This is a genomic window from Paenibacillus sp. 2TAB23, assembly GCF_052115165.1.
In the GTDB taxonomy this organism is placed as follows: Bacteria; Bacillota; Bacilli; order Paenibacillales; family Paenibacillaceae; genus Pristimantibacillus.
In genome coordinates, this window is the sequence record NZ_JBFRGD010000022.1 from 57,672 (window position 1) to 115,342 (window position 57,671).

Below are 57,671 nucleotides of genomic sequence, written 5' to 3' on the forward strand. Positions count from 1 at the left end.
CGCGGCCTACCCCTTCTCCGTCATGCGTCAGGCCGATAATATCGACGGTGACTTCTTCATTTTTTTGAAAAGGAGCATCTACCGGAACCGCTGCCGCACCAGAACCTGCTGCGCTGCGCGATCTCCCATTGCCGCCTCTGCTTCTTCCTTTATTCATAAACTCTCTCCGCTCTATCTTCAATGCTGTTGCTTGCCTTCTATCTTCCATTGTGCCCTAATTGGCCCATTCATCCTCAGTTATCGGTAGGTTGATGTACCCGTCTCATCCGCAAAAATACGCAAATGCGATGGCAGCACCGAGAACGTGCATGGCAGCACTCCGCCATATTCGCCATCGAGATTGATCTGCACATAATCAGGTGTCGTTACCTTCAGCTCATCCGTACGGAAATGAATCACATGCGGATCATTCAGATGCTCGCCGCGCAGCGCAAGCGTCACCAGCTTGATAAACTCTGGCAGGTTGCATTTGCGAATAAGCAGGACATCCAATAAACCGTCATCAAGCTTGGAATCAGGTGCTAGACGCTCGAACCCGCCTACGGAATTGCTGTTGCAGATCAGGAACATCATAAATTCATCATGAAACTCACCGACGCCAGCGGCTTGAAAGGTAAGCTCGGTCGGTCTCAGGCGGGTCATTTTCTCCATGCCCTTCATATAATAAGCCAGCTGGCCAATCATTGTCTTCAGCTTGCTCGGCACATCATAGGTGAGTTCGGTCAAAGAGCCCCCGCCGGCAATGTTTATAAAATAACGCTCGTTCGCCTTCCCGACATCAATCGGGCGGCTGTATTGCTGAATGATCAAATCGACGGCGTACTCCCAGTGCTTCGGAATGCCCATCGCCCGTGCAAAATCATTCGTCGTACCTACGGGCAGTATGCCGAGTGGAGGACAGTTTTCCTTGCCGGCGAGCCCGTTGATGACCTCATATAGCGTACCGTCGCCGCCCGCCGCAATAATCATATCATAGCCGCGGTCAGCCGCTTCCGCTGCAGCAAGCGTAGCATCTCCTTCTCCAATCGTCGCATGGCAGCTCGTCTCGATGCCGCCTTGCTCCAGCCGCTGAAGGATGTCAGGCAGACGCTTTTTCATTTCTTCTCTTCCCGATGACGGGTTATAAATCAGTCTCGCCCGCTTGATTGCCATGTCTGCTCCACTCCTAACGATCCATTCATCCTAGCTTATATGTTTAACTTTACATGCTTTAGCTTTTATTCAGACGCTGCAGACCCTCTTCCATCTGACGGGTGAGCCAGCTTTCAATCGCGCTGCTCGGCAGCATGGACTGACCGTTGTACCGATAGGAGAGCCCCTCAAGCCGCGTCGGTATGACATGATTCGTGAAATACCCTCGGCTTAGAAACAATGGCACGACAATTACCGTTTCCTCAGGATTCGCTTTCTGCATCGCAGCAAGCTTCGCAGCTGCTTGGTCGGGGAGCAGCATCGCATATTCTGCACGCTTATATCCGCCAAGCGCCCGCAAGCGCTCACCAAGCTTCGTCAATCCCGCTTGCCAGCGCTCATGAAACACGGGTTCTTTGCTTCCATGTCCGATAAGCAGCAGCGCTTCCTTCTCGCGCACTTCCGAGAGCTCGGCAATATTCGCCGCAAGCAGCTCGGCGATCTCCGGATCATCATCTATCGGCTCACCATATACTACATTCGCCGCGACACGGAATATGCCAAGATCTCCTTCAAGATCCGTCAGCCATGGGAAACCGAACGCTTGCCCGATTTCATCAACATGCGTGCTGCCGGATGAAATAAACAGAGGCAACACGAATAGATCTGTCACACCCTGATTCTCTAGCGCATCAATGCCATCCTGAATAAGCCGTCCCTCAACAATTTCGAGAAACGACGATACGATTGGAATATGTAATAAGCGAGGTGAAGCCGCTGCCCTCGTTATGGCATCATCAACCAGCTTAACCCACGCCTCTTCCCGGGAGCCGTGACTAATGACGAGAATGCCTGGCTTCATTGAAGGAATACCTACCTTCCGAGACGCTCTAAAGCCATTTTATACCCATCATTGCCATAGTTCAAACAACGCTTCACCCTTGAAATCGTTGCCGTGCTTGCGCCAGTTTCCGCTTCAATTGCATTGTATGTACTGCCCTTGCCAAGCATGCGCGCTACTTCAAGCCTTTGGGACATGGACTGAATCTCATTCACCGTGCACAGATCATCAAAAAACACATAACATTCCTCGACTGACTTTAATGTAAGAATCGCTTCAAATAATTGATCTATTGCTTTATCGTTCAGCTTTTTAAGCTGCATGTGTATTCACTCCTATTAAAACTAATGTAACTATTGTAACTTTTTTAACCGTTTTTTTCAAACATTACCGTATTCGCGCATTGCAGCCGAGGCGATGGTCTTAGCGCCCTGCGGGCAGGCATGCGCATACAAGCACAGGGCATTTATCTATAAAAAATTCCAAAACCCGTGACATTCGTCCAATCCGTATGTTCGCCTATCCCATAGACTATTATAAAAGAAGGGTTGTGATCCGTGTGAATTATCGCAATAATCCCGGCAGCGGCAGCCAGCAGTACGACTGGCACGGCGGCCACCGGCAGGCGCAAGCCCAGCCGAGCAAGTCGTCCGGCGCGAAGTCGAGCGGCTTCAGCTTTGGCGGGGACCTCCCGACCATGCCTCCTGCAGCACCAGAGCCGCCAGCGCAGGATATCCTGCCCGCGGTTTTACCGGAAGCGTCGTCCGATGTGGTCGAAACGCCCGCCAGCACCAAAGCAAGCGGCTTCTCCCTTGCCAGCCTAGGCGAGATCAAAGGCTTTGTCGACCGAATCGGCGGTATAGACGGCATTCTTACGACGGTTACGAAAGTACAGAAGGTTATGTCCAGCGTCTCACAAATGGCCCCTCTGGTGAAAGTGCTTATGGGCTCATTCAGCAAAAAATCGTCAAGCTCGTCGGAGGATGACGATGAAGGTGAATGGAAACCAAAGCGCCGGAAGCGTCGCAAGCCCACTTCCGGCTCAGGCAGCGGGAATAATGGCGTGCGCCGCCGCAAGCCCAAACGCCGCAGGTAATTGACGAATGTTCCGTTCACATACGTTTTGGATATAAGTAATCCGTATCCATCCAAATGAAGCACCTCGGCTATCAGCAGTACATGCGGATAGCCGAGGTGCAATTTAGCTAAGCAATTATTCACAATTTCACACAATGAATATGAAGTTATCCGGCTGTGGATAAGATAAATCGCACCCTATCCACAGTTATTATTACATAAACTTGGCTCATTAACCAGAATCGCCTGTGCACAAGCGCAACCTTCGACAACCTTCGCCAGCTTTATTGCCTAATCCATGCACAGCTGTTCATGCGATGTGAATATCCAATTGACTGCTTAGGTGTTTTCAGCCAAAAAAAGCGTTCATCCACAGCTCCACTCCCTTAATCACGAAGTCTTGCTAAGCCCGAGGCGATTCCATGCACAGCTGTTATTAACTATGTGAATATACGCAATTTTCGCGCCATTTCGATAATAGTTGTCCACAGCTTCCGAGACAACACAAAAAAATAGTGAGGAGAAGCTCATTCCCCATGAGCTTTCGCTCATGGCGAGTGAGGTTTTCCTCACTATCCCGGTTCACTCCTTCTATAGGAAGAAGAAATGAATAATCCAATAGAAGAACATCGCCATTAACACCGTAATCGGAATTGTAATGATCCAGGCGACAATGATACGTCCTGCAACTCCCCATTTCACGGCAGAGAAGCGTTTCGCGCTGCCTACGCCCAGAATGGACGAGGTGATAACATGCGTCGTACTAACTGGCAGATGAATCATCGTTGCTGTCAATATAACGACAGCGGAACCGATATCTGCGGCAAATCCGTTAATCGGCTCGATTTTGAAAATTTTCGTACCCATGGTCTTAATAATTTTCCAACCGCCAACCGATGTGCCGAGTGCCATAGCGGTCGCTGCGGAAATTTTAACCCAAAGCGGCACGTCCATTGTCGTTTGAACATCCGAGGCTACGAGCGCAAATACGATAATACCCATCGCTTTCTGCGCGTCGTTCGTGCCATGAGAGAACGATTGGAACGCCGCGGTAATGATCTGCCCGAACCGGAAGCCTTTGTTCACTTGATGCGGACTCGACTTGGCAAATATTAATTTCAGTATCCACATGATGATAAAGCCCGCAGAGAACGCGATAAGCGGCGAGAAGATAAGTGCTTGTACGATCTTAATCAATCCGCCGCCATTAATTGCACTCATGCCTGCTCCGCCGATTACAGCACCCGCGAGGGAACCGATCAATGCATGTGAAGATGAGGACGGAATGCCGAACCACCAGGTGAGCAAGTTCCAAGCAATCGCGGACAAGAGTGCCGCTATTACGATCGGAACACCCTGCTCAAGCTCAGCGGGATTCGCAACGCCTTTTCCGATTGTAGCCGCAACACCCGTAAAGGTAATTGCACCAACGAAATTCATTACGGCAGCCATCACGATGGCAACCCTCGGCTTCAAGGCCCGGGTCGATACGGCTGTTGCAATGGCATTAGCCGTATCATGGAAACCATTTATAAAATCAAACGAAAGCGCTAGAAAGACGACAATCCATAGAACCATTAAATCCATTGTGAAAGACTCCTACTCTCCAGATTAGCTGTTACGCATAATGATCGATTCCAGCGTATTGGCAACATCTTCGCAGAAGTCGGTCGTTTGCTCCAGCATCTCGTAAATCTCTTTGCGCTTCATCAGCTCAATTGGATCTTTAACATTCGTGAATAAGCTCTTGATACAGACTCGCAGCAGGTCATCAGCTTGGTTCTCCAGCTCATTAAGCGCAATATTGGGCTCGCGAATGGCAAGCAGCTTACGCTCCGTAAGCAGGTAGATCGCCTTCTTGATTTGGTGAGAGGAACGAACAAGAATATCGCCGAATAGGGTTATGTACTCATCCTTCTCCCGAATATTGTACATTTCAAAACGTGATGCGCAAGCTTCAATGCCGTCAAGCACGTCGTCAAGCGAGGACGTAAGGGCCATAATATCTTCGCGCTCGATCGGAGTGATGAACGTTTTGTTCAGCTCTTTCAAAATCGTGTGTACATGTTTGTCGCACTTGCTTTCGTATTCCTTCATGGTTTTGGCGAAAGCCGATACATCCGACAGGTCTGACAAGCCTTTGCCGAAGTATTCCACGGCCTCGACGATTGCGTCAGCCATCTCCTCGAACGTCTTAAAGAAAATATCCTTTTTCTTGAACATCGTAATCCCCTTTACACGACTTGATGTTTAGGCGTACTGCTATGAGCCCACAATATCTTAACATAGTTTACATGTGAATTGTTAAGAGAATGTAAAGGTTTTATGAAAAGTTTTAGATTTTCAAAATAAATATAAAAAAGACGCGATCCCGCTTACGGGATTGCGTCCTTTTTACACCTTGGAAGCCCATCCGTTAACGCCTGTTAACAGTGTCTCCAATGTGCTACGTTTGTACCCAAGAAACATGACTTTCAAAGGTCGGATTGTTCGGCACGATATGAAAGAAGGTTTTTCCGGGCACGAAAGGCAATTCAGCTCCATCCTTAACGATCCGAATCATGCCGTCCGGCGCCCTCACCCAATCCGCTTCGATGGCTTTCCCCTTCTGGAAGAGAATAGCAGGTCCCTCGCTTGCCAAATCTACAGCTAACCGTCCCTCGTTATCCAGCGTCTTATGATTGGCTCCAAGCACGACCAGATTCGTTCCGGACAGCTGCTCATTGTTGTTCAGATCGATATGCGGTTTGCCTCCGATCGAGCGCTTGTACAATCCCGTGGAAGAATCGTACAAGTAACCTACACTATAATTTTTGAGCAAAAAAGAAATGGTAATGTCCGAAGCTGGCACCCCTGCTTCCGTGGAACCCGCTTCCGTAAACGTATACGGCGGAACCTGCTTATCCAAGCTGTATTTTTTCTTCTCCGCGCCCGTGCGGAGCTTCTCCAGGCTTGAATACAAATTATGCGGCGCTTTCCGCTCCTTGCTTCTCCAGAAGTAGCTGCCCGCATTCGATATTTCATCCAAATAAGGCTTTCCTTGACGCTGCAGAACTGCATAGCCGTCCGTGCTTGCGCCTGCGTGGGCAAGCACGGCACCATAGCTGTCGCCAATGTCTATGAGATAAGGCCTAATGCTTCGTATGGGTCCTATCGTATCGGTTAAGGCAGCTGTGCTCTGGAATACGGCAATCAAACGTGTGATGCCGCCTTCAGCGAGCACCTCCCATATGACATCGGCGTTCGTAAGTCCGGACTGCGGCCTAGCTGCGGCAAAATTGTTAATCATAACGACAATCGGCCTTGCATCCGCTGCCTTCTCCAGCTTGAGTCCGGTGAGCGGCGCATCATACGGCAGCAGCGGCGCCTTTTCTATCGTCTCTGTTGTGCTGCTCGGTGAGACGCTGTTCTCTGGACTTGGCGGCGTAATGCTGTTTCCACCGCTGCCCCCGCTGCATGCCGAGAGTAGGAGAGTTAGCGATAATAGCAGCGTTGCTGCCGAATTCCGGATTCGTTTATCCATAGCTTAACCTGCCTTTTCCGCGCTAAATCTAGCATGATTTCGTTTTCACATTAGATCCATTTAAACATAATTTGGAGAGGTTGTCTCGACAAAAATGTTGATTTCCCGATTAAAAAAACCATTAATTGCACATGGTAACCATATCTCCTACCAGAAAGAGGGTGCTGCTATGAACAGGAGAAACGGCCTCATCAGCATTTGGTTATCCTTCTCGATCTTATTGCTAAGCGCGGGACTAGTATCCCATGTCATGTCGATTCCGCTGATTCTAGGAGTAGCGAAGCGCGATTCCTGGCTGTCGGTTATTTGGGCTGCACCGTTCTTTTTGCTATGGGTACTTATCTTTTTCGGCATATTGAAGCAGCTCCACGGTGAACGACTCCCCGATTGGTTGGAGAGACAATTCGGGGTCGTTCCTTCTTGGATCTTTCGATTAACGGCGGTACTGCTCCTTATTGTCTCTGCTTCCTATACGCTGCACGATACATCCGCCTGGACAGTTGCCACCTATATGCAGCAGACGCCATTTTCCGTCGTCATTGTTACGGCTGTGGTTGTGTCCATGCTTGCGGCTTACGCCGGGCTTCGCACGATTGCCATGACATCAAGCATGCTGCTCCCGCTTGTGATACTGCTAGGTTATTTCGTATCCCTAGCGAATATGAAGTACAAAGATTACAGCCTGCTGTATCCTATACTCGAACACGGTCCTCAGCCAGCGATTAACGGCATGTTTTTTGTTTTGGCAGGACTCATGGAAATATGGGTACTGCTGCTGTTCCAGCATCAGCTTCGAAGCAAAATGCGCTGGTGGCATCTCATGCTGCTCGCTTTGTTCCTATTAGGTATGGTCATTGGACCCACAATTGGCGCCATTACAGAATTCGGTCCGCTCGAAGCTGCCAAACAAAGACATACCGCTTTTGAGCAATGGAAGATCGTCAATATCGGCAAGCTGCTGCAGCATGTCGATTTCTTATCGATTTATCAATGGCTATGCGGTTCCTTTGCCAGAATCGCCATTTCACTCTAATTAATAACGGATATGCTTAACATTCGCAAACCGAGAAAGCGGATGCTTTCTCTAGCCATTTTCTCTCTCTTGATTACTCTCATCGCGTTCTATCCTTGGCGCGACCAAGATACGCTCGCGTTTTTGACTCACGTTTATTTCCCTGTGACTGCTGTCTATGTAGCGGCACTGACCTTCTTTCTAGCATTCACGCTGCTGCTCCGAAGTTCGAGAAAGGAGAAAACGATCCGTGACCCCGAACAGTAATGAGTCTACCGAAAAACCGGTGTTTTTAGACGAGCACAAGCTTCGTACTTGGTTTGCGTCCTCCAATGACGTAATGGTCAACACCCAAATGTATGGAGCAGCTCCTGCCTCCGTTCAAGCCATATTCATTTATTGTATTGGGATGACGGATGCCAAAACCATTAACGATATCATCCTGCCCGAGCTTGGGGAGTTATTCGAGAAAACACGCTTTCTCAGGCGGGAGGATATGCAGCGCAGCGCCAAGCTGCAATGGCATTCCCATGACTTGGCAAGTCAAGCTCTGGACCGCAAGACACTTGCTTCCTATGTATTCGAAGGGCATCTTATCTTCTGCGTGCCATCGCTGCAATCGTTATGGACCATCAACATCGAGAACTTCCCAAACCGTGAGCCAAACGAATCGTCCACGGAGGTTTCGATCCGCGGACCGAAGGACGGCTTTGTCGAGCAGGTTGCCATTAACGTCTCCCTCATCCGAAGAAGGCTGCGCACGGATATGCTTGCTTGCCAATATTTCGTTATCGGTTCCAGAACGCTGACCAAAACGGCGCTGCTCTATATCGAAGATATCGCTGATCCAGAGTTGATCACCCTTATCACCCACAAACTAAACGCAATCAACGTGGAGAAGCTTATATCCATCGGCGAGCTCGAGGAGATGCTCGATCCCGCGCTGTTCGCCTTGTTCCCGGCCAACGATTACACGGGAAGGCCTGACTTTGCAGCGGATTGCCTATTGAATGGCCGCTTTGTCATTCTGGTTGACGGCAACCCAACCTGTATCATTGCACCCGTGAATTTATTCCTGCTCATGAAGTCGCCCGAGGACGCTTATTTTCCAGCCATGTCCGCTAACATGGGGCGTATTCTTAGGTTTGTCGGTTTACTTACGACCATTTTCCTGCCCGGGTTGTATATCGCCCTCACTACCTTTCACACGGATCAAGTTCCCTTCCCGCTGTTTGCTACGATCTCATCGGGACGGCACGGGCTGCCAATGGAATCGCCGCTGGAAATGTTTTTTATCATGTGCTTGATGGAGCTGTTCCGCGAAGCCGGCGTGAGGCTGCCGAGCTCCATTGGCCAGACGTTGACTGTCGTTGGAGGCTTAATTATAGGGGATGCGGCTATCCGAGCGGGCATGATATCTCCGCTTATGATTGTCGTGACGGCGATTACCGTCGTATCCGGCTCCACACTCGTCAATCAGGTGCTCACGAGTACGACGATACTGCTTCGATTCGCTTCTTTTTTTATGGCGTCGATACTCGGAATGTACGGGTTTATTCTATCTTTAATCCTATTTGTAATTTATTTAACGACGATACAATCCTACGGTGTTCCGTATTTGGCTCCCGTCGCTCCGCTCAATATAAAGCAGCTTGCCGTTTCTATTCTGAAGCTGCCCTTTAGACTGAACAGACGAAGACCTGATTACTTGCATACGCAGAAGCCTAGAAAGGATGGGAACGAGCCATGATTAATAGGTTCCGCCTCCTTGCGTTGCTTGGCGCTTTGGCTGCCCTTCTCACCTTGCCCGGCTGTTGGAGCGCTACCGAAATTCAGAGCGTCAGCTATGTCAAAGCGATGGGCATTGATTTCGTGGATCATCAATTCAACGTGTACATACAGCTGCTCGATTTCTCGAACATCGCCAAGACGGAGGCAGGCGGCAAAGCCAATGAGCAGGCCGTCGTATGGATTGGAAAAGGCAAAGGCGAATCGCTTGTCTCTGCGATCACCGATCTGTTCAAAACCGCGCAATTCAAGCTCTCATGGGGCCATGTATCGTCTATTATATTGACAGAACGTGCTCTCAAGGCTAAGGGAGACAGCCTTGCGGAGATGATCAACCGCTATCCGGAAATTCGCTATAATGCTTGGATATACGGCACTCGTTCACCGCTTGAAAAGCTGCTTGCGGCAACGCCTTTCTTCAAGCTGTCGCCGCTGGCTTCGATCATGCATGATCCGCAGAGCAACTATGAGCAGAATTCAACCTACCCGCCCATGCTGTTCTTCAAATACATCTCCATCTTCAATGAGCCCTCGGCAACTGCCTATTTGCCAAGCCTCAGCTTGAACGACACACAATGGCAAGAAAGTAACGTTGGCAAACCGATGCTCATGATTAACGGCGCTTTTTTTGAATATGGCAACCAAATCAAAGGATTTATATCACGCGCTAAGCTTGAAGGCTACCACTGGCTTGTCCCCAGCATGGAAAGCGCTCCGCTTATCATAAAGAAGGAGGGGAACGTATATGGCCAGCTCATCATATTGCGTCCGAAAATCAAAATTACACCGCTCGTGCAAGGAGAAGACGTTCGATTACGCATTAAGGTCAGCTATGTAGGCGGCATGTTTGAATACCTCGCGGAAATGCCCTATGCAGAGATGACCCATATTGCCGAGGAAACGATTAAAAAACAAATTATGGACACCTACAAAGAAGGCTTGAAGATAGGTGTCGACCCCTTTGAACTCGGCCATAAGCTGCGCTTAAAGCATCCCAAGCTGTGGAAGAAACTATCGAACGACGGCAAGGAGCTCGTTATCCACGCCGACTCCATTGAAGCGCTAAACGTGAAAGTAAATATTATATATAACGGCAAATTCAAACGGCAGGTCAAATAAAAGAGGCAAGCTCCTACATGCAGAGCTTGCCTCTTATTTGTTATATGCTCCAGTGATGCCATTCTTCCTGCTGCTTATCCAGACCGTTCAGCCAATCCGAGGTTACCCGGATCGCTTCCTCTTGATGGCTGCGAGCGGAATACGTATGATTCGCTTGAAAAATAATTTCCTTGTCGCATATTCCGTCACTGCGTGTCCAGAACACCTTCTGGTACAGGAAGCTGTAATCGACGGGAATGAGCTCATCGCTCGTTCCATGTACGAGCAGCACCTCGCCTCCGAATCTCGTAGCCGCTTGAAACGGCTGATGCTGTAGCAGCGATTCGAAGAAAACGGGCTGCAGCGTGTAGCCTTGATAATCCGAGCTGCCTGCCGTAACCGCATCATCATAGCTGCTGCGTCCGACAATCCGCACGATATCATTAAAGGGATATGCAACCGGCGACCAAAGTACAAGCCGCTTCGCACGCTTATCCTTGACTGCCGTCATGATCGCTACCGCACCACCGAGACTGTGTCCAAGCAATACGATTCTACGCGGGTCAACACATTCCATGCTCGCCATATAATCGATCGCGCTTCTTGTCTGGTCAACCATGGAATCAAAGCCAAGCGAGCCATAGTCGCCGTTGCTCTCTCCGCAGCCGCCGTAGTCAAAACGAAGAACGTAAGAGCCTTGCGCTGCTAGCGCGCGAGCCGTCTTCACGAACAATCGATCCACGCCGACGCGTGAGCCGATAAATCCATGACAAATGATAATCGCTTGTCGTTTCTCAGATTCTGTTTTGTTTCCGTCAGTGGGGTAATGCAGCGTTGCCGCAAGCTCAAGCTCGTTATGTCGCAGCGTCAAGTGCTTTTCCATCCAGCCAACCTCCCAATCTTAATATATAATAATTCCTACCCGTTTACTTTGATTTAATTAAACCCATAATAGCATCCATTCTCTATCCCTGTCAATCTCGGCTTTAAAATATAACAGCATCTCTTACGATGCTGAGAAATGGGACATACTATGCATATGTTTGGCATTATATCATGCTTTGGAGGTGCAAAACGATGCCCTTATGGATTGCGTGGCTAAAAGATCACTGGCTTTCCGTTGCGCTGATGCTCGGTATTATTATCGCAATCGCTTATGTTATTGCGAACCGCAAGCTGCTCTTTTATAAAGAATGACGATACGGATAACGCAGCAGGCTGAGGAACGCGGCTATTCCTCACGCATGAGCGGTACTCGTATCGTCACAATGGTTCCAGCTCCACGCTCGCTGTCGATCGTAAGCTGACCGCCGTGGAGCTCAATAATCTCCTTGCAGATGGCCAGTCCAAGTCCTGACCCGCCTTGCCCCGTACTTGCTTTATAGAATTTCTCCGTAACATGCGGCAAGTCCTCAGCTTCAATTCCGCAGCCGGAATCCGATACCGTAAGCATGGCTGCCTCGTGCTCCGCTCTCGTTACCACTCGAATCGTTCCGCCTGCAGGCGTGAATTTGAGCGCATTATCAATGAGATTGATAATGACCTGCTTCAACCGATTGGCATCTCCCTTAACGACGATTGGGCTCTTGTCATAGGTAGCCAGTATTCTGACACGCGTATGCTCCTCCCGAACGGCCAGCTGGTTCACCGTTTCCTTCACCGGGCCGTTGAAATCAAGCACTTCTTTATGCAGCTCCATCGTCCGTGCGGAAAGCTTCGAGAAATCGAGCAAATCCTCAACCAGTCCCGATAAGCGTTCCGTTTCCTTGCTTATAATCGACAAGCCAAGCTTTACCTCTTCATCATCCTCGGTCGGCTCGCTTTCCTTTAGCGTTTCGCTCCAACCTTTAATGGAAGTGAGCGGCGTGCGCAGCTCATGGGAAATGGACGAAATAAAATCATCCTTCAGCTTCTCCCGTTTGCTCAGCTCGATTACCATTGCGTTGAAGGTTTCGGCAAGCTGGCCAATTTCATCGTCATTGCGCTGAATCGCTCGGCGTGTCCAGTCTCCCTCCGCCATATAGCGCGCGGCCCTGGTAAGCTCTCGAATGGGCTTCACTATCCGCTGCGCAAGTATAAGGCTAAGTCCAAGAAAGAGCAGAATAACCCCGATACCTACTGCTGATGCCATTCGGATGAGCAGGCTGACCATCGCATCGACCTGCCCCAATGAAGCCGAATAACGAAGCATGGACACGACGCGAGTCTCATTCCAGAGCGGGATGGTCACAGACATAACCCGTTCGCCATAATAGGGGTCAATGCCGCGCCAGCTTCCCGTTCCACCCGCAATTGCCGTTTTCACATCGGCGGTCGTATAACGGATATCAGGCGCAAAGCCATCTGAATCGATACGAATTTGACCCGTGCTGTCCAGCAACTGCAATCTCGTACCGCTTTCGACCATATATTGCAGCATATAATCGCCTTGGTCCTTCACCGTGAGGGAAGACAACGAGCGGCTGTGAAGGGAAAGGGCTGATTCTGCGCGCTGCTTGACGGAGCTCTGGGCGCTGCCGTAATAGTAATTCCACATCAAGGCGGCGAACCCGCCCCCGAGCACGCTGACGACAAGCACGATAAGCAGCAAATAGCTCCATACCATTCGCGTTTGTACGCTTTTCATTCGTCGTTGCCCCGCTTCCATCGGTAGCCATAGCCCCATACCGTCTCAATAAAGGCGGGATCGGATGGATTTTTCTCGATTTTCTGGCGAATTCTACGTATGTTTACATCAACGACCTTCAGATCGCCGACGTAATATCTTCCCCATACCTCTGTCAAGATATGATCTCGGCTGACACTCTCTCCAACGCGCTCCATGAGCAGTCTAACCAGCGTCCATTCTGTAGGGGTAAGTATAATTTCTTTATGCTGTTTCCAAAGCTTGCGCTCCGCTACCGAGAGCCGGAACGGGAGCACAACAAGCTCTTGATGAACGTTCATGTACGGAATCGGCGTCTGCGCAGGCGGCTGCATGCTTTGCGATCCGTTCAAGCCGGATAAAGACAGTACATTTTCCGATTCTTTATAATGGTTACTCGCGCCAAGCTCCGCGGCAACTCCATGATCCGCCAGCTGGCCTCGCTCCGGAGCTGCTTGAACCGCCGGTTCCGGAAGGCCCGGCTTCATGCGCCGGTAAAGCGATTTGATTCTGGCGATGAGCTCGCCAGGACTGAAGGGCTTCTGTACGTAATCGTCTGCGCCTAACTCCAGCCCGTGAATTTTGTCCTCCTCCTGCGATTTCGCCGTGAGCATAATGATGCCCATCCGAGGATATAAGGCGCGAAGCTGCTCGCATACCTCAAACCCGCTAATGGTCGGAAGCATAACGTCAAGCAGCGCAATATCGATCTGTCCTTCACTTGCAGCAAGCGCAAGCGCTGCTTCACCCGTCTCCGCTTCAATGACTTCCATATCGTTGCGCTTTAGATTAATGCGGACGAAGCCGCGGATGGACTCCTCGTCCTCCAACAATAATATACGCATAAATTAAAGCACCCGCTTTTCTTTCTTAATCGTTCCGAATGGTGAGAGATGAAGAAAAGGCAGCCTCTACCTCCGCCATCTCGCTGAATGCCTGCCGCTCTTTTGCTGCCCATTCAAGCGGAGCCTCCTTGACGAAAGAAACGGCAAATACGTTGCCGCTGTCTGTCATGAGCTGACGATAGGGCTTCCCTTGCAGCTTCCATGCTGATTCGACATTATCCCATTTCTTCTGCGGCACCGCATAAAGCGTCGCCAGAGCCGAGGTTAGATCTAGAGATTCATTCCAATAGTCGATAGTAACAACCGCATAGGGCTCATCCGTGCCGTGTAGCGTATATCGTCCCATCCAAGACTTCGGGATTCGCAGCTGAATGCCATAGCGGTAATCGGTGAATTCCTCCGAGATTTTCAAGAAATCCGCTTTCCCATCCCACTGCATCCATTCGTTCAACCACTTCGATTCCGCATAGGCAAGGTCTGTGTAACCTGGTGCCTCCTTCGCCCAAGGCAGCTCCAGAATGCCATCACCATTAATATCCTTGCTCATTGTAGGCGTGCCATTCAAGCCTTCCAGCAAGCCGGAGCGTGAAGGATAAACGAGCTTCAATTTATTGCGCTCCCATGCATACATTGTCGTATAGGTACTGTGCGCTCCAGTCGAAGCTTCCAGAATGATGCCGCTAACGTCAGGCGATATTCGCCCGATTAATAAACGGTCATAATTATTAACCTCGTTATAGAGGTTTTCTGCATAAAGCTCTTGCGCGCCTCCGTTTCGCCAATTGTAGAGCGTGAGATGAAACTCCGGCATGGCCATTTCCTGGTTGGTCCCTATCTCGGAAATAATCGCAAGCTCCAACCGGCCATCACCATTAATATCACCCGTATCCCCATAGGAGTAGGGCAATGTCTCCACTGGCTTCAGCGTCAATTGGCCATTTTCGTTGCGTTCTGGCTTTGTGTTGAAAGAATAAATCTCAAGCACGTTTGGGCTGTCGAATGCCCCGATCCATCCGATCATAATTTCCATTTGGCCGTCTTTGTCAAGATCCTCGATCTTCAGCCAATCGATAACCCTCGCGAGCGGCTGCTGTACGAGCACCCATGGCTTCCAAGATCCAGACGCATATTTAAACACCATTAACTCCGGTGAGCTGTATTCATTGTAATAAGAAACGACTGCCTCTTCTGTGCCATCACCATCCACGTCGATCAGACGGATCGCTTCCATATGATCCTCTCTGAGCGGAAGCGTAAGCTTGCTGTATGCGGGCAGACTTTTCTCAATCGCTAGTATTATCGCCTGTTTCTCCGGCGCGATAGCTGGCTTCTGCAGAAGATCTGCAGGCGCGGCCGTATAACGACAGCCTGTAGCCAAGCATAGAAGCAATGCGATGCCGCTGAACAATAGGCTCCGTCGCATGAACAGCCTGCTTCTAGGCTTGGCTTTCGTATAACTTGCGTTATCCAACTTTACAGCCTCCTCGTGCCTTGTACCTCTGCTAAATCATTTGATCGGCAGTCACTAACGTATAGCCCATTTCTACTAAATCATCAATAATGCCGGGCAGTACCTGGACTGTATTTTTAATATTTTTGCTGCCAAAAGAATGCATTAATATTATACCATTAGGCTTAGCTTCTTTTTTAATCATTTTGCTCATTTCCGCCGCGGATGTTCCTGCCCAGTCCCGCGTATCAATATTCCAACTGATTAGATCCCGGTTGTTGGCTTTGAGCAGCACTTTAAGCGTATCTGAAACGGCGCCGTAAGGTGCGCGTACCATAACCGGTGTATAGCCGACCGCTTTTTTGATCGCCGCGTCCGACGTTTTGATTTCTTCGATGATCTGCTGCTTGTTCAGCTTCGATAAATCTTTATGATTGTACGTATGATTGCCAATGGAATGCCCTTCTTCCGCAATGCGCTGCAGCACCTCGGGGTTCTTTTTCACCTGCTGGCCAACAACAAAAAAGGTCGCCTTCACACCCTTTTCCTTCAGGATATCCAAAATATCATTCGTATAACGCTGATCGGGACCATCGTCAAACGTCAAAGCAATAAATTTCTCGCCTTTACCCGGCTTAATGGCAGGCGTATGCTGATCGGGCTTATCCAACTGATCCGCCTCTGAGATATCTGGCTTGCTTGTTGCCGGCGTATCCGGCTTAGGATCAGCACTGCCTGCATCCGGCGTAGCTGTCACACCCGGCTTGCCCGTAGGCGTCGATGCTGGATGATCCGTCCCCGTGACGATTGGCTGCTCTGTGCTCGTATGCTCAGGCTGCGGCGTTGTTTCCGGATTCGGCGTTGCCGTTGCTTGCGTTACAGGTGAATCTGTCACTGTGCTTGAAGGCATCTCGGTTGCTTGATCACTAGGCTGAGCGTCAGGGTTCGGACTTTGTGTATGCTCAGGCATATTGCCGTGCTCGACTGCCCCATCCACTCCGCCTGCATTTCCAACGATAACCGTATCTCCATCACCATCTGAGCCGCTGCCTGTCTGCGGTCCCTGCTGGGCGTTACCGGTTACCTGCGGCTGTTTGCCGCCAGACAAAAGTGCAGATAGGCTGAATGAAGATCCAGCCGAGCACCCGCTGACCCCTATCATAACTGCTGTCAGAAGCAGCCCTGCAACTACCTTTCGAGCTTGCCGTCTTGCTTTTTTCATTTCTCTCACCTTCTATTCCTCGCTGATAGATTCATTGTACCCCTGCCACAATTCGATAGAGTTACAAATTAGTAACACCTTTCGAGCGGAAATGACACAATTAGCAGATCATGCAAGCTCGGCGAGAGAATGAAGATGGATGATGGCAAACCGAAGAAATAACCAAGGTGAAACGGCTGTCGCCCTTTGGCGGCGCGGCACGTTTCTTTCCGAGAAATATAGAGAAAGGATGGCGAAATCCTATACTTTCCTTTATTTCAAGAAGAACGGCTTCTCTGTCCTCTGCAAGAGGACGGCATCGTTTCTCGTAGAAATAGATCAATATAAAAAAAGCCTAGGCGACCGTCGTTCCTCTGGAACGGCAAATCGCATAGGCTTCCTATTTATGTGTAATTTAAAAATACAATCTAAAATATTACAAACTAAGCTTGCCTATACCAAAGCTTTCGCTGCAATATCGGTTCTGCTTTGTTTTCCTTCGAAGTCAATGACGCTAACCGCTTCGTATGCGCGAGCCCGTGCTTCGGCAATGTCGCGGCCGCGGCCGACGATGCCAAGCACACGTCCGCCGTTCGTAACGAATTGTCCGTCTTTGTCGGCTGTTCCGGCATGGAATACGAGTGCGCCCTGTGCTTCCGCTTCAGCTAGCCCCGTAATAACGCGGCCTTTCGGATATGAAGCCGGATAGCCCTCCGATGCGACCACTACGCAAACTGCCGCTTCGTCGCTCCACTGAATGTCCAGCTGATCCAAATTGCCGTTGATCGAAGCAAGCACGATATCAATCAGGTCCGTTTGCAGACGAGGCAATACGACCTGCGTCTCTGGGTCACCCATACGCGCGTTGAACTCGATCGTCTTCGGACCGTCCGGCGTAATCATGAGGCCTGCGAACAAGACGCCGCGGAACGGACGGCCTTCGCTGACCATAGCTTTGGCCGTTGGGATGATGATATTTTGGATCGATTCTTCGATAATCGCCGGATCGATATGAGGCAGCGGCGTGTAAGTGCCCATTCCGCCTGTATTCGGTCCCTTATCGCCATCAAAGATCGGCTTGTGATCCTGAGCAGGCACCATCGCGCGAACCGTCTCGCCGTCTACGAAAGCAAGGATCGACATCTCCTGCCCTACGAGGCACTCCTCGATTACGATTTGCGTACCGGCTTGGCCGAACACCTTGTCCACCATCATCTCGCGCAGCGCTTTCTCGGCTTCCTCAAGCGTTGCTGCTACCGTCACGCCTTTACCGGCAGCAAGGCCGTCGGCCTTGATGACGATCGGTGCAGCTTGCTCACGCAAATAAGCGGAGGCTGCCTCGTAGTCCGTAAACGTTTCGTACTTCGCAGTCGGAATATTGTACTTTTTCAGCAGGTTTTTCATGAAGATTTTGCTGCCTTCGATTTCAGCTGCATTTTTGCGCGGACCGTAAGCTACGATTCCTGCCGCCTCGAAAGCATCTACGATACCGTCTGCCAGCGGATCATCCGGACCTACAAACACCAAATCGATCGCGGCATCCTTAGCGAAACGAATCAACTCATCGAATTCATTTACCGCAATGGGTACGATCTCGGCAAGCTGCGCGATACCGGCATTGCCAGGCGCGCAAAAAACTTCCTTAACCTTCTCGCTTTTCTTAAGCGCCCAGACGATCGCATGCTCGCGTCCGCCGCCGCCGACTACCAAAATACGCATTAACGTAACCCCCTAATTGACTATATAACAAGAAACGCCTGACGGCGTCCCTTTATTGACGCCATCGTTTCGGCCAATCGTATAGAGAAAGGATGAGCAAACTCATATCCTTTCCTATACGTCAAGCGTAAACGACTGCCACCGCTTCTGATGGCATTAGCTCGTTTCGCATATAACATAAGATGTTGATTCCATAAAGCCTTATGATTCGTTTGGAGTAAACCAGCAGCAGCCGCCCGCTTCGCCAGCTCTCTGTCGTTAACGCGCGGCTGCCTATGGAAGAGTACAATTTAGTGCTTGAAGTGACGTACGCTTGTGAATACCATTGCGATGTTGTTCGCATTAGCCGCAGCGATGGACTCTTCGTCCTTGATCGAGCCGCCTGGCTGAATGATCGCAGTGATGCCCGCTTTCGCAGCCAGCTCTACCGTATCGCCCATTGGGAAAAAAGCATCCGACGCAAGCGCCGCGCCTTTAGCCGCTTCGCCAGCTTGCTCAATCGCAATGCGGGCTGCGCCTACGCGGTTCATCTGGCCGGCGCCAACGCCGATTGTCATGTCATCCTTCGCAAGCAGAATCGCATTCGATTTCACATGCTTGACGACCTTCCATCCGAACAGCAGCTGCTTCAGCTCTTCAGCTGTCGGCTTGCGGTCTGTTACGAACTGCAGATCCGCTTCCGTTACGCTGTGAACGTCGCTCTCCTGTACGAGCATGCCGCCGTCAACCGATGTAACGACCCAATCAGACTTGCGCTCGGCTGCTGCAGATAGCTCACCCAGCTTCATCAGACGGATATTTTTCTTCTTCGTTAGAATCTCAAGCGCCTCTGGCGTAAAGTCAGGAGCGATAATAATTTCTAGGAAAATGCCGCCAAGCAGCTCAGCCGTGTCCGCGCCGATCGTCCGGTTAGCTGCAACGATACCGCCGAAGATTGAAGTAGGATCTGCCGCGTAAGCTTTTTGATAAGCCTCATGGATCGTTGCGCCGATGCCTACGCCGCATGGATTCATATGCTTAACCGCAACGACTGCCGGCTCGTCGAACTCTTTCAGAATCGCAAGCGATGCGTTTGCGTCGCTGATATTGTTGTAGGACAGCTCTTTGCCGTGCAATTGCTCGGCTGTTGTGACATTGCCTGCTGCTGCAAGCGGCTTGCTGTAGAATGCAGCCTTCTGGTGCGGGTTCTCGCCGTAGCGCAGATCCTGTACCTTCTCGTAAGTAACCGTGTACGTTTCAGGCAAGGACTCGCCTACTTGTTTGGTCAAATAATCTGAGATAAGGGAATCATAAGCCGCTGTATGGCGGAACACTTTGGCAGTCAAACGTTTGCGTGTCTCAAGCGTCGTATCGCCTTGCGCCTTCAGCTCTTCAATAACCGTGCCGTAGTCGGCAGTATCGACCACAACAGTAACAAATGCATGGTTTTTGGCAGCTGAGCGAAGCATAGTCGGGCCGCCGATATCAATGTTTTCGATCGCATCTTCATAGGAAACGTCAGGCTTTGCGATCGTTTCCTTGAACGGATACAAATTAACGACAACAAGGTCGATATAATCCAGACCAAGCTCCTTCATCGTATTCTGATGCTCTACATTGTCACGTACCGCGAGCAAACCGCTATGTACGGCAGGGTGAAGCGTTTTGACACGTCCGTCCAAAACCTCCGGAAAGCCCGTTACATCGGAAATGCCGATAACCGGAATGCCTTCCTTCTGTAGCAGGCTGAATGTACCGCCCGTCGAAATAATTTGCACGCCTTGGCTTGCCAACTCTCTGGAAAAATCCACGATTCCCGTTTTATCGGAAACACTGATTAACGCTCTACGAATAGCCACGCAAATACCTCCTCATCTATTTGACCAACCCATTGCTGCCCTAAAATAAACCTTCCGTAAGCAGCTATCTGCTGCCGTTCATCTGTGTTAGCCTACTATCATCAACAAGCTCACTATATCCGATTAGCTGTCTTAGCTTACTATTACCGTTATAGCTCACTGCAGCCGTTCAGCTATTTATATAAGTTGAACTAAACATTTACGTTTTGAGCGCTGCGCAAGTAGATCATTCTGAAAGGTCGCTGTTGCAGCCAGATGCTTTGATTTCCTTCCGAAACATGTTGTATCATGCACTAAAAGTCCCTGCTCGTTTAATGAGAAGCAAGCCTAGACTGCACTTCATACAACAGAAACCTTACATGAGAGCTGTTTCAGACTGCTACAATGTAATACTGCAGTAGAATGAGCTCCAAACCAATGTATATCGCCCTATAATCGGAAATCCATTGCACTAACTGCAGTGTACGAGTCGAGTCAGGCAAGTAACATCGATTACGTTGTAAAAAGTGCAGCGAAGCCTCGTCCTATAGAGCGATTTCATAGATTAACCGATCCGATCGAACTAACCCACCCAACCAAGAACCGGAAAAAGAAAACTAAAGTCACCCCAAATATAAGTTGAACTAAACATTTACGTTTTGGGTGCTGCGCGAGTAGATCATACTTACAATAACTGTTGCAGCCAGATGCTTTGATTTCATTAGACTTTTAAAGGTGAGAATACGGGCTGCAAAGGCGAACACTTCGTTTCTCCAGAACGATCTTCTCACTTCGCTTAAACTTCATACTTTAAGTTCAACTTATATAGCTTGCAAAAGTCGACAGAGCTCACTGATTCCGTTCAGCTGTCTTAGCTTACTAACGCCGGCAGAGCCGCCGCTTCTGTTCTACGCATATAAGAAAGCTGATTTCCAGCCCTCGCTGTTTAACTTCATAAATCTATGAGCCGCTCACTCGCACATGCCGTCCATCCAACGTCACGCGCCCCTGCGCGATCTGCTGGATGACGCTCGGCAGCAGCGCCTGCTCCGCTGCATGAATGCGCACGGCGAGCGAGTCTTCCGTATCCTCGTCCGCCACTTCAACTACGCGCTGCGCGATAATCGGCCCGCTGTCCATGCCCCCGTCCACATAGTGGACGGTGACGCCTGTCAGCTTAACGCCGTATGCGAGCGCCTGCCCGATGCCGTTCACGCCGGGGAATGCCGGCAGCAGCGCCGGATGGATGTTAATCATCCGCCCGTAGAACGGCTCAACGAGCACCGACGTGATAATGCGCATATAACCCGCCAGCACGATCAATTCGACGCCGCGCCGCTCAAGCTCGGCGATAATCTCCGTCTCGTACGCCTCGCGAGACGGGTACTCCTTTGGCGCGAACAGGAACGTGTCCACGCCGGCTTTCCGTGCGCGCTCCACTACGGGAGCCGCAGGCTTGTCACAAACAAGAAGCTCGATGGTTACATCGAGCTTCCCATTCTGCACCGCATCTATGATCGCTTGGAAGTTGGTGCCTTGTCCCGAAGCGAACACAGCGATGCGAAGTGCTCCCATTATACTTCCGCTCCCGTGAATGTTACGATGCGGCTGCCTTCCGTAACCGTTCCGATACGGTAAGCCTGCTCGCCAAGCTCAGCCGCAATGCGAAGAGCTTCGTTTGCCTGATCAGCCGGTACAACGACAACCAAGCCGATTCCCATATTAAAAGTCGTGAACATATCACGATTCGTAATGCTGCCTTTTGATTGCATCAGGTCAAAGATCGGCAGAATCGGCCATGAGCCGTATTCTACATCCACGTTCACGCCATCCGGCAATACCCGCGGAATGTTCTCGATAAAGCCGCCGCCCGTAATATGCGCCATGCCTTTCACTTCTACCTGCTCCACCAGCTTAAGCGCCGATTTCACATAGATGCGGGTTGGTTCGATCAGTACGTCGCCAAGCTTAGCGCCGCCAAGCTCTGCCAGCTCTTGATCCAGCTTGTAGCCGGCATCCTCAAGGAGCAGACGGCGAACAAGCGAGAAGCCGTTGCTGTGAATGCCGCTTGAAGCGAAGCCGATTACCGCGTCGCCTGCAGCGATCGTCGAGCCGTCGATCATTTTTTTCTTGTCTACGATACCCACGGTAAAGCCTGCGATATCATATTCTCCGCCTTGATACATGCCTGGCATTTCTGCCGTCTCGCCGCCAATCAGGGAACAGCCCGCTTGCACGCAGCCTTCCGCGATTCCTTTGACGATCGCTTCGATTTTCTCAGGCACGACTTTGTCGCATGCCAGATAATCCAGGAAGAACAAAGGTTCCGCGCCTTGTACGATAATATCGTTCACGCACATGGCTACGGCATCAATGCCGATCGTGTCATGCTTGTCCATGGCAAAAGCAAGCTTCAGCTTCGTTCCGACGCCATCCGTTCCAGACACTAGCACAGGCTCATCATACTTGTCCTTGTTCAGGCTGAACAGACCGCCGAAGCCGCCTAGCTCTGCCAGCACTTCGGGACGGTACGTCCGCTTCACGTGCTTTTTCATCCGTTCTACCGCTTCGTTGCCTGCCGCGATATCGACGCCGGCTTTTTTGTACGCTTCTGACACTCTCGGTCAACTCCTTAACTTATTTAGGAGCATAAACACTCCATGGGGTTTAACATTTATGCGATTAACAGCTGCAGCTCTTGTCCGATTCTTCGTTAACCGGCGTAGGGTAGTCATTGTCGAAGCAAGCCAGACACATGCCGCGATTGTATGCTCCGTCATTGCCGCCAACTGAATCTACAAAGCCCTGATCACTCAAAAAGGATAATGAATCCGCGTTGATCTGCTTGCGAATCTCCTCTACCGTACGGTAAGAAGCGATAAGCTCCTTGCGGTCCGGCGTATCGATGCCGTAGTAGCAAGGGTTTTTGAAAGGTGGCGACGTAATCCGTACATGCACCTCAGTCGCACCTGCTTCACGAAGCAGGTTAACGATGCGAAGCGAGGTCGTTCCGCGAACGATCGAATCATCGATCATGACGACACGTTTGCCTTCCACCACTTTACGGACGGCTGACAGCTTCATTTTGACACCCTTCTCGCGAAGCTCTTGGGAAGGCTGGATGAACGTCCGGCCGGTATATTTGTTTTTGATGAGGCCAAGCTCGTAGGGAATACCCGTTTGCTCCGCATAGCCGATTGCCGCCGAAATACTCGAATCGGGCACGCCCGTTACGATATCCGCATCGACAAAAGACTCCGACGCGAGCTGGCGGCCCATACGCTTGCGTGCCATATGAATGTTGATGCCGTTAATATCGCTGTCCGGGCGGGCAAAATAAATGTACTCCATCGCACAGGTCGCACGTCGTTCAACCTCGGCATAACGCGTTTCGCGCATGCCGTCCGCATCCAGTATCAGAAGCTCGCCTGGCTGGACGTCACGCTCGTACACTGCACCGATCGTCTCGAACGCGCAAGACTCCGACGAGAACACGTAGCCGTCGCCGATCCGGCCCATTACGAGCGGACGCAAGCCATGCGGGTCAGACGCGACAAGCAGCTTGTCATTCGTCATGATCAGGAATGCGAAACCGCCGACAATGCGCTGCAAAGCTTCCTTGGCCGCCGTCTCGAAGTCCTTCGAGGAACGGGCGATGAGATGGGCAATAACTTCGGTATCGCTTGATGTTTGGAAAATCGAACCTGACATTTCAAGCTCTTTGCGAATTTCCGGCGCGTTTACGATATTCCCGTTCGTAGCAACCGCTAGGTCGCCGTCACGGTAGCGGAATATAAGCGGCTGTGCATTGGCAAGCTTGCTCTCTCCCGCAGTCGAGTAACGGACATGGCCGATGGAGCGGTCCCCAGCAAGAATATCCAGATTGTCCTTGTTGAATACTTCTTTCACAAGACCCATGCCGCGGTGGTAAGCGAATTTGTTGCCGTTTTTCGTGTCAACCGTACAGATCCCCGCGCTTTCCTCGCCGCGGTGCTGAAGCGAATGAAGCCCATAATAAGATAGGTTGGACGCTTCAGGGAGATTGAATACCCCGAAGACGCCGCATTCTTCACGCAATTTGTCAAATATATCGTCACGGCCAATGCCTTCGTTATAATGGTCGCCCGTCCATAACAAAGGCTCCTGTCTTATTTGCTCATCAGACATGGAATCGCATCCTTCCAGACCTTCTCCAGTTGTGTTACCGGCGCCTGAATGCCGGCTTTTCCGTTTACGCTTATGGTCAGGCTGCTGCCTTTAACAGTACCGATTTGAGTGTGAACAACGCCTTGCTCCGACAGCTTCGCTTGCAATGCCGCAGCGTTCTCCGGCTTAGCCGAAAGAAGGATACGGGATTGCGATTCGCTGAACAACAGGTGATCCGCGCGCAGTTCGGATGCCAAAGCGACTTCAGCGCCAAGACGTCCGCTGATGCAGGATTCCGCTACAGCAACAGCGATTCCGCCTTCGGACAAGTCATGCGCCGAAGCGACTAGACCGCTTTGAATTGCGCCAAGCACGGCATCCAAAACTTTTTTCTCCGTTGCCAGATCGATTTCTGGAGGACGGCCAGCGGCCCCGCCTTGCAGGATGTATTGCAGCTCGCTTCCGCCAAGCTCCGCTTTCGTCTCGCCAACGAGAATAATAACGTCGCCTTCTGCTTTGAAGCCTTGCGTCGTAATGTGATCGATGTCATGCACGAGGCCAACCATGCCGATTACCGGCGTAGGGAAGATCGCTCCCTTGGCGTTCTCGTTGTACAAGCTCACGTTGCCGCCGATTACCGGCGTGTTCAATATGACGCAAGCCTCGGACATGCCGTCAGCCGATTTCTCAAGCTGCCAGAACACTTCCGGCTTCTCCGGATTACCGAAGTTCAGGTTATCCGTAACGGCAAGCGGCTCGGCGCCCGAGCAAACGATGTTGCGGGCTGCTTCGGCAACGGCAATGCGTCCGCCGACTTCCGGATCCAGATATACGTAACGTCCGTTGCAGTCTGTCGTCATCGCAAGCGCCTTGCGCGTACCGCGAATTGTTACAACTGCCGCATCGGAGCCCGGTTGAACGGCTGTCGATGTACGAACCATGTAGTCATATTGATTGTAAACCCACTCTTTGCTCGCAACGGTTGGGGAAGCAAGAACCTTCTCCAGCGCGCCGGTAAGGTCGGTTACTTCTTCGTAAGCCAAAGTGTCTACTGCAGCATTTTCGCTGTAATAAGCTGGCTCTTTCGAAGGCTTGTCGTATACAGGGCACTCGTCAACGAGCGCTTTAACCGGCATATCGGCAACCTCTTGGCCTTGGTGGAACAAACGAAGACGTCCGTCATCCGTTACTTTACCTACTTTGGCGCAAATAATGCCCCAACGGTCAAAAATTTCTTTCGCTTGCGCTTCATGCTGAGGCTCTACGACGAAAAGCATACGCTCTTGCGACTCGGAAAGCATCATTTCATAAGGCGTCATGCCTGTTTCGCGCTGAGGAACCTCGTCAAGGTAAAGCTCAAGGCCGTTACCCGCTTTGGAAGCCATCTCTGCGCTGGAGCATGTCAAACCTGCTGCTCCCATATCTTGAATGCCGAGCACGATGCCGGAATCGATCAGCTCAAGCGTAGCTTCCATAACCAGCTTCTCCATGAACGGATCGCCGACTTGTACCGCCGTACGCTTCTCTTCGGATTCCTCGGAAAGCTCAACGGATGCGAACGTCGCACCGTGGATGCCGTCGCGGCCAGTTGCAGGGCCTACGTAGAATACCGGGTTGCCTACCCCTTTAGCTACGCCGCGCTGGATTTTATCGTGATCGATTAGACCAACGCACATTGCGTTAACGAGCGGATTGCCCTCGTAGCTCTCGTCGAACATCACTTCGCCTGCAACCGTCGGAATCCCGATACAGTTGCCGTAGCCTGCAATGCCGCTAACGACATGCTCGAACAAATATTTAACGCGCTCATTTTCTAGGCGTCCGAAGCGCAAGCTGTTCAGCAATGCAATTGGACGAGCTCCCATGGAGAAAATGTCGCGGATTATGCCGCCAACGCCTGTCGCCGCGCCTTGGTAAGGCTCAACGGCAGATGGATGGTTATGCGATTCGATTTTGAATACGACCGCTTGGTTGTCGCCGATGTCGACGATGCCCGCGCCTTCGCCCGGTCCCATTAGTACGCGAGGTCCCGTGATTGGGAACTTTTTGAGAATCGGCTTGGAGTTTTTGTAAGAGCAATGCTCTGACCACATGACGCTGAATACGCCGATCTCCGTGTAGTTAGGCTGACGGCCTAGAAAACCGCAAATCAGCTCAAACTCATAATCGGATACGCCAAACTGGCTGTAAATCTTTTGCTCGGCAATTTGCTCCGCTGTCGGTTCCTTAGCTGTTAACTGCTGCGCCATGTTGTTCCCTCCATGCATTCAAAATCGATGTAAACATCCGTTTGCCGTCTTCCGAGCCAAGCAATTGATCGATCGCGCGCTCTGGGTGAGGCATCATTCCTACTACGTTACCTGCTTTGTTGCTGATTCCCGCGATGTTCTCAACGGAGCCGTTCGGGTTCGTGTCGCCTGCGTAGCGGAACACGATTTGATCGTTCGCTTTGAGCTCGGCAAGCGTTGCGTCGTCGCAATAGTAGTTGCCTTCGCCGTGAGCGATCGGAATATTAATAATCTCGCCTTGCGAGTATTGGTTTGTAAATGCCGTACTGCTGTTTACCACTTCAAGAGATGCTTGATGGCAGCGGAACTTAAGTCCGTTGTTGCGGATCAAAGCGCCTGGCAGAAGGCCGGCTTCCGTCAAAATTTGGAACCCGTTGCAAATGCCCAAAATAAACTTGCCTGCTTCTGCCGCTTTGTGCACTTCGCTCATGACAGCCGCGAATTGCGCGATTGCGCCGCAGCGAAGGTAATCGCCGTAGGAGAAGCCTCCCGGCACTAGAATTGCATCATACGCGGACAAGTCCGTAGCTGTATGCCATACATAGTCAACCGACTGGCCGATGGTGTCTTCGACGGCTTTGTAGCAATCGATGTCACAGTTGGAGCCAGGAAATACGAGTACCGCAAACTTCATCGTCTTAACCCTCCAGTTCAAAACGGAAATCTTCTACAACCGTGTTCGCGAACAGCTTTTCGCACATCGCTTTGATGCGCACTTCCGCCTCAGCGCGGTCAGTCGTATCAAGCTCAAGCTCCAAATATTTGCCGATGCGTACTTTTTCGACTTCGGAGAAGCCCAGTGTGTGAAGCGCGCCTTGTACAGCGGTTCCTTGTGGATCCAAAACGTTTTGCTTGATAGTGACGTAGACGGTTGCCTTCATAATAGCCTCCTGAAAATGTGGGTTTTTTTCGCAGCAGGTTTATTCGATAAAATGTGATGGCCGCTCGGGCGCGGGAGTTATTGCCTACGCCGCTGTTGAAGCCGGGAAATCTGATTACACCGCTTAGCGGTTATTTCCCGGTCTTCAAAAAGCGATCGCTGTCGCTCTCCGGCAACAACTTCCCGCTCTCCGAGCTCCCACATTTTAATATAAAAACCTTTGCGAGTGTGGTCGGTGAAGCAATGGTGGTGGCCGCGCTGTCGCTGGCCACTGAAACCTAAGTGCTAGGGTGCTGGCTGCGCTGTCGCTGGCCGCGGAACCTAAGTGCTAAGGTGCTGGCCGCGCTGTCGCTGGCCACTGGAACCTAAGTGCCAAGGTGCTGGCCGCGCTGTCGCTGGCCACCGGGAACTTGTGTGACTGGCCTGCGCTTCCGCTAGCCATTACTGATTGTTGCAGCCCTGCTTACGCTCAGGCTGCCTTTATATGGGGTGCAGCAGCGCTCTCGCTGGCTGCCTGCTTGTGAAGGCATGCGCTTCCGCGCCCCTATGTCAGCGTCGTCACTCGCGTTCGACGTTGTTTTAAGCGATTCAACCTGCTGCAGGCAGCAGGTTGTGCGATAACGGTCATAACGGTCATTATTACCGTTAGTTTAACCCAAAACTTCCTATAACTCCACGCCTGTCAATCGACGATAAATATCGCGGTAACGAGCTGTCGTCTCCGCTACAACCTCAACCGGCAACGGTGCCGGCTTGCTGTCGCGGTCCCAATCGGAACCGAGCAAGTAGGTGCGCACCGGCTCTTTGTCCATGCTGTCGATCTCAATGTCGAGCGCGTAATTGCCCTCCGCCCAGAAGCGCGAGGAATCCGGCGTGAAGATTTCGTCGATCAGCACGACTTTGCCGTCAATTAAACCGAATTCGAACTTGCAATCCGCGAGGATGATGCCATGCTCGGCGCAATAGCCGTGAGCGAACTCGTATAGCTTGATACTCCGATCGCGAAGCTCTTCAGCAAGCTCGCTGCCTACCATTTCGGCCATCTTCTCGAACGGGATGTCCTCGTCATGACCAACATCGTTTTTCGCCGCAGGCGTAAAGATCGGCGCTGGGAAGCGTTCGTTTTTGCGCAAGCCCTCAGGCAGGGCAATACCATTAATCGCAGACGTTTGCTGATACTGCCTCCAGCCGCCGCCGGTGATGTAGCCGCGCACGACGCATTCGATATCGATGCGTTCCGCTTTGCGGGTAACCATGATACGGTTTTTGAGCAGCTCAGGTTCCGTAACGAGTGCCCCAAGCTTCTCTACGTCAGTATGAACGACATGGTTCACTTGAATATCAGCCGTTTGCTCGAACCAATAAGCAGATAGACGGTTAAGCACATTGCCTTTGTCCGGAACGGCCGGGTCAAGCACATAATCGAAGGCCGAGATGCGGTCCGTTACGACGATCAGGAAATGCTCCCCGAGATCGTATAGCTCGCGAACCTTGCCTTTGTAAATAAGCGGTGCTTTTATATAATCGACAGCCGTCGATAATGCTTGCGATGTTGCGCTCATCAGGCCAGCCTCCCTTTAGATCAATCCCAAACGTGTGAAAATCGTATTCACATGCTTCAAATGCCATGCCGGGTTGAAGCAATCGTCGATCTCTTCCGTGGACAGCACGCTTGTAATCTCCTCGGTTTCGCCGATGATATCACGGAACTGGCGCTGTGTTTCCCATGCTTGCATGGCACGCGGCTGTACCGTATCATACGCTTTCTCGCGGCTAAAGCCTTTGTCGATCAGCTTCGTCAGTACGCGGCCCGAGAACGGCACGCCGTACGTTGCTTGCATGTTGCGCTTCATGTTCTCAGGGAACACTTGCAGATTGTTGATGATGTTGCCAAGGCGGTTCAGCATGTAGTTCAGAAGCATCGTCGCATCCGGCAAAATAATCCGTTCAACCGAAGAATGGCTAATATCGCGTTCATGCCAAAGCGCAATGTTCTCGTAAGCTGTAACCATATGTCCGCGAATAACGCGCGACAAGCCGGAGATGTTCTCGCAGCCGATTGGGTTGCGTTTGTGCGGCATTGCGGATGAACCTTTTTGGCCCTTTGCGAAAGGCTCTTCAACTTCGCGGAATTCACTCTTCTGCAAAGCGCGAATCTCGGTTGCGAATTTATCGAGCGACGAAGCGACAAGCGCAAGTGTTGCCATATATTCAGCATGACGGTCACGCTGCAAGGTCTGTGTCGAGATTGGAGCAGCAGTAATGCCAAGCTTGTTGCAGACGAACTCTTCCACGAAAGGATCGATATCAGCGAATGTGCCTACGGCGCCGGACATTTTACCAAACTGCACGTTGTTAGCCGCATGGTGGAAACGCTCCAGGTTGCGCTTCATTTCCTCGTACCATAGCGCCATCTTGAGGCCGAAGGTTGTCGGCTGGGCATGAACGCCGTGCGTACGGCCCATCATTGGCGTGTCTTTATATTGAAGTGCTTTGTCTTTCAGAATTTCGATGAACCGCTCAATATCTTTCACCAGAATCGCATTGGCTTGCAGCAAAAGGTAACCGATCGCCGTATCAACAACGTCTGTCGAGGTCAGTCCGTAGTGAACCCATTTGCCTTCCGGACCCGCTTTCTCGGATACCGCGCGCGTAAACGCGATTACGTCATGGCGAGTGTCCTGCTCGATTTCGTAAATACGATCAATGTCGAAGTCAGCGGACGCGCGGAGCGCGACAACGTCTTCCTTCGGAATAACGCCCAGCTCGGACCAAGCCTCGCATGCGCAAAGCTCAACCTCCAGCCATGCTCTAAACTTGTTTTCCTCTGTCCAAATCGCTCTCATTTCAGGTCTGCTGTAACGCTCTAACATGAATCATTCACACCTTCCAAATAGTTGTAGCTTCAATCCAGCTAAGTGCAGCCTCAATATTATCGGCCAATACGTTGACATGTCCCATTTTGCGTTTCACAACCGCGTCTTTCTTCCCGTACAAATGCACCTTAGGCGCTGCCTTCAATCGCTCGGCCGACTCATCGCGGCTAGCCATCCGCGCAAGCAGCGGCTCGACATGCTGCCCAAGCACATTGACCATCACGACTGGGCTCATGAGCGTCGTATCCCCAAGAGGCAGGTTGCACACGGCACGCACATGCTGCTCGAACTGTGACGTCCGGCAAGCTTCCATCGTATAGTGTCCGCTGTTATGCGGCCTTGGAGCGAGCTCATTCACGAACAGCTCCCCGTCAGCCGTCACGAACAGCTCGACTGCGATAAGACCAACTGCGCCAAGACCTTCCGCGATTCGAGTAGCAAGCTGCTCAGCCTCGCGCTGCAGCTCCTCGCTGATTCTTGCCGGAACGATAGACAAATGCAATATATTATCGACGTGTATATTCTCCGCTGCCGGGAAGGTCTTAATCTCCCCCTGCGGACTTCTCGCCGCTATAACTGAAATTTCCTTGTCGAAGCGGATGAATTGCTCCAGTACGAGCTGTACCTTGGCGCGAGAAAGCGTCTCATATGCCTCCTCAATCTCATCCGAGCTGCGAATGACCCATTGTCCTTTACCGTCATAGCCGCCCATGGCCGTCTTCAAAACACATGGCGTTCCGAAGGCCTGAACTCCTTCACGAAGCTCGTCCACGCTGCTAATCTCGCGGTAAGGAGCTACCTTGACGCCTGCTGCTTCAATCGCGCGTTTCTCCCGAAGACGATGCTGCGTCGTATAAAGCAGCTCGCTTCCCTGCGGCACATACGATTCATCCATCAGCATCTTCGCTACTTCGGCATCGACATTCTCGAATTCGTACGTAATGACGTCTGAACGCTTAGCAAGCTCTCTTGCCGCTTCGCGATCATCATAAGCCGCTACGATCTGCTCAGCGACTTGGCCTGCCGGACTGTCCAGAACCGGATCGAGAGCGATGAATCTGTAGCCCATCGCGCTGCCCGCATTCGCCATCATCCGGCCAAGCTGGCCGCCGCCAAGAATCCCAATCGTGCTTCCCGGCAGCAGCGTCTTCACCTGCTGCTTGTCCGCGTTGTTGCTGCTCATAACGTCTCACTGCTTTCCAGCACTTCCTGCTTCACGCGCTCGCGTCGCGCCATAACGCGCGCTTGTACCTCAGGGTCGAACGCCCCGAGCATTTGCGCCGCCAAAAGGCCGGCATTCGTGCCGCCTGCATTGCCAATCGCTACTGTAGCTACCGGAATGCCGCCAGGCATTTGAACAATAGAGAGCAAAGAATCCAGCCCGCTCAAGTTGGAAGACTTAACGGGAACGCCAATAACCGGCAGAATCGTCTTTGCAGCGACCATGCCGGGCAAATGCGCAGCTCCGCCGGCTCCGGCAATAATTACCTTAAGCCCGCGTTCTACCGCAGTTTCCGCGTATTCAAACATCAAATCCGGCGTACGATGCGCCGAAACGACCTTTTTCTCATAAGGAATTTGCAATTCCTCCAGAACGTCGCAGGCTAACTTCATTGTGTCCCAATCCGATTTGCTGCCCATGATGACGCCCACCTTCGCAGACATGCGATCAAACCCACTTTCATTAATAGGATTATATTTCATAAAGCTTATAACTACTCAAAGCTGTAACAAGAAACGCCTGACGGCGTTCTTTCAATTGACGCCATCGTGTTATTCTGTATATTTAAAAAACAGAAATAGCCCGTCAGCAACCATTAGAATGGGAGTGCCGCAGGACTTGAGCGGAAGCGTAAGGAACGACCGGGATTCGAGCGAACCCGCGATCAGTCATGCTTCACTTTAATGATGACGAATCAAGCTGCGGGGCGTTGTCTTAGAGACAGCAGTAGGCTGCCCCGTAAGAGAGGCAACCTATGTCCAAATAATCGGGCATCTGCTTGCTGCGAGCTTGCTGTATGGCGGTCCCAAAGCTGCCTCGGTACCGCTTATCGTCTCATCTTGCTCGTAGTCCGAAAATTAAGGTTTCCGGGTAGAAACATTCAGGCCTTATCCCAAATATATACGAGATTAATGTTAATGAATAAAGAACGAATTTCAATTCCGGCAGAGTGCTCCGCCTCAAACCTATTCTAGTTTATCTAATCCCCCTAACACTGTCAATGAAATACGAACATTAAAAGACAATGTTTTATAAAGGTTCGTTTTTTTGAATAAAACGTATCATAATTCAGAGCGGAATACCCAAATAAAGGGGGATCGCCGTCATCTCAGGTATCCTGTAAGCTTAATCCCCTCCTCCTTATTGTTCTCCGCTGCGGAAATATCGCGAGTCCAGAGCTGCCTGCTCTTGCAGAATCCCTTTATAATTCCCTATACGCGGCAAACCTTCCACCTAAACGTCCGTTTTCACAAATGCTTTTGCCGACTAAGAACCGAATTCGCCGAATACAGTTATAACAGATGCTTAGAAAATAAATAGAGGAGGCCTAGCCACGGTGCAAATTCATGTCGTGCAAAAAGGCGATACGCTCTACAAGCTCGCACAGCAATTCGATGATTCGGTTGAAGAGATTGCGGATGCCAATGGAATAAATGCTGCCGATCCACTGGTCATCGGCCAGTCGCTCATTATTCCGTCCGATGCGACTGCCCATAAGGTGCTCGCCAACGAAACCCTATGGCTGATTGCCCGTCGGTACGGGGTTTCGCTGCAGGAGCTTGCCGCCGTTAACAACATAAGCAATCCCGCGCTTATTTATCCCGGCCAGAACCTTGTCATTCCGCAAGCCGCAAAGCCGAGCATTGAGGTCAATGCGTATACGGAGAAGTTCGGAGCCGCAGGCGTGGCTATTGTTGAAGAAATTGGTCCTTACCTCACTTATTTAAGCCCGTTCAGCTATCGGCTGCAAGCAGACGGTTCCATTACGCCGCTCGACGACTCCGCTATTATTAATGCCGCTTACCATACGCGAACGGCTCCCATGATGGTCATCACCAATTTCGAGAACGGCACATTTAGCCCTGATATCGCTCATGCCATACTGAGCAACCCTCCGCTTCAGCAGTCGGTTATCGAGAGCATCCTTGCCACAATGAAGCAGAAGGGCTACCTTGCGCTTAACGTCGATTTCGAATATGTCCCTCCCGCTGACCGCGAGCTTTACAACGCCTTTCTGCAAAGGCTGGTGGACAGCCTCCATCCGCAGAACCTGCTCGTGTCCGCTTGTCTCGCTCCCAAGACGAGTGCCGCCCAGACCGGTACATTGTACGAAGCCCACGACTACGAGGCTATGGGCCGCATCTTGGATTTCGTTATTCTGATGACCTACGAATGGGGCTGGTCCGGCGGTCCTCCGCGGGCGGTTGCCCCGCTGAACGAGGTGAATAAAGTGCTGACTTATGCCCTGAGCGTCATTCCTCCGCAAAAAATCGTCATGGGCATGCCGCTGTACGGCTATGACTGGACACTGCCTTACGTACAGGGCGCTAAGTGGGCTCCTACCATAAGTCCGCAAGCGGCGATAAGCCGTGCGAATCAATTCGGCGCTGACATTCAATACGACGAGGAAGGACAATCGCCCTACTATCATTATTATGACAGGGAAGGGCGAGAGCATGTAGTCTGGTATGAGGATGCGCGCAGCGTGCAGGCCAAATTCAATCTCGTCAAAGCGTACAACCTGCGCGGCGTCAGCTACTGGGTCCTTGGCGTTTCTTTCCCGCAGAATTGGTATGTGCTGCAGGCGAATTTCACCATCAAGAAGCTTGTTTAACGGCTTTTGTTAACGGGATTGTTGCAGGCATAACGAAGAGGCTGCACCGCTGCGACATGTCGCATGCCGGAGCAGCCTTTTACATTTACACCTAATATTACTTTCTTATCCGCTTTTTTAATTAAGGTCATTGTATGCATACGTAATGACAGTAAAATACATAATACCTCAAGCAGTAATATTTGCTAGTCATGCGAAAGGCCGATTTTGGAGGGATTGAAATGGTCCTGCATTCAGATCTTATACATTCTTCGAACGAAATGAACTTAAAAAAGCTGCGGCAAATCTTTTCAGATAACGAGTCTTTAGTTATACGCAGCCTAATGGATGAAGAAGGTGCATTACTTGCTTCATTTGTTTACTTAAACATCTTAATTGATGAAAAATATTTAAATCAACATCTTATTCGAACAATGAACGAAGATCTCCATACAAAAACGGGACCGGTGAACGAAACAGCTTTAAACACTCTAAACTCTCTCGGCGCCGTTAATGAAATGAAGCAAATCGAGGCCGTAGTTCGTTTGATCACCGATGCTGGTATTGTCGTCTTTGTCGAAGGGACCCCCATGGCTTATGGCATATTATTGCCAGGGTATGAGACCCGTGCTATCGATGAACCGAAAATTGAAATCAATGTACGGGGGCCAAAAGAAAGCTTTACCGAGGACCTGCAACAAAACTTGAGCATGGTATATAGGAAGCTTAAGACACCAGATCTAAAATCAATATCATTTATTATCGGTCAGCAAAGCCAGACCAAGGTAATGCTTTTATATCTTGAAAACCGAATTGACCCCACTCTTTTAGCGGAAATAAGAAACAAAATCGAATCCGTCCAATTGGACGTTTTAATCGTCAATACTCAGATCGAAGAGTTAATTCAGGATAACATTTTCACTCCCTTTCCCCAGATTTTCAGTACAGAAAGGCCTGATCGGGTTGCTACCGCATTAGGCAGGGGAAAAGCAGCCATTATAACAGACGGAACGCCAATTGCCTTAATCGCTCCTACCTCTTTTTTCGAAATGCTTCACCCTAGCGAAGATTTATACGAGAGGTTTTATTTTGCTAACTTTTTAAGAATACTGCGTTTGATATGCCTGTTCATCTCGTTATTCGGACCTTCCTTATATATTTCCTTGACCACCTTTCATCTCGAAATGATCCCGACGCCGCTGATGATGGCCTTTATTTCCTCAAAAGCCGGAATTCCATTCCCAACCTTTATCGAAGCGATACTCATGGAGACCGCTTTTGAAATACTCAGAGAAGCCAGCCTTCGATTGCCTCGTGCAGTAGGCCAATCCGTTAGCATTGTGGGGGCACTAATTATTGGTGAGGCTGCTGTTCAATCGGGGATTGTGTCCAGGCCGATGGTTATCGTAGTGGCCATGACCGGAATTGCCTCTTTTGCGATCCCTTCCTTTAGTACGGCTATCGCGTTACGTATGCTGAGGTTTCCTTTTATACTGCTTGCCGCTAGTTACGGTGTATTAGGTCTCTCTTTAAGTATGTTCATACTCATCATGCATTTGTGTTCCTTGCAAACATTTGGCGTGCCATTTCTTGAACCCGTCAGTTTCAAAAGCATAAGAGACACATTGATGAAGTATATTCTTCTTCCTGTCAAATATAGAGAAAATGTTTTGCAGGTCAAGGCTGGCCGTGCAGATGCTCCGCAACCAAAAAAAGGAGGTTTCCTGCATGGCAATGAAGAGGATGAATATCGTTAGATTCATTCTATCGATCTGTTTACTTGCATGCCTAGCTGGCTGTTCAGCCGATGTCACAGAAATTAGCGACATTGCTTTAGTTACAGCGACGGGCATCGATTATGATCATAAAACAAAAAAATATATATTTACTTCCTATTGTTTATTGCCAACAACGACCAGTACGGAGAATACCGGTAAACTTTCCGAATGGGTTGTTAGCGCAACGGGCAATTCTATATTGGATGCGGCCAAAAAATTGCGGAGCCAAGTCGGGAAAACTCTTATATGGCAGCATAATAAGTTCATTATTATTGGAGAAAGCGCAGCTCGCTATTCTTTTTATGAAATTATGGATTTCATGACTAGAAACCGTCAAATTCGCATTACTAGTTTCCTTTTTGTGAGTGAAGGAAGAGCCGTGAATTTACTGAATATGAATACAGAAACAGAAGACTTGCTCTCCAATGATTTGCTCGGGAAAGTCAGGAACGAAAAGGRGTGGGGTAGAAGCATCAGCCAGAGCATACAAAATATCGCAAATTGGAATACTGATCCTTATAGGGGCTTTGTTACCGGTAAGATACGTACAGCTAGACAACCCTTCAAGTCCAAAGAAGAACTATCCTTAAGTGGAGGAGCTGTTTTTAACCATGGCAAATGGGTCGGCTGGCTGGACGAAGAAGATGTGCTAGTCGTTCATTTATTATCAGAAAAAAGCAAATGGAAGGATCTTGTTTTTAGCGAAACCTTTGAATTTAATGATATCAACGTCACCTTACATTTTAAGCTAGACAAGCAATCGATACGAAGTAGGTATATCAATGGCCCCAAACTAGATATTCATTTGACTTTAATCTCAACCGTAGGTGAAATAGAGCACTATTTGTCTGTAGACAAAGCAGATACAATCAGACAATTGGAGCTAACCGCATCCGCTTTTTTGGAAAATAAGATCAAGCATTCGCTTCTTCATTTTCAAAGAGGGCTGAATGTTGACGTCATTGGTTTTTCTGATCTTTTTTATCAGCATTACCCGAATGAGTGGGCCGCTTTAAAGCATAAATGGACGGATATTTACCCAACGCTTCCGATTCAAACCCATGTCGCTGTAAAAATAGATAAACTGGGATTGAATCAATTTTTAGGGGAGCGTTAATATGCTCAATACGATCATTTGCTTCCTGTCTGTTTGTTATGGCATTCAACAATTTTCAAGCTTTCGGAAACAAAATGAAAAACACGATGCCCTTGTTATACTAATACTTTGTGGAATGATTGCGATCTATTGCAACCCTTTCTACAGCGCCTCATTACCTACCGTGGAATCGTTTTATACCTTCGTTTATAAACCGGTCTCTCATTATTTGTTAGGACATTAATCTGTTTCGTAGGAGGAATCCGCGTGGCCGCTCAGAACAAAATAACTCATGGCCAGCTCAGTTGCCTCGTATTCAGTTATTTATCCGGATTCTCAACATTGTTTTTATCAGAAGCAGCATTGCTAAAACAAGATGTCTGGATGTCTTATCTCATCGGCATGGCATCAGCCATTGGGATGATGTGGCTGTTATGCTATGTCCAATGGAAGAACCCTCAATTGACAATGGTTGAAATTTGCGACAAGTTATTCGGACATTGGGTATCGAAGCTTGTTCTATTCATTTACCTCATCTATATTCTTGAAATGCAAGCAGCTGCTTGTCGTGCGTTAACCGCATTCTATACTACAGTCGTCATTCCCAACATGCCTTCGAATCAAATGATCCTGCTTATTATTTTTTCTACGACTTACGCCACTTATCTTGGACTTGGCACAATTGTAAGAGCCGTCCAGATAACGCTTCCCTTTTTTCTGGTGGGCATATCCATTATTAGCTTTTTTTTATTGCGCGAAATCGAGACTAATCCATTTCTCCCCCAATTTCAACACACATTCTCGGAAATCATGTACGGCGGCTTGCTTAGCCTTTATTTTCCGTTTGGTAAGCTGGTTGTCTTTGGGTTTCTCCTAGCACGGGTTAAAAATATGAAAAAGATTTTTTCAAGCAGCGTTCTAGGGCTAATATTCGCAGCATTATATTTGTTGGTCACTGCATACTTGACCCTTGGTACGATTGGAATCCATCTAACCGGAACTGCAACGTTCCCTTTTTTCTCATCTATTCAAATGGTCAAATTCGGAGAATATTTGGAAAGAATAGAAATTACGATCATCGGGATCTGGACCCTATTTACCTTATTCGAAATCGTTGTCCTTCAATATGTATTCACAATGTTGCTGCGGCATGTGTTACGGATTAAAAACATGAAACCTTTTATATTCCCGATAGGCTTATTATTTTTTATTTTGGCCCAGAACAGCTTTCTTCGCCTAACTGATTTATCGTTCTATAACCTTAATATTGCTCCTTTTTCAACCATGCTTCCCATCGCAATAGTCCCGATCATTCTAAGTATTATGACGATATTGAGAAAGGAGAAAACATAAACAATTTAGTCGCTTCAATCCTTGAATAAACCACACGCTGTCCAAATATGATGTATCCCCATACGAGCATAATATTAAAAAACAGGCCGTCTAGCTCGACAAAGTCGAACTAGACGGCCTGTTGCACGAAAACGGTTCAATGGACTATACCAGCCATACCGTCTTCGCGGTAGCTGGCACACGCTGCGGCTCCGGCGGAGTCATATCTGGATAGCCCAAGTAAATGAAGCCGACAATCTGATCCTCAGCTGCTAGACCAAACGTATCTCTCATCAAGGGATGGTACATCGGATCGCCTGAGCGCCATATCGCTCCCAGGCCGTTCGCATGTGCCGCTAACAATAGATTTTGCACTGCAGCATGAGCTGCTGCAAGCTCTTCCGCAAGCACGGCACGCGGGTCGTCGGAAGGCGAGCAGACAGCTGCGATGACAACTGGCGAGCGGTATGCTTTGGTCCGCTCCTTAGCGAGTCTGTCCTCAAGCGCCTGGCCGCTAAGCTCCGGGACCGCTGCTGCTGACACGCGTGCGTAACCCTCGGCAAGACGGCCCCGTCCTTCTCCCGTCATGACAATAAAGGACCATGGCTGTGTATTATGATGGCTCGGCGCCCATACAGCCGCATCCAGCAGCTTCTCGATCAAAGTGCGGTCAACCGGATCCTTCTTCACTCTTCCAATGGTTCTTCGCGAGCGAATCGCTTCTTCCATATTCATAAGAATTAACTCCTCCATTCAATAGGATAGGGGTAACTCCGTTTGGGTTACTCGAACAAATAGCGATACTCTCCATAGCCCTCTTGCTCAAGCTGATCCTTGCCGACAAAACGCAGCGACGCTGAATTAATGCAATAGCGGAGCCCGGTTGGCTGCGGTCCGTCATCGAATACATGGCCAAGGTGAGAATCTCCCTCTTTGCTGCGAACCTCAACCCTAACCATATAATGCGAGGTATCGGTATGCTCGGCTACCGCAGAGGACTGCAGCGGCTTCGTGAAGCTTGGCCAGCCGCACCCTGCATCGTATTTATCGCGGGAGCTGAAGAGCGGCTCTCCCGAGACGATATCCACATAGATGCCGTCCTCGGTGTGATCCCAGTACTCGCCCGTGAACGGACGCTCTGTTCCGCTGTTTTGCGTCACTTCATATTGAATCGGAGTCAGGCGCTGCTTAAGCTCGTCCTTATCCTTCTTCACCGTCCAGTTTTGCGAGATAAACGCATCGCGCCCCGAACCTTTGCGGTACATTTTGTAGCGGTACGGATTCGTCTTGTGATAGCCCTGATGATAATCTTCTGCCGGATAAAAAGCTTGCGCAGGCTCGATCTCGGTCACGATTGGACGATCGAATCGGCCGCTTGCGGCCAGCTCCTGCTTGGAAGCCTCCGCCAGCTCGCGCTGCTTCTCATCATAATAATAAATACCCGTCCGGTAAGATTCGCCGCGGTCATGGAACTGGCCCCCTGCATCCGTCGGATCGATTTGCATCCAGAAGATGTTAAGAAGCTTCTCGTATGGGAACACCTGCGGATCGTACGTAATTTGTACCGCTTCCGCATGTCCGGTCGTCTCCGAGCAAACCTCTTGATAGGTCGGGTTCACGGTATGTCCGCCCGTATAGCCGGAAACGACCGAGATAATGCCCGGCATTTCTTCGAAGGGAGATACCATGCACCAGAAGCAGCCTCCAGCAAACATCGCTTTCGCTTCGGTTTGGCTTGCGCCGTTATTTGTAATTGGTTGATCCATGCTGATCATCCTCCTAAATGTTTCAAATGATAATGAATCTCCCTCTATTATACATGACAAGGTAGGTGAACAACAAAAAAAGGGCTGCTCCGCAAGGTTCATACCCCTTGGAGACAGCCCAAATCATTACGATGCAAAATCAGATGCTGGAAGAAATACGAATAATACCGGCAAGGAGCTTGCTCCTGGCGATGTATATTGGATCGTTACCTCTGGTGCCTTCTGTTGTCCTGCGGCTCCCTCAGGTTTCAGCTGCGTATAAAGGAGTGCTCCCTCGCCCACCTTCACATGTCCGCCAGTCGGGACAGATATGACTTTCCCATTCACCGTAACCGCGCCTTGGAAGACGCCAGCACGCGGATTCAGAATGATCCTTGTACCATATGCGACATTTTTGAGCTTGATCGTCGTCACGGCGCCGTACTCGCCGCCATTGATCGTCATGCCGCCAGTCAGCGCATCCACACCTGCCATCGCCGGCCCGCGTTGGCCGAGGCGAAGCTTGCTTTCGGTAACGCCGACCTTTTCATTCACTTCAATGTATTGATCCGTATCGAAGAACTTGCCTCGGTTACCTACCTTCTCAAGCTCAGGAAGCGTGAATACCGCGCTAACGGCATCGGTGTATTCCTGCAATGCCATAGTGGAGAAGGTTAACTCGCCATCCATGTCGACGTCAATGAGGCCAGAGAAGCCTTCATCCGGATTCATGATGATTTTCTCCATCTCCGGCATTAAGTTAATCGACATGCCTGGCTCGATAATCATCTCGCGCGGCTGCGATACGGCGAAGTATCTGCTTACCGCTGCCGATCCGAACTGAAGCGCACTTACACTCGGTCCAGCCAGTCCGCGATTGCCAACGGTCAGCTTAACGCTCTCCGTCCCTTTGTTCGTGACGACAACCGCAAGCTTCAACCGCTCAGTGGAGCCGTTCCGATGATGAAGGAACAAACGGCTCGGATCGGCCAGCGTATCCTCGTACAGCAATCCTTCACCAAAGAACCGCTCGGGAGCATTGGACATGTATAACGTCCGACCGCTCTTAGATTCAATCGTATCCACTTCTTTGAACGTATTCATCAGCTTCCCGTCGAGGACGAATTTATCTCCGGGATTACCATAGCGCATGTAATATTCATATGGCGTGTACATAACTTCATCGGATACGTAAATATCCTGCGATACGGTCTCACTGCCGAGTCCCTCATTATCGTAGACACTTAACGTTACGCTGTATACACCAGGCTCGAAATACGTGCTCTTGCGGCCAGTCCAGTTCGTTTTGATGATTTTGCCGTCTGGATCGTGACTGAGATCCTCGTACTCAATGTTCTCGCCCAGCTTCACTTGAAGCGGCGCATTGAACTTCGCTACTGGCGCAACATTAGGCTCCGGCTGGATTGTTATGCTAATTTGTTTGAGCTGCGCATTAAATACATAGCTCGCATTCCAGAGCAGCTTCACCGCGGACAAAGGAACGTGCATCGTGCCATTAATTTGCATGGCAGCAGTAGGCAGCAGCACATAGCTTCCATTGCGGACCGCGCCGCGCATTTTGTTATTTAAAGTGACCTTGTTGAAATAGGTATCGATATGAGTTCCCTTGCTATCGTTATATACGCTTGCTCCTACCGAGGTGGCAATCGTACGGACTGGAATCATCGTGACTCCTTTTACTACCGGCAGCGGCGTTGCCATTTGCTGCGTTTTGCCGTTCAAACTCATCTGCTTCGAGCCGTGCACGAATACCACTTTGATCGGCTGGCGTTCTGCAGCCTGCGCCTCTTCCTTTGCACCAAATCCTGTCCCTACAAGCGAAACCAGCAAGCTGGCTACTACAATCCGCTTGGCCATTCGTTTCATCCAATTCAAGTTGCTCATCCTGTTCTCCTTCCAAATTTACAGCGTTCAATGCTGCATCCCTTACGGTTAGACGCGCATAGTGGCAAGAATGTTCCGCAGGATATTAAAATTTACATTTATTTTCCACTCCTTAATGGGGACAGCAACGTTTCTCTTTGTTACAATAAGATGACATTCGCAACTATTTAGCGGCAAGTGCTGTCTAAAAGAATGTACCCCCGAGCTTGCAGTTCGTTCATCCGATCTTTCGTGCAAGTGACTACCAAGAGAGGTGAATGAATAGAATGAGTGATTTGATTTTGGAACAACGCACTGCCAGCCAATCCGACAAAAAGACACGCCGAAAAAGAGGAAACCGTACGTTTTTCCTCTTCGTTTGCGTATGGGTCATTATTATATGCTCCGGCATATTAGGGGCGAAATGGTATACCGAACGCATTCAACAGACGTTATCTGCCGATCTTGAACGGCAAACAGCCAGTCAGATCGCCGCCATGCAGCAAACCTACGAGGCTCGCATGCTGCAGCTCGAAACCGATTATACGGCTGACCTCGGCGAGCTGAAAGCAAAGGTCGATGCGCTGAACGAGCTGCTTACCTTCACGAAGGATAATGCGGCCTCAAAGACGGATAACAGCAACAAGCTGTACACGCAGCTGAACGAGGTTAAAAAGCAGCTGAACGAGCTGAAGAAAAGCTTGGACGTGCTCAAATGAATATGACCGTCAAAGCTTTGAATCGCACCGCCCTGCTTGCATGCGCTCCGTTTCTCGGCATTATGATCTGGCTGCTCTTATCCGATATCGTCATTCAGCTGTCTACGGACGCATTCCCAAAGCCCGTCACGGAGCAAACAAGGCTGTCCGAAGCCGATATTACCCATGCTGCAGCAGGCTTGGATCTCGCTCAGCAGACCGCTTCCCAAACTAGGGAATCGATCCAAAGGCAGCTGAAGCTGTACAAGCAGACGAATGCCGACATGGCTCAAATCGCATCAGTCGCTTCTTCTCAGGCCATGAGGCCGCTTGAGATTTACGACCGCAACGTGACAAGACGACTTGGCAGCACCGCTGCTACGATCGAATCTGAGAAGCTGAGAGCTCAGCTCTTCTACATAAAAGCAGAAAACTTCACAGCTTATGCATTGAAGGTAAAGCTGAAGAGCAAGGATGCAATGACCATGACGCTCGGCGGCGATGAGCTTGGACAAGCAGAGTCCACGCTCGCTGCCGTCAACCGGCATGGCGCCATCGCAGGCGTGAATGCCGGCGGCTTCGCGGATGGACGCGGCAAACGTTATCCGCTGAGCACAACCATTGTAGACGGAAGCTATGCTACCGGCTTCGAGCCGCCCCATGCGGATTTGTTTTTCGTCGGCCTTAATGATCAGAATGAGCTGATTGGCGGGAAGTTCGCAAGCAAGGAGCAGCTCGATTCCAAAAAACCAAAATTCGGGGCATCCTTTGTGCCCGTCCTGATGCGAAACGGAGCTCCGCAGACGATTCCCGCGAAATGGCAAACGAGCCCGAAGCGTGCGCCGCGAACCGTGGTGGCCAATTATAAGGACGATCAACTGTTGTTTATCGTAGCCGACGGCTACAACGAAGCAGGAAGCTCGGGCGCTACGCTTAGCGAAATGCAGCTGCTGCTGCAGCGTTATGGAGCCGTGGACGGCTATAACTTGGACGGCGGCGGCTCTTCCTCGCTTATTTTTAACGGCCGGGTCATCAACAAGCCATCGGACGGACAGCTTCGCAAGCTGCCGACGCATTTTCTGTTTTTCAAATAATTAGGCTAGCCTGGCGCTTCGATGATGATTTCTGAATATACTAATACCGAGCTTCCCGATTCAGACTCCTACTAACGTTTTTCGGAAAGGAGCAGCACGGATGGGTATCGGATCGACATGGTATCGCAAATCATTATTGACGGTCACGGGCATGCCTCTAGTAGAGAAGCTTTCTGCCACCAGCTTCGGAAAGAAGCTTGCCAGCCGATTTATTGCAGGAGAAACCTTAAGCGAGGCTTTGGATGAGATTGAGAAGCTAGGCAAGCTCGGTATTATGGCAACGCTTGACCATCTTGGGGAAGGCATACGCGATATTAGCGAGGCGGAAGCCTATAAAACGCAATATTTGACGCTCATCGAGGGCATTGCTGAACGAAAGGCAAGCTCCAACGTATCGTTGAAGCCGACCCAAATGGGACTCGCGCTCGATCAAGCCGCCTGTTACGCCAACATCCGGGAAGTCGTGAAGCATGCGCGGCGCCACCGCAACTTTGTTCGCATCGACATGGAGAACACGCCGTATACCCAGTCCACCATCGATATCGTCAAGCGGCTTCATGCCGAGGGACTTACGAACGTAGGAACGGTGCTGCAGGCTTATTTGTTCCGAACGGAGAAGGATGTCAGGGAATTGCTGCAAGCGCGAATTAGCCTTCGCCTTGTCAAAGGCGCCTACAAAGAGAGCCCAGAGGTTGCTTTTCAGACCAAAACCGAAGTCATGAATAGCTTCAAAAGCATGATCAAGCAGCATTTGGACAGACGCGCCTACACCGCTATTGCCTCGCATGACGATGAAATCATCAGCTGGGCGAAAGCTTATGCACGCTCGCGCCGAATTCCCAAAAACGCGTTTGAATTCCAAATGCTTTACGGTCTCCGAATGAACGAGCAGGCTCAGCTTGCAAAGGAAGGATATAGGGTCCGCTGCTACGTTCCGTACGGCAGCATGTGGTATCCCTACTTCACCCGCCGCCTTGCTGAGAAGCCTGCTAACCTCATGCTGGTGCTTAAACATATGTTCTAAACGAAAAGCTGAAGCCTGAGTGGGCTTCAGCTTTTTCTGTCATTCCTGTTCATTTGCAGGGATAGCTGGATAGGGCTGTCTGTCGCATGCCTCTCAGCCGATCATTGGCCGATGTTCAGCCTGAGCGCGGATTGTCGTACCGTCAACTAAGCACAGCCACGAATCCACGTTTCTCTCGTTCTCGGTCAAGCGGATCACGCGGGCACCGCGCGGAAAACCTTCCTTGCCATAGGTATTGTACCCGGTTGCACGCCCGTAATAGAGGCGGATCCCGTAAAGCTCGCCCCAATAATCGTTCGTATGGTCATGTCCGCAGAAGGTTGCCGTCACATCGCCCTGCGCCAGCAGGGCCGAAAAGAAACCAGCTTGCGTCTGTGCGGCGCAAACCCCTTCGTTCTTTTCGCCATAGCATATTTCCTTGTCCCATGCTTCTTGATATTCCGGAAGCGGGATATGAAAAAAGGCAATGGCCGGTAATACGCCGTCCTGCAACCGAGCTTTCCATTCCCGGGACTTCTCCAAGTACCACTGTACTTGATCATGCTGAATCCAATCGTAGCCGGGAACGCTGGGCAGAATGGAATATGCGCCGGAGTCGAGGCAATAGAGCAAGGCCGCCGCCTGATCGTTCGCAGCTCCGAGGACAGGAAGCACGTAATTGCCTGTACCGTGGATCTCCTGTGGTCCAGGCTCGGCTAAAGCATATGCGTGCTGCAGCACCTCGTCCATAAGCTCTTCGCGGGTAATATCGTTCTCCGTATCATGATTGCCGAATACGATTCCCCATGGCACGCCGCGCTGCTCTACAGCGGCGACCGCTTCCCGAAACGCTTGTTTCGGATCAATGCAGGTGGATGAGCCGTCCGCATGCATGCCCGTATAAATGACATCCCCCGTAAACATCACGAAATCCGGTTGCTCAGCGTCCAGCACAAGCTCCATCGCCGCTCTCGATTGCAGATCCAGCTCTCCTCCGTCCTGCCAATGAATATCGGTAAATTGCACAATGGTAAAAGTGCCGTCATCGCGAAAACGAAGCTCTTTAGCGTTCCCCATCTATACCCTACTCCCTTTCCAATAAATAGCTGAACACCATGCTTTAATGCCCGAATGCTGCAATTAGAATGTTTCAATGTCCGGAAGATGCAATCATGATGATGCCCATCACAACGGCGACCGAAGCCGTAATTCTTCGGATGCCTTGCGACTCCTTCAACACGAAAAGGCCAAGCAGCGTGCCGAATACGATGCCGACCTCCCTCATAGGCGCGACAGTTGAAACATTGGCGTTTCTCGCTGCAAGCAAAAACAGCAAATATGAGCCCGGCGACAAAATAGCGCCAATCCATATCCGATTCGAATGTGTGCGAATCACCTGTTTTAGACGCCCAGAACGAACAACCGCCGGCGTCAGTCCAAGCATGAACCCGATGTTTGTCACTTCCAGCAGCGCAAGCGGTGATAGATGCTGCAAATTCACCTTGTCAATAAGCGTATAGACGGTAATGCATAGACCGACGCCTATAGCCAGCAGCATCGGCTTCAGGACAGCATGCTGTCCCTTGCCTGCGGATCTGCCAAGCATGACGACGAACCCGGCCAGCATAAAGCAGAGACCGACCCAGCCCCATAGAGCCAAGGTTTCACCTAACAAGATTACCCCAAACGCCGGGATAAGCAGCGTTGGCGTACCGCGCATGACAGGATATACCTGCGATAAATCGCCAGCGTTATAAGTGTAGGCAAGCAGCAGCGAATAGATGCTTTGCATCACGAGAGACGCTCCGATTAACAGCCATATGTCCGGCGAAAAGGACTTGCCAGCTAGTTCTTTGATCATTGTCGGCAGCAAGAGAAGGGTTGCAGGCATGTAGATCACCCATAAGAAAACCGCTTTATCCGTGCTTTGCTTCGCCAGCATGTTCCATACGGCATGAGCCAAGCCGGAACACAATACAAGACTAAGAGAAATAACGAACAATAAAGCAACAACTCCTCTACCCTTCTTTTCCAACACAATAACACACAAACACACATATTTACAATATCTTAATATAAAATACACATCTATCAATTAAAAAAAGACTCTCAGCCATTTTGCCAAGAATCTCACGGGCATCGAAGCCCCTCACGCTTATTCCATGCTAGTCATAAACGATCTCTATACCACTCTGTTTATATTTCGCGACGATGTTCGGATCGATCTTCGAATCCGTTACAAATCGCTCAACCTCTCCGCAGCCGCACACCTTAAGCAGGGAGACTTGATCGAATTTGCTGCTGTCGGCAAGGGCAATTGTGCGCTTGGCCTTCGCCTGCATGATTTTTTTCACCTGCACCTCGCCAATCGCGTTGTCGGTTATACCGTCTTCCAGCGTAACTCCGCTCATGCTCATAAAGAAAAGGTCGGCGTGGAAGCGGGAGGCGAATTCTTCTGCCAAATCTCCGATGATGCTCTGCTCCTCTTGACGGATCACGCCGCCAATCATAACCAGCGTATACCCTGGCATATCGATTAATTCGTTCACAATAGGAAGCGAATTCGTAATGATCGTCAGCTTCTCGAATTTTGCCTTGAGCGCCTTCGCAATCTGCGTATTAGTGGTGCTGACGTCGAGTGCGATGGACATCCCTTCCGTTACATATCGTACAGCAAGCTGCGATAATTCCGTCTTCTCCGTCAAGTAGATGGATTCACGAATCGGCAGTGGAATTTCGGTGCTGTAGTCCAGCTCCTTCAGAATCGCGCCGCCATGGACCCTTTGCAAATATCCGGCACTCTCCAAATGCTCCAGATCCCGCCTTATCGTTTCGAAGGATACGCCGAACGTTTCCATAAGCTCCGATGCGCGAATGGATTTGTCCGTATTTATTTTCTGAATGATAATTTGATGCCGCTGCTGCACAAACAATTGCCCTCACTCCCTTATGCCAGAACTTCCGATCTTCCATGCTTCTGATAAGTAGTCTACCATAAATCAACCTGGAGAGCTTAACTGATAGATACCTTCGACAGCCTGAAGCTTGCTTGCAAAAGGCGAAGGTGAAGCAAAGCGGCAATTATGCCGAATTCGTTAGCTCGCGTTCACTTTTAACGATATTGCTGCTTTCAGCATTCGCATGTCGCGCTCGCTATACAGATAAAGCCGCTCCGCATCCTGCTGCGTGATGACTTCAAAGCGGAAGCGATCGCCAGGCTTTAGCTGCGCGAATACCGGGATATCGACTGATGCGACCTGCGCAATGCGCGGGTAACCGCCGGTCGTCTGTCTATCAGCCAATAGCACGATGGGATTGCCGTCGGCTGGGAGCTGGACGGTACCGTTTGCGACTGCCTCCGACAGGAGCTCCTGCGGCGAAGCGAGCGCAAGCTTCTGCGTACCTTCAAGCCGATAGCCCATGCGGTCAAACTGTGCTGCAATTTGATACGTCTGGCCAAACAGGGCCTTCTGGCTGTCTTCTGTGAATCGTCCATAATGAGTGCCCGGCATGGCGCGAATGATTGGGTCCGCCAAGCTAGCCGCTATTGCAAAATGACTCGCATGCCAGAGAGGCGCAGCGAAGGATTCAGCTATTTCGCCACTTAACTGCGATTTCATCCGCTCGGATAGCAATCCAGCAGGTTTCACATTCAGTACATCACCTGACTTAAGCGCCCTGCCCTCGTAACCGCCGATCCCCCCGCGCACATATGTACTTCTGCTGCCCATTATAACGGGGACATCAAGCCCGCCAGCCACGGCAAGGTAGGATCGGCAGCCCGAAAGGCATGCTCCGAACTTTATGACGACACCGGAGCGAACGAGGACGGGACGCCAAAGCGGCAGCCTTTCCCCGTTTGCGGTTACCGTCATATCCGCGCCGCAAATAGCGAGCAGCATTTCTCCATCAGTAAGAAGCTCCGCTCCCGAGAGCGTCAGCTCCAGCAAGGCTTCCTGCTCCTCGTTGCCTACTAATAGATTGGCTGCGCGTGCCGCACCCGTATCCATGGCACCGCCAGTCAAAACACCGTATTTCTGATAGCCATGGCGTCCAAGATCCTGAACGGTTGTAAGGAGCCCTGGACGAAGAATCGATAAGCTCATCGTTCACCTTCTAGATACGACATGTATTCTTCGTAAGTAATTGGCTTAAAACACACCGAATCACCTGGTCTGAGCAGGCTTGGAATCGTCTCCTGCGGTCTAAATAGGGCAAGCGGCGTTCTGCCAATCAACTGCCAGCCGCCTGGCGTGGATACCGAGTATACGCCCGTCTGCTTGCCCGCGATGCCAACGCTTCCCTGCGGAATGCTCGTTCTTGGCGTTTGGCGCCTTGGTGCAGCAATTCGCTCCGACATGCCGCCAAGATACGGAAAACCTGGCGCAAAGCCGAGCATATACACCAGATAAGAGGCATCTTTATGTATCGCTACAACCTCTTCCTCCGTGATCCCGTTATATTCCGCCACAAAAGCAAGATCAGGCCCGAATTCGCCGCCGTAACAGACCGGAATTTCAATCGTTCTCGCCGATTGTGCTGCTTCGTTCAGCAATTCCCGCTCGAGATACGCCTGCAACCGTGCACAGACCGTTTCATAAACCGATTCATGACCCAGCTCAGCTCCTGAGCGACTCCGTCTAACGAGTATGGGATCATAATAAACGGCTACCGCGGCAAAAGAAGGTACGCATTCCGTTAAGCCTGTAAACGGACGCGCCTCTATAGCTGCTGAGATCATCTGAACCCGCTGCTGAGTCTCTATGCTTATCGCGCTGCCTAAGCGCACAAGAAGCGCTGCGTCTCCGAGCGGCAGCAGTTCAATGGACCAAGCACATTCTCTCGTCTGCTTCTCCATCTTTATTCTCCCGCCTTCATCACTTCGATGCCTTCTGCCGCAAGCGCTTCGCGAAGCTGCCTAACTTGCTGCAGCGCGCCCGGCGTATCCCCATGCACGCACACCGTATCCGCCTGCACGAGGATGCTGCCTTTCTGGTGCGTTCGTACCTCGCCATCTTTGACCATACCGATCGCTTGCTCTGCAGCAAGTGTTGCATCCGCAATGATAGCCCCGTCCGTCCCGCGAGGTGTAAGCGTACCATCCGCTTCATAGGCGCGGTCTGCGAATACTTCGTTCACCGTACGCAAGCCTATCGCATTGCCTGCGTGAATAAGCGCACTGCCCGCCAAGCCGAATAGCAGGAGACTCGGATTGACCTTGTACACGGCCTCTGCAATCGCATCCGCCAGTCTCCTCTCCTTTGCCGCCATGTTATAAAGCGCGCCATGCGGCTTCACATGCGCGAGCCATCCGCCCTCCGATTGCGCAAACGCCTGTACCGCCCCCAGCTGATACACCGTCATTTCGTAAGCTTCCTCTGGGGTTATCGCCATCGCCCGCCTACCGAACCCAGGCAAATCGGGCAGTCCCGGATGCGCGCCGATCGCTACGCCGTTCGCAAGCGCAAGCTTCACCGTACGGCGAATCGTTGCGGCGTCCCCGGCATGAAAGCCGCAGGCAATGTTGGCAGATGTAATATATTTCATCAGCTCGCTGTCCAAGCTGTTTCGGTACACGCCAAAGTCCTCTCCCATATCGCAATTCAGGTCAATTCGCTTCATAAGGTTACCTTCCTTTCGGCAGCTGCAAGTTCTTTACCGCAAATTATAGCAAATATCTGGCGGCTTCGGACAATAGCCGCTTCATCCATTCATGACGCCTAATGCGAGCATATGACCGCTTAGTAAACGCTCAACACCAGCTTCAGTATTTGTTTACTTAGATGAACGCTCAACACCAGCTTCAGCATTTGTTTACTTAAATGAACGCTCACAGCCAGCTTAAATATTTGTTTGCTTAAAAGAGGCTTCGACGTATGCCCACTTCATCAACGCAGCGATATGGTCAAAATGCAAAAAGAAGCAGCGCCGGTCCAGCGCTGCTTCTCTGCCATTAAAACTATTCTCCGCCCATAAACACGTAGCGGCCGATTATGAGCACCGCAAGCACCCACATAAGCCAGTGGACTTTGTACTTGCCTTTGCCAGTTGCATTCGCTACCGATGCAAGCAGTACGTACGATACGATACCAAACGAAATGCCGTTTGCAATGTTGTACGTAAGCGGCATGAACGCAAGGGTAAGGAACGATGGAATAGCATACACCATATCCGAGAAATCAATGTCCTTCACGGATTGCATCATCAGCACGCCTACAATAATAAGCGCCGCAGCCGTTGCCGCGCCCGGAACGAGCGCTACAATCGGAGACAGGAAGATCGCAAGCAAGAAGCAAATGCCTGTCGTAACAGCTGTTAGGCCCGTACGTCCGCCCTGCGCAATGCCTGCGGAGCTTTCTACGAATGCCGTAACCGTGCTCGTGCCGAGCACCGCACCGCCGCTGACGCCGATTGCATCAACAAACATCGCTTTTCCGACGCGTTTCTTGCCTTTTTCCGCATCCTTCATGTATCCTGCGCGGTTGGCCGTACCAACCAGCGTCCCGAACGTATCGAACATCTCAACGAACGTGAACGTCAGGATGACGGTAACGAGTCCAACCTCGAACACGCCTGCAAAGTCGAAATGCCAGAAGTTCATTTTGGTGAAATCAGGCACCCATGTTTGACCGCTGAATGCCGCTTTCACGTCAACATGGCCAATTAGAATCGCAATCAAGGTTGTGCCTAGAATACCGAACAATATCGCTCCCGGAACGCGAAGCACCATTAACACACCAATGAGAAGCAGCGCGATAACCGTTAGCACCACTGTTTCATTGTGGAAGCTGCCAAGCTGAATAACGGTCTCGGAGCCGCCAACCGGCGTGAACACGCCTGCCTTGATGTCTGTGAAGCTGGATACGGCAATCGTCATAATCCCGCTGTTCTTCAATCCGATAATCGTAATAAACAAACCGATACCGACCGTAATCGCATGCTTAAGGCTGTCTGGAACAGCCGTTATAAGCATCTGACGGATTTGCGTCAGCGTCAGAATGATAAAGATAATACCGGAGATAAAGACGGCTGTCAGGCCCATTGCCGGTGAGATCGGCGTATCCGTTGATGCCGAGGCGATCACAACGGATGCAAAATAAGCATTCAGCCCCATCCCTGGCGCAAGCGCAACCGGGAAGTTAACGAACAAGCCCATCGCAATGGTGAAAATACCTGCCGCAAGCGCCGTAGCTAGAAATACAGCTGTCCAGTCGAGACCTGCCGGCGTAAGTATGATTGGATTGACGGCCAATATGTATGCCATCGTCATGAAAGTCGTCAGCCCCGCCATAATCTCTGTTCTGACATTTGTTCCGTGTTCCTTTAAGCGAAAGAAACGTTCCATTTTGATTACAAACCTCCCAAAAATGTGGTGGAACAAACAAAGAAGCCTAGAAAAAAATGCAAGTAACACATTTCTCCTAGGCTCTGCAAAAAGGGGAAAAGTATACCCGCTGGACCGCTGCGAGCTTTTCCGCCATTTTCGTAGCCTGATCATTTACGGTGACCGAGTAGAGACTCTCAAGCCGATTCTTGAGATTATACGAAAAAATATGCTGTTGTTGTTTTCCGTTTTCAATTCTAAAGAGAATATGTCCACTTTGTCAACAACTTTTACGAACATTAATGGCAATAAATATGTTCATCATTCGTTTTTAGCAACCTTTTCCTGCTGCTTATCTTTTCTTAACGAGTGAACGATACATGAGGAACATAAAGTATGGCGCTCCAATGAGCATAATGATGAGTCCGGACGGAATCTCCTTCGGCGCCATTACCGTTCTGCCAAGTGTGTCCGCCAGCACGAGCAGCAGGCCGCCGAGCAGACCCGATAAAATAATCGAGCGTCTAGTATGATGGCCTACCATCATCCGTACCGCATGTGGTGCCATGAGACCAAGAAACCCGATTGTTCCTACGCTTGCTACAGCACCCCCAGCCAGTAAGACGCCGATAATCATCGCCCACAGGCGAGTCCCCTTAACCGGCAGGCCGAAGCCTGTCGAGCTATCATCGCCGAAGGCGAGCAAGTCGAATTTCTTACCCAAATAATATGCGGCCGGTACGAGAATAAGAAGAAATATAAAAATGCTGTTAAATTGGTCCCAACCGCGGCCGTAGGTCGTTCCAGTTAGCCATACGAATGCCGTGCTGCTCCAAAGGCTTGCTTTCACAATCATCGCTTGTATGCCGGCAGAGCCGATCGCGGATACCGCGATGCCCAGCAGAATGAGAACGGACGGATTAAGCGATTTGCGCCAAGCCAAAAAAAACACAACCGCTGCCGAGATGATTCCACCCGTTATCGCTGCTATCGGAAGCGCAAAGATTGGCAGCGTTGGCCATGCGACCAGCACGACCAATGCGCCAAACCCAGCACCTGAGGTAACGCCAATAATAGAGGCATCCGCAAGCGGATTGCGAACCGCGCTCTGAATGAGCACGCCGCTGATCGCAAGCGCAATCCCGCCGCCTGCTGCAACCAAAGTCCGCGGCAGCCGCAGGTTTAGAAGGACAGAATATGAATCATCGCCTGTTCCAATAATGCTTCCAAGCAATTCCATGATTGGAATCCGTGTTCCGCCAAGCGATAAGCTGACGAGTATAACCACAGCAAGCAATACGGTCATCGAGATAGCAGTCGGCATGAAGCGCAAACGCAGCGGGGCGCCGCCAATGCTCATCGACGACTGCCCAGAGCCTGAGCCGGATATGTTCTTCATCTTGGTAAGCACGAGCCAAATAAGCCAAGGCGCACCGATAATTGCCATGACTGCGCCTACGGGCATCTCGCCGAGACTGCTTCGCACCATGCGGGCAAGCACATCTGCAGCTGTGATAAGCAGCGCACCCCACAGCGCACTCGCCGGGATGAGCAAGCGATGCTTGCGAATGCCGGAGAGTCGAACCAGATGGGGAGCAACAAGTCCGACGAATCCGATCGGACCCACAACGCTGACCACGATTGCTGCCATAAATACGGAGAGAGCCAGCCCGCCAGCGCGCGTTAAACCAACCTTTTGGCCTAAAGACCGGGCAGTCGATTCATCCAGCTCGAGCGCATCGAATTGACGCCCAGCGAATACCGAGATGGCAAGCAGTATCGTCACGAACGGCCATGCGTACTCAACACCGCTCCAATCCAGCTGGATGAGCGTGCCCCCGCCCCATAGGAACAGCGACTGCGTTTCCGTCTCTTTAAAAATATGAATAGCCGACGTAAACGCGCCAAGCACCATTGAAACGATCATACCCGACAGCGCAAGCCTTACCGGCGTTGCTCCGCGGCCTCCACCAAGGAAATAGGCGGCCAGAGCCGCAAGGAAACCGCCTGCCGCTGCCAATACAAAAGGAACCTCATGCTGCAGGGCAGGAAAAGCAACCGTTCCGAGAACAACCATAAAGTAAGCCCCTGCATTAATGCCGAGCGTATCGGAAGCTGCAAGCGGGTTTCTCGTGATCGTTTGCAGCAATGCCCCGGCCGCTGCCAGCGCAGCCCCGGCAAGAATGCCGATTACGGTACGCGGCATCCGAATATCCCAAAGCAGGTTATGCTCCATGATATCCTGTCTATGCAGCAGGCCGTCAAATACGGTTGACGCTGGTATCTGGGCTTCGCCAAAGCAAAGGCTAAGGATAAACAGAACGAAAAGGGCGGCAAGGCCGCCCCCGAATACTACGATTATTCGCCCAATCATGCCCTGTGGGGCTTCGCTTTTACGGTTCGTCATGAGCTCGCTCATTTCGTTAATGTATTGACGACTTGGTCAACGATTACCTTGGAGGAGATCGGGCCGCCGAATACCCATGTTGTGCTGTCTAGGGCATATGTGCGTTTTTCCTTCACAAAGTTAAGGCCGTTATAAACCGAGTTGTCTTTCAGCGCACCTGAGAAAATATCATCATCTTTTTGGACAATGTAGATCAGGTTCGTATCTTGTACAGCCGGAAGTGCTTCTACTGTCGAAGTAGTAAAGCCGTAAAGCTCAAATTGCTCTGGTTTCCAATCGTTTTTAAGACCAATGCGGTCAAGTGTTTGAACAGCTAGGGAGTTATCCATGAATAGACGCATCGTTGCGGCATTCTGGTAGCTGAACGCTTGCGTAAGCACGTAGTTGAGGCCTTCTTTGCCCGCTGCAGCCAGCTTCGTTTTTGCATCTGCATAATGCTGGTCCAGATCGGCAAGCACTTTGTCGCCTTCTGCTGTTTTGCCAACTGCTGCTGCAATGGATTTGAACATGCTAATCATTTCTGTATATTGATCGCCTTTGCCTTCAACCGGATAAAGGCTGAAAATGACCGTTGGCGCAATGCCTTTCAACTGCTCGTAGATCGCCTCATGGCTGTCTGTGTTCGCAATGATCAAGTCAGGCTTCAATTCTGCGATTTTCTCTAGGTTCGGCTCGTGGCGGAAACCAACATCAGTCACGCCTGCATCAAGCGGAGCTTCTCCCGTTACCCATGTCTTATAGCCTTCGTTGTCTGCATTACCAATCGGCTGCATGCCAAGTGCGATAATATCTTCTGTGAACGTCCACTCAAGCACAACCACTTTTTGTGCAGGCTTCTCGAGCGTCACTTCGCCTTTTGCATCCTTGACAACGATTGGACCCGTTGCTTCCGTATTTGCTGCATTCGTTGCAGCTGCGTTGCTGCTCGTTTCGTTTCCTGCTTCGTTAGCCGCCTTGTTGTTCGCCGCATTGTTCGCGCCGCAGCCTGCCGCCACCAGCATAACGACGATTACCATAATCAAGCTCATCAAACGTTTGTTCATTTTCTTTTACCCCCTATTTTTGTAAACCCATTGCCTATGCATTTGAATTGATAATCGTTGTCGTTAAAGTGATAATGATTATCATGTTCACGAACCTTTGTTATCATATAATTGATAGCGGTAGATGTCAATGTAAATAATTTCATGTTTTTCGCATTTATTTCGGCGCAATATTCGTTCGGAAAGGAATGCCAAAAAAGACGGAAGCTAGGCTCCCGTCTTCACCGCCTTCTGCTGCGCAGAAAGCTTTACATCGTTTCGTTTTTGAAAAAATTCGGCAAATAGTCTTTGTTCGCTTCAAGCATCTCTTCAAGCAACAGCTTGGCAACCGAGACGCTCGGAACGAGCGGATGATGCACAAGCGCTTGCAGGGCTAGGCCTCGATCTCCGCTAATAGCAGCCTCGATCGTAAGCGATTCATACGTTTTCACGGCATGCATCAGCCCTTTGATCTGCTCGGGGACACGCTGCAGCGGCAGCGGAATAGGACCCTGTGCCGTCACGACGCAGTTGACCTCGATGCTTGCATCCTCAGGCAGAAAGCCGATGATGTTTCCGTTTCTCACATTCAGCGTTTGGATATCACGCTTGTCCGTGTACAACGCGTGCATGAGATTTACTGCTGCCTCCGAGTAATACGCACCGCCGCGCTGCTCAAGCTGCTTCGGCTTCTCGTTCAGATTAACATCCTTATAGAGCTCGAACAGCTCGGTTTCCACGCGGCTCACGACTTCCGCGCGCGTGCCGTTCTTGGCAAACGATTCCTTCATATCGGCAAGCATGGCATCCGTCATATAGAAATAACGAAGGTAATACGTTGGCAAAGCGCCTAGCGACCGAAGGAAATCCGCATCCCAGTCAAACTTTGTAACGTTTGTAGCCGAATAGTCCTTGCCGCCGCCGATCATCTCCTGCAGCTTATCCTCGCCATTCACGAATGCTGCCGTTATCCAGTGCAGATGATTAATGCCGACAAACTCAGGCAGTACATCGCTTTCGCTTACCCCATATTCCTTCGCAAGAAACTTCTGAAAGTTAATCGGCGAGTTGCATAGGCCAACCGTTTTGACCTTGCTGTGCTTCTGAACGGCTTCCGTCACGATACCTGCGGGATTCGTGAAGTTCAGCATCCATGCGTCAGGCGCCAGCTCCTCGATATCCTTGCAAATATCAAGGATGACCGGTACCGTACGAAGCGCCTTGAACATCCCGCCAGGACCCGTCGTTTCTTGTCCAATGACCCCATGGGAAATCGGGATATGCTCATCGCGCCGCCTTGCCTCAAGCAGACCTACGCGCATTTGCGTCGTGACGAAGTCAGCGCCTGCAATCGCTTCGCGGCGATTGAGAGTAAGCTTCACTTCAATCGGCACGCCTGCTTTTTCCACCATCCGCTTCGCAAGCTCGCCGACTATCGCCAGCTTATGGCGACCTTCCTCGATATCCACGAGCCACAGCTCGCGAATCGGCATTTCGTCGTATTTCTTGATGAAGCCTTCGACGATTTCCGGCGTATATGATGAACCGCCGCCAATGACGGCGACCTTTAACTGTTTTTTCGACATATGAATGAGCCTCCCATGATTAAAATGTAATTTTCCGCAAAGCCGCATCCACGGTCTCGTCAATCGTAATCCCCTTGCTGTCCATAGCGCTCATTACGGCCCCAATGACAGGGTCCACCGTCAACCGCACGGTCTTGGCATACGGTGCGGCTGCTGCCAGCGCCTCATTGATCGCGTCGACCATATGGGGGGAACCGCCGCGCGACAGCACGCTGCCTGTCAGCACGACATCGAAGCTTTCCTGCTCCATGCCAAGGCGCTTAATCAAAGCAATAACGGCGTTGGCATGCTCATTGCCCGCGTCCCGCAAAATTCGGATTGCGACCGCGTCACCCTGCGCCGCAGCTTCGAACATAACCTTAGCCAAACCATAACCGGGGCGCTTGTGGTTATATAACGCATCATCATACATTTCTTGAATGGTTGCGTAGCCAAGCCTCTCGGGAACAAGCTCGCTAAGCAAAGTCGCCTGCTCTCTTCCTTCCCAAGCACGGATGGCACTGCGGAACGCGTGAACCGCCAGATCGGTGCCCGAGCCTTGTCCGTCTCCG

51 protein-coding genes and 2 riboswitches (2 of these 53 cut by a window edge) are annotated in these 57,671 nt (G+C 50.7%); of the genes, 13 read left to right on the forward strand and 38 right to left on the reverse strand.

All coding sequences use genetic code 11. The features are described 5' to 3' along the window. The 4 genes from rlmD to AB4Z29_RS25320 all read right to left on the reverse strand — a co-directional run. Positions 1 to 157: the 5' portion of a 23S rRNA (uracil(1939)-C(5))-methyltransferase RlmD gene (rlmD, locus tag AB4Z29_RS25305; protein WP_441945757.1), read on the reverse strand. Its footprint begins 1,346 nt before the window's first position; 157 of the gene's 1,503 nt are visible here — the first part of the coding sequence; its start codon is at positions 155 to 157; the stop codon falls past the left edge of the window. Positions 158 to 237: 80 nt separating this feature from the next. Next, positions 238 to 1,146: a diacylglycerol kinase gene (locus tag AB4Z29_RS25310; RefSeq protein ID WP_183565920.1), complete on the reverse strand. Its 909-nt coding sequence runs from the start codon at positions 1,144 to 1,146 to the stop codon at positions 238 to 240. Positions 1,147 to 1,210: 64 nt separating this feature from the next. Further along, on the reverse strand, positions 1,211 to 1,993 hold the full coding sequence (locus AB4Z29_RS25315) for a sirohydrochlorin chelatase (protein WP_441945758.1): 783 nt from the start codon (positions 1,991 to 1,993) through the stop codon (positions 1,211 to 1,213). An 11-nt stretch (positions 1,994 to 2,004) separates the two neighbouring features. Then, positions 2,005 to 2,295 (reverse strand): YerC/YecD family TrpR-related protein, encoded by a 291-nt coding sequence (locus AB4Z29_RS25320; protein WP_183565641.1) that lies wholly within the window; start codon positions 2,293 to 2,295, stop codon positions 2,005 to 2,007. 236 nt (positions 2,296 to 2,531) lie between these two features. On the opposite strand from AB4Z29_RS25320, the gene AB4Z29_RS25325 reads away from it, so the two are divergent. Next, a complete protein-coding gene (locus AB4Z29_RS25325) occupies positions 2,532 to 3,068 on the forward strand; it encodes a tyrosine protein kinase (RefSeq protein ID WP_441945759.1) in 537 nt (178 codons plus the stop codon). A 572-nt stretch (positions 3,069 to 3,640) separates the two neighbouring features. On the opposite strand, the gene AB4Z29_RS25330 is transcribed toward AB4Z29_RS25325, so the two are convergent. The 3 genes from AB4Z29_RS25330 to AB4Z29_RS25340 form a co-directional block, all read right to left on the reverse strand. Then, positions 3,641 to 4,636, reverse strand: coding sequence for an inorganic phosphate transporter (locus tag AB4Z29_RS25330; protein ID WP_183565646.1), 996 nt, complete (start codon positions 4,634 to 4,636; stop codon positions 3,641 to 3,643). Between the two features lie 24 nt (positions 4,637 to 4,660). After that, positions 4,661 to 5,272 (reverse strand): DUF47 domain-containing protein, encoded by a 612-nt coding sequence (locus AB4Z29_RS25335; protein ID WP_183565649.1) that lies wholly within the window; start codon positions 5,270 to 5,272, stop codon positions 4,661 to 4,663. A gap of 223 nt (positions 5,273 to 5,495) precedes the next feature. Next, positions 5,496 to 6,572, reverse strand: coding sequence for a DUF3048 domain-containing protein (locus AB4Z29_RS25340; protein ID WP_441945760.1), 1,077 nt, complete (start codon positions 6,570 to 6,572; stop codon positions 5,496 to 5,498). 169 nt (positions 6,573 to 6,741) lie between these two features. Here AB4Z29_RS25340 and AB4Z29_RS25345 point away from each other — a divergent pair, with 169 nt between their 5' ends. Genes AB4Z29_RS25345 through AB4Z29_RS25360 form a run of 4 tightly spaced genes read left to right on the forward strand, consistent with a single transcriptional unit; the run spans position 6,742 to position 10,491 of the window. After that, a complete protein-coding gene (locus tag AB4Z29_RS25345; protein ID WP_441945761.1) occupies positions 6,742 to 7,605 on the forward strand; it encodes an endospore germination permease in 864 nt (287 codons plus the stop codon). A 42-nt stretch (positions 7,606 to 7,647) separates the two neighbouring features. Beyond that, the gene (locus AB4Z29_RS25350) at positions 7,648 to 7,851 is read left to right on the forward strand and encodes a hypothetical protein (protein ID WP_441945762.1); all 204 of its coding nucleotides are present in this window, start codon (positions 7,648 to 7,650) and stop codon (positions 7,849 to 7,851) included. Next, positions 7,835 to 9,334, forward strand: a complete 1,500-nt coding sequence (locus tag AB4Z29_RS25355; RefSeq protein WP_441945763.1) for a spore germination protein — start codon at positions 7,835 to 7,837, stop codon at positions 9,332 to 9,334. Before AB4Z29_RS25350 ends, AB4Z29_RS25355 begins: the two co-directional genes overlap by 17 nt. Continuing rightward, positions 9,331 to 10,491, forward strand: a complete 1,161-nt coding sequence (locus AB4Z29_RS25360; RefSeq protein ID WP_441945764.1) for a Ger(x)C family spore germination protein — start codon at positions 9,331 to 9,333, stop codon at positions 10,489 to 10,491. Before AB4Z29_RS25355 ends, AB4Z29_RS25360 begins: the two co-directional genes overlap by 4 nt. Before the next feature lie 40 nt (positions 10,492 to 10,531). Here AB4Z29_RS25360 and AB4Z29_RS25365 read toward each other — a convergent pair whose 3' ends face one another. The 13 genes from AB4Z29_RS25365 to purS all read right to left on the reverse strand — a co-directional run bounded on the left by AB4Z29_RS25365 (position 10,532) and on the right by purS (position 27,464). Continuing rightward, positions 10,532 to 11,353, reverse strand: a complete 822-nt coding sequence (locus AB4Z29_RS25365) for an alpha/beta hydrolase (protein WP_441945765.1) — start codon at positions 11,351 to 11,353, stop codon at positions 10,532 to 10,534. A 348-nt stretch (positions 11,354 to 11,701) separates the two neighbouring features. Further along, entirely contained in the window at positions 11,702 to 13,096 is a 1,395-nt protein-coding gene (locus AB4Z29_RS25370) for a sensor histidine kinase (RefSeq protein ID WP_441945766.1), read from the reverse strand. Then, complete coding sequence (locus AB4Z29_RS25375; RefSeq protein ID WP_441945767.1) at positions 13,093 to 13,959, reverse strand: response regulator transcription factor; 867 nt, start codon at positions 13,957 to 13,959, stop codon at positions 13,093 to 13,095. Before AB4Z29_RS25375 ends, AB4Z29_RS25370 begins: the two co-directional genes overlap by 4 nt. A 25-nt stretch (positions 13,960 to 13,984) precedes the next feature. Continuing rightward, positions 13,985 to 15,430, reverse strand: coding sequence for an FG-GAP repeat domain-containing protein (locus AB4Z29_RS25380; RefSeq protein ID WP_441945768.1), 1,446 nt, complete (start codon positions 15,428 to 15,430; stop codon positions 13,985 to 13,987). A gap of 31 nt (positions 15,431 to 15,461) precedes the next feature. After that, positions 15,462 to 16,631, reverse strand: a complete 1,170-nt coding sequence (locus AB4Z29_RS25385) for a polysaccharide deacetylase family protein (protein WP_441945769.1) — start codon at positions 16,629 to 16,631, stop codon at positions 15,462 to 15,464. Positions 16,632 to 17,063: 432 nt separating this feature from the next. Beyond that, positions 17,064 to 18,329 (reverse strand): phosphoribosylamine--glycine ligase, encoded by a 1,266-nt coding sequence (gene purD / locus AB4Z29_RS25390; RefSeq protein WP_441945770.1) that lies wholly within the window; start codon positions 18,327 to 18,329, stop codon positions 17,064 to 17,066. A gap of 290 nt (positions 18,330 to 18,619) precedes the next feature. Continuing rightward, entirely contained in the window at positions 18,620 to 20,167 is a 1,548-nt protein-coding gene (gene purH / locus AB4Z29_RS25395) for a bifunctional phosphoribosylaminoimidazolecarboxamide formyltransferase/IMP cyclohydrolase (RefSeq protein ID WP_441945771.1), read from the reverse strand. 939 nt (positions 20,168 to 21,106) lie between these two features. Then, positions 21,107 to 21,721 (reverse strand): phosphoribosylglycinamide formyltransferase, encoded by a 615-nt coding sequence (gene purN / locus AB4Z29_RS25400; RefSeq protein WP_441945772.1) that lies wholly within the window; start codon positions 21,719 to 21,721, stop codon positions 21,107 to 21,109. Further along, positions 21,721 to 22,764 carry a phosphoribosylformylglycinamidine cyclo-ligase gene (gene purM / locus AB4Z29_RS25405; RefSeq protein ID WP_441945773.1) on the reverse strand — a complete coding sequence of 348 codons (1,044 nt, stop codon included), beginning with the start codon at positions 22,762 to 22,764 and terminating at the stop codon, positions 21,721 to 21,723. Before purM ends, purN begins: the two co-directional genes overlap by 1 nt. Before the next feature lie 64 nt (positions 22,765 to 22,828). Next, the gene (purF, locus tag AB4Z29_RS25410) at positions 22,829 to 24,313 is read right to left on the reverse strand and encodes an amidophosphoribosyltransferase (RefSeq protein ID WP_441945774.1); all 1,485 of its coding nucleotides are present in this window, start codon (positions 24,311 to 24,313) and stop codon (positions 22,829 to 22,831) included. Then, positions 24,295 to 26,541, reverse strand: a complete 2,247-nt coding sequence (gene purL, locus AB4Z29_RS25415) for a phosphoribosylformylglycinamidine synthase subunit PurL (protein ID WP_441945775.1) — start codon at positions 26,539 to 26,541, stop codon at positions 24,295 to 24,297. Before purL ends, purF begins: the two co-directional genes overlap by 19 nt. Beyond that, positions 26,519 to 27,214, reverse strand: a complete 696-nt coding sequence (gene purQ, locus AB4Z29_RS25420) for a phosphoribosylformylglycinamidine synthase subunit PurQ (RefSeq protein ID WP_441945776.1) — start codon at positions 27,212 to 27,214, stop codon at positions 26,519 to 26,521. The genes purL and purQ overlap by 23 nt, the downstream gene beginning before the upstream one ends. A 4-nt stretch (positions 27,215 to 27,218) precedes the next feature. Then, the gene (purS, locus tag AB4Z29_RS25425) at positions 27,219 to 27,464 is read right to left on the reverse strand and encodes a phosphoribosylformylglycinamidine synthase subunit PurS (RefSeq protein ID WP_175598164.1); all 246 of its coding nucleotides are present in this window, start codon (positions 27,462 to 27,464) and stop codon (positions 27,219 to 27,221) included. A 77-nt stretch (positions 27,465 to 27,541) separates the two neighbouring features. Between purS and AB4Z29_RS25430 the strand changes: the two genes are divergently transcribed. Further along, a complete protein-coding gene (locus AB4Z29_RS25430) occupies positions 27,542 to 27,742 on the forward strand; it encodes a hypothetical protein (protein WP_441945777.1) in 201 nt (66 codons plus the stop codon). A 383-nt stretch (positions 27,743 to 28,125) separates the two neighbouring features. Here the strand turns inward: AB4Z29_RS25430 and AB4Z29_RS25435 are convergent, their stop codons facing one another. The 4 genes from AB4Z29_RS25435 to purE are packed head-to-tail and all read right to left on the reverse strand — an operon-like array spanning position 28,126 to position 32,001. Then, positions 28,126 to 29,022, reverse strand: coding sequence for a phosphoribosylaminoimidazolesuccinocarboxamide synthase (locus AB4Z29_RS25435; RefSeq protein ID WP_441945778.1), 897 nt, complete (start codon positions 29,020 to 29,022; stop codon positions 28,126 to 28,128). A gap of 15 nt (positions 29,023 to 29,037) precedes the next feature. Beyond that, on the reverse strand, positions 29,038 to 30,333 hold the full coding sequence (gene purB / locus AB4Z29_RS25440) for an adenylosuccinate lyase (RefSeq protein WP_441945779.1): 1,296 nt from the start codon (positions 30,331 to 30,333) through the stop codon (positions 29,038 to 29,040). A gap of 7 nt (positions 30,334 to 30,340) precedes the next feature. Continuing rightward, positions 30,341 to 31,519 carry a 5-(carboxyamino)imidazole ribonucleotide synthase gene (purK, locus tag AB4Z29_RS25445; protein ID WP_441945780.1) on the reverse strand — a complete coding sequence of 393 codons (1,179 nt, stop codon included), beginning with the start codon at positions 31,517 to 31,519 and terminating at the stop codon, positions 30,341 to 30,343. Beyond that, positions 31,516 to 32,001, reverse strand: a complete 486-nt coding sequence (gene purE, locus AB4Z29_RS25450) for a 5-(carboxyamino)imidazole ribonucleotide mutase (protein WP_183565763.1) — start codon at positions 31,999 to 32,001, stop codon at positions 31,516 to 31,518. The genes purK and purE overlap by 4 nt, the downstream gene beginning before the upstream one ends. 383 nt (positions 32,002 to 32,384) lie before the next feature. Further along, positions 32,385 to 32,484, reverse strand: a riboswitch (purine riboswitch). 410 nt (positions 32,485 to 32,894) lie between these two features. Here purE and AB4Z29_RS25455 point away from each other — a divergent pair. The 4 genes from AB4Z29_RS25455 to AB4Z29_RS25470 all read left to right on the forward strand — a co-directional run bounded on the left by AB4Z29_RS25455 (position 32,895) and on the right by AB4Z29_RS25470 (position 38,378). Continuing rightward, on the forward strand, positions 32,895 to 34,172 hold the full coding sequence (locus AB4Z29_RS25455; protein ID WP_441945781.1) for a LysM peptidoglycan-binding domain-containing protein: 1,278 nt from the start codon (positions 32,895 to 32,897) through the stop codon (positions 34,170 to 34,172). A 221-nt stretch (positions 34,173 to 34,393) separates the two neighbouring features. Further along, complete coding sequence (locus tag AB4Z29_RS25460) at positions 34,394 to 35,908, forward strand: spore germination protein (protein ID WP_441945782.1); 1,515 nt, start codon at positions 34,394 to 34,396, stop codon at positions 35,906 to 35,908. Beyond that, positions 35,880 to 37,046, forward strand: coding sequence for a Ger(x)C family spore germination protein (locus tag AB4Z29_RS25465; protein WP_441945783.1), 1,167 nt, complete (start codon positions 35,880 to 35,882; stop codon positions 37,044 to 37,046). The genes AB4Z29_RS25460 and AB4Z29_RS25465 overlap by 29 nt, the downstream gene beginning before the upstream one ends. Positions 37,047 to 37,292: 246 nt before the next feature. Further along, entirely contained in the window at positions 37,293 to 38,378 is a 1,086-nt protein-coding gene (locus AB4Z29_RS25470; RefSeq protein ID WP_441945784.1) for a GerAB/ArcD/ProY family transporter, read from the forward strand. A gap of 144 nt (positions 38,379 to 38,522) precedes the next feature. Here the strand turns inward: AB4Z29_RS25470 and AB4Z29_RS25475 are convergent, their stop codons facing one another. The 3 genes from AB4Z29_RS25475 to AB4Z29_RS25485 form a co-directional block, all read right to left on the reverse strand. Beyond that, positions 38,523 to 39,092: a nitroreductase family protein gene (locus AB4Z29_RS25475; protein WP_441945785.1), complete on the reverse strand. Its 570-nt coding sequence runs from the start codon at positions 39,090 to 39,092 to the stop codon at positions 38,523 to 38,525. 47 nt (positions 39,093 to 39,139) lie between these two features. Further along, complete coding sequence (gene msrB / locus AB4Z29_RS25480) at positions 39,140 to 40,123, reverse strand: peptide-methionine (R)-S-oxide reductase MsrB (protein ID WP_441945786.1); 984 nt, start codon at positions 40,121 to 40,123, stop codon at positions 39,140 to 39,142. A 126-nt stretch (positions 40,124 to 40,249) separates the two neighbouring features. Beyond that, positions 40,250 to 42,007: a stalk domain-containing protein gene (locus AB4Z29_RS25485; protein ID WP_441945787.1), complete on the reverse strand. Its 1,758-nt coding sequence runs from the start codon at positions 42,005 to 42,007 to the stop codon at positions 40,250 to 40,252. Positions 42,008 to 42,273: 266 nt separating this feature from the next. On the opposite strand from AB4Z29_RS25485, the gene AB4Z29_RS25490 reads away from it, so the two are divergent. From AB4Z29_RS25490 to AB4Z29_RS25500, 3 genes are all read left to right on the forward strand, one after another. Beyond that, the gene (locus AB4Z29_RS25490) at positions 42,274 to 42,705 is read left to right on the forward strand and encodes a hypothetical protein (RefSeq protein ID WP_441945788.1); all 432 of its coding nucleotides are present in this window, start codon (positions 42,274 to 42,276) and stop codon (positions 42,703 to 42,705) included. Next, positions 42,702 to 43,778, forward strand: a complete 1,077-nt coding sequence (locus tag AB4Z29_RS25495) for a phosphodiester glycosidase family protein (protein WP_441945789.1) — start codon at positions 42,702 to 42,704, stop codon at positions 43,776 to 43,778. The genes AB4Z29_RS25490 and AB4Z29_RS25495 overlap by 4 nt, the downstream gene beginning before the upstream one ends. A gap of 100 nt (positions 43,779 to 43,878) precedes the next feature. Then, positions 43,879 to 44,802, forward strand: a complete 924-nt coding sequence (locus AB4Z29_RS25500) for a proline dehydrogenase family protein (RefSeq protein ID WP_441945790.1) — start codon at positions 43,879 to 43,881, stop codon at positions 44,800 to 44,802. A gap of 93 nt (positions 44,803 to 44,895) precedes the next feature. Here AB4Z29_RS25500 and AB4Z29_RS25505 read toward each other — a convergent pair whose 3' ends face one another. The 11 genes from AB4Z29_RS25505 to AB4Z29_RS25555 form a co-directional block, all read right to left on the reverse strand. Beyond that, the gene (locus tag AB4Z29_RS25505) at positions 44,896 to 45,858 is read right to left on the reverse strand and encodes a metallophosphoesterase family protein (RefSeq protein WP_441945791.1); all 963 of its coding nucleotides are present in this window, start codon (positions 45,856 to 45,858) and stop codon (positions 44,896 to 44,898) included. 73 nt (positions 45,859 to 45,931) lie between these two features. Beyond that, entirely contained in the window at positions 45,932 to 46,783 is an 852-nt protein-coding gene (locus tag AB4Z29_RS25510) for a DMT family transporter (RefSeq protein WP_441945792.1), read from the reverse strand. Between the two features lie 163 nt (positions 46,784 to 46,946). Further along, on the reverse strand, positions 46,947 to 47,708 hold the full coding sequence (locus AB4Z29_RS25515) for a DeoR/GlpR family DNA-binding transcription regulator (RefSeq protein WP_441945814.1): 762 nt from the start codon (positions 47,706 to 47,708) through the stop codon (positions 46,947 to 46,949). A gap of 168 nt (positions 47,709 to 47,876) precedes the next feature. Continuing rightward, positions 47,877 to 48,887 (reverse strand): biotin-dependent carboxyltransferase family protein, encoded by a 1,011-nt coding sequence (locus tag AB4Z29_RS25520; RefSeq protein ID WP_441945793.1) that lies wholly within the window; start codon positions 48,885 to 48,887, stop codon positions 47,877 to 47,879. Next, positions 48,884 to 49,639 carry a 5-oxoprolinase subunit PxpB gene (gene pxpB, locus AB4Z29_RS25525; RefSeq protein WP_441945794.1) on the reverse strand — a complete coding sequence of 252 codons (756 nt, stop codon included), beginning with the start codon at positions 49,637 to 49,639 and terminating at the stop codon, positions 48,884 to 48,886. The genes AB4Z29_RS25520 and pxpB overlap by 4 nt, the downstream gene beginning before the upstream one ends. A 2-nt stretch (positions 49,640 to 49,641) precedes the next feature. Then, a complete protein-coding gene (locus AB4Z29_RS25530) occupies positions 49,642 to 50,403 on the reverse strand; it encodes a 5-oxoprolinase subunit PxpA (RefSeq protein WP_441945795.1) in 762 nt (253 codons plus the stop codon). A gap of 337 nt (positions 50,404 to 50,740) precedes the next feature. Next, positions 50,741 to 52,126 (reverse strand): NCS2 family permease, encoded by a 1,386-nt coding sequence (locus AB4Z29_RS25535; RefSeq protein WP_441945796.1) that lies wholly within the window; start codon positions 52,124 to 52,126, stop codon positions 50,741 to 50,743. Between the two features lie 121 nt (positions 52,127 to 52,247). Then, positions 52,248 to 52,348, reverse strand: a riboswitch (purine riboswitch). Between the two features lie 109 nt (positions 52,349 to 52,457). After that, positions 52,458 to 54,512, reverse strand: a complete 2,055-nt coding sequence (locus AB4Z29_RS25540) for an iron ABC transporter permease (protein ID WP_441945797.1) — start codon at positions 54,510 to 54,512, stop codon at positions 52,458 to 52,460. 8 nt (positions 54,513 to 54,520) lie between these two features. Then, a complete protein-coding gene (locus AB4Z29_RS25545) occupies positions 54,521 to 55,555 on the reverse strand; it encodes an ABC transporter substrate-binding protein (protein ID WP_441945798.1) in 1,035 nt (344 codons plus the stop codon). 248 nt (positions 55,556 to 55,803) lie between these two features. After that, positions 55,804 to 57,120 carry a 6-phospho-beta-glucosidase gene (locus tag AB4Z29_RS25550; protein WP_441945799.1) on the reverse strand — a complete coding sequence of 439 codons (1,317 nt, stop codon included), beginning with the start codon at positions 57,118 to 57,120 and terminating at the stop codon, positions 55,804 to 55,806. A 19-nt stretch (positions 57,121 to 57,139) separates the two neighbouring features. After that, positions 57,140 to 57,671, reverse strand: partial view of an N-acetylglucosamine kinase gene (locus AB4Z29_RS25555; protein ID WP_441945800.1) — the 3' portion only. 440 nt of this gene lie beyond the right edge of the window; 532 of the gene's 972 nt are visible here — the last part of the coding sequence; its start codon lies off the right edge, out of view — the gene reads right to left on this strand; its stop codon occupies positions 57,140 to 57,142.

Bases quoted from the DNA above. Each gene is read 5' to 3' on its own strand.
- AB4Z29_RS25315 (WP_441945758.1), bottom strand. From the start codon at position 1,993: ATGAAGCCAGGCATTCTCGTCATTAGTCACGGCTCCCGGGAAGAGGCG.
- AB4Z29_RS25320 (WP_183565641.1), bottom strand. From the start codon at position 2,295: ATGCAGCTTAAAAAGCTGAACGATAAAGCAATAGATCAATTATTTGAA.
- AB4Z29_RS25330 (WP_183565646.1), bottom strand. From the start codon at position 4,636: ATGGATTTAATGGTTCTATGGATTGTCGTCTTTCTAGCGCTTTCGTTT.
- AB4Z29_RS25335 (WP_183565649.1), bottom strand. From the start codon at position 5,272: ATGTTCAAGAAAAAGGATATTTTCTTTAAGACGTTCGAGGAGATGGCT.
- AB4Z29_RS25340 (WP_441945760.1), bottom strand. From the start codon at position 6,572: ATGGATAAACGAATCCGGAATTCGGCAGCAACGCTGCTATTATCGCTA.
- AB4Z29_RS25345 (WP_441945761.1), top strand. From the start codon at position 6,742: ATGAACAGGAGAAACGGCCTCATCAGCATTTGGTTATCCTTCTCGATC.
- AB4Z29_RS25350 (WP_441945762.1), top strand. From the start codon at position 7,648: ATGCTTTCTCTAGCCATTTTCTCTCTCTTGATTACTCTCATCGCGTTC.
- AB4Z29_RS25360 (WP_441945764.1), top strand. From the start codon at position 9,331: ATGATTAATAGGTTCCGCCTCCTTGCGTTGCTTGGCGCTTTGGCTGCC.
- AB4Z29_RS25365 (WP_441945765.1), bottom strand. From the start codon at position 11,353: ATGGAAAAGCACTTGACGCTGCGACATAACGAGCTTGAGCTTGCGGCA.
- AB4Z29_RS25370 (WP_441945766.1), bottom strand. From the start codon at position 13,096: ATGAAAAGCGTACAAACGCGAATGGTATGGAGCTATTTGCTGCTTATC.
- AB4Z29_RS25375 (WP_441945767.1), bottom strand. From the start codon at position 13,959: ATGCGTATATTATTGTTGGAGGACGAGGAGTCCATCCGCGGCTTCGTC.
- AB4Z29_RS25385 (WP_441945769.1), bottom strand. From the start codon at position 16,631: ATGAAAAAAGCAAGACGGCAAGCTCGAAAGGTAGTTGCAGGGCTGCTT.
- purD (WP_441945770.1), bottom strand. From the start codon at position 18,329: ATGCGTATTTTGGTAGTCGGCGGCGGCGGACGCGAGCATGCGATCGTC.
- purN (WP_441945772.1), bottom strand. From the start codon at position 21,721: ATGGGAGCACTTCGCATCGCTGTGTTCGCTTCGGGACAAGGCACCAAC.
- purF (WP_441945774.1), bottom strand. From the start codon at position 24,313: ATGTCTGATGAGCAAATAAGACAGGAGCCTTTGTTATGGACGGGCGAC.
- purL (WP_441945775.1), bottom strand. From the start codon at position 26,541: ATGGCGCAGCAGTTAACAGCTAAGGAACCGACAGCGGAGCAAATTGCC.
- purQ (WP_441945776.1), bottom strand. From the start codon at position 27,214: ATGAAGTTTGCGGTACTCGTATTTCCTGGCTCCAACTGTGACATCGAT.
- AB4Z29_RS25435 (WP_441945778.1), bottom strand. From the start codon at position 29,022: ATGAGCGCAACATCGCAAGCATTATCGACGGCTGTCGATTATATAAAA.
- purB (WP_441945779.1), bottom strand. From the start codon at position 30,333: ATGTTAGAGCGTTACAGCAGACCTGAAATGAGAGCGATTTGGACAGAG.
- purK (WP_441945780.1), bottom strand. From the start codon at position 31,519: ATGAGCAGCAACAACGCGGACAAGCAGCAGGTGAAGACGCTGCTGCCG.
- purE (WP_183565763.1), bottom strand. From the start codon at position 32,001: ATGTCTGCGAAGGTGGGCGTCATCATGGGCAGCAAATCGGATTGGGAC.
- AB4Z29_RS25460 (WP_441945782.1), top strand. From the start codon at position 34,394: ATGGTCCTGCATTCAGATCTTATACATTCTTCGAACGAAATGAACTTA.
- AB4Z29_RS25475 (WP_441945785.1), bottom strand. From the start codon at position 39,092: ATGAATATGGAAGAAGCGATTCGCTCGCGAAGAACCATTGGAAGAGTG.
- msrB (WP_441945786.1), bottom strand. From the start codon at position 40,123: ATGGATCAACCAATTACAAATAACGGCGCAAGCCAAACCGAAGCGAAA.
- AB4Z29_RS25485 (WP_441945787.1), bottom strand. From the start codon at position 42,007: ATGAGCAACTTGAATTGGATGAAACGAATGGCCAAGCGGATTGTAGTA.
- AB4Z29_RS25490 (WP_441945788.1), top strand. From the start codon at position 42,274: ATGAGTGATTTGATTTTGGAACAACGCACTGCCAGCCAATCCGACAAA.
- AB4Z29_RS25495 (WP_441945789.1), top strand. From the start codon at position 42,702: ATGAATATGACCGTCAAAGCTTTGAATCGCACCGCCCTGCTTGCATGC.
- AB4Z29_RS25500 (WP_441945790.1), top strand. From the start codon at position 43,879: ATGGGTATCGGATCGACATGGTATCGCAAATCATTATTGACGGTCACG.
- AB4Z29_RS25505 (WP_441945791.1), bottom strand. From the start codon at position 45,858: ATGGGGAACGCTAAAGAGCTTCGTTTTCGCGATGACGGCACTTTTACC.
- AB4Z29_RS25520 (WP_441945793.1), bottom strand. From the start codon at position 48,887: ATGAGCTTATCGATTCTTCGTCCAGGGCTCCTTACAACCGTTCAGGAT.
- pxpB (WP_441945794.1), bottom strand. From the start codon at position 49,639: ATGGAGAAGCAGACGAGAGAATGTGCTTGGTCCATTGAACTGCTGCCG.
- AB4Z29_RS25530 (WP_441945795.1), bottom strand. From the start codon at position 50,403: ATGAAGCGAATTGACCTGAATTGCGATATGGGAGAGGACTTTGGCGTG.
- AB4Z29_RS25535 (WP_441945796.1), bottom strand. From the start codon at position 52,126: ATGGAACGTTTCTTTCGCTTAAAGGAACACGGAACAAATGTCAGAACA.
- AB4Z29_RS25540 (WP_441945797.1), bottom strand. From the start codon at position 54,512: ATGACGAACCGTAAAAGCGAAGCCCCACAGGGCATGATTGGGCGAATA.
- AB4Z29_RS25545 (WP_441945798.1), bottom strand. From the start codon at position 55,555: ATGAACAAACGTTTGATGAGCTTGATTATGGTAATCGTCGTTATGCTG.
- AB4Z29_RS25550 (WP_441945799.1), bottom strand. From the start codon at position 57,120: ATGTCGAAAAAACAGTTAAAGGTCGCCGTCATTGGCGGCGGTTCATCA.